Consider the following 57,671-nt stretch of genomic DNA (forward strand, 5'->3'; position numbering starts at 1 on the left):
CGCAGTGGCCATTTCGGAAGTCAAGAGACAACGGACGCAGCAGCCGCGTCGCATTAAAAAGACGCATGGGACCGCCGTGATCAGTTTTGCAACCCTGATCGGATTGCTGGCCTTGTGGATCATCGCAACGAAGTATCACTTCGCCTCAGCGTTATTCCTGCCCTCACCGTCAGATGTCGCGGTGCAGGCCGTCGCCGTCGCTTCGGACGGCTATGCGAACGGAACCCTCCTCGATCACATCCTTGCCAGCCTTGGACGCATAGGCGTCGCCCTCGCTTTCGGGATCGGCCTCGGCATTCCTGTTGGCCTGCTCATGGGCCTCAACCGCTGGGTCAAGGGCATCCTCGGTGTTCCCATCGATATCTACTGGGGCCTTCCGCCTCTCGCTTACCTGCCGCTCATGATTATATGGCTCGGAATCGGTGAGGCTTCGAAGATTGTTCTGCTCAGTCTGGCGGCGTTCGCCCCAATTTGTTTCGCGGCTCAGGCGGGCGTCCGCTCGGTACCGCAGGAACGCATCAACGCTGCCCGATCGCTCGGCGCAACATCTTATCAGGTATTCACCTCGATCATTTTTCCTTCGGCGCTTCCGGAGATCTTCACCGGCGTGCGCATTGCAATTGGCGCAACCCTTTCAACCCTGGTGGCGGCGGAGCTCATCGCTGCGCAGTCCGGCGTGGGCTATATGATCATGTCGGCTGCCAACTTCCTTGCGACAGACGTCGTCTTTGTCGGGCTCATCGTCATCGCAATCTTCGCCTTCGCGTTCGCCACGGGGATGCGCTTTCTCGAAAATCGTATCGCGCCCTGGAAGGGCAAACTCTAATTTAAGGTTTTAGACCATGACTGCATCTGCTGGTCCACTGGACATATACTGGTATCTCCCGACCCACGGCGACGGCCCCTATCTTGGCAGCGACGAACGTCATCGCCCGCCGACGTTCGGCTATATGCGCGACATCGCCCAGGCAGCGGACCGTTTGGGCTTCAAGGGCGTGCTCCTACCAACGGGACCATACTGCGAAGACGCCTGGATCACGGCAGCGGCGCTCGTGCCGCTGACGGAACGGCTTCGCTTTCTCGTTGCGCTTCGCCCCGGGAGCGGGACCCCTGCAATGTTCGCGCGTCACGCTGCCGCGCTTGACCGGATCTCCAACGGACGGGCACTGTTCAATGTCGTGACTGGAGCCGATCCCAAGGATCTGGCGGGCGACGGCAACAAGCTCGGCCATGGTGAACGCTATGAACAGACCGACGAGTTTCTTACGATCTGGCGACGGATACTTTCTGGCGAAGCAGCGGATTTCGAAGGCAAATATCTTTCTTCCCACGGCCGCGGCCTCTCCTTCCCTCCAGTCCAGTCGCCGCATCCGCCAATCTGGTTCGGCGGCTCTTCAGACGCTGGCATAGACGTTGCCGCACGGCATGCGGATGTCTATCTGAGCTGGGGAGAACCCGTGCACCAGCTTGGAGAAAAGCTCGGCCGCGTACGGGCACGCGCTCTTGCCCAGGGCCGCAGGATTCGTTTTGGCCTGCGCATCCATCTCATCGTACGAGAGACCGAAGAAAAGGCCTGGGCTGCCGCGGACGACCTTATCAGCCGGATCACAGACGATCAGATCGCCGCAGCCCAGAACGAGTTCCTTAATGTTTCGCAATCCGTCGGGCAAAAGCGGATGTCGGCGCTGCATGGCGGACGCCGTGACAAGCTGGTCGTCGGCCCCAACCTATGGGCTGGTCTTGGTCTGGTGCGGGGCGGCGCCGGCACTGCGCTCGTCGGAAGCCCAGAGAATGTCGCTGCCCGCCTCCGCGAATACCAGGCAATCGGGATCGACACGATTATCGGTTCGGGATATCCGCATCTTGAAGAGGCGTTCAGTGTGGCGGAATTGCTTTTACCCCAACTCGGGGTCACAGGCGAGTACGCACACACTGTCGGCGCTGACAACCAGACCTTCGAAAGCGGTGTGAGACCCAAGCGCACGGCCTGAATCATGAATGGTGTCGACGACCTTTGACGGAACCGATGCACGGGCCAGCAAAGGCGTCGCCTCGTTTATGCGGCTGTTGACAGCGTGGCAGCCGTCGATCAGCCTTGGCTAACGCCGATTGCGATTTAAACTCCAAGCCTTGCTCGGGTTGGTCGCGGTCGCGTTGCTGAGCTGGAGGAGTCGATGGCAAAACACAGGATCTATACGATGAGCTTCGCCAGCGTATATCCTCTTTATGTTGCCAAAGCCGAGAAAAAGGGACGCACAAAGGCAGAGGTCGACCAGATCATCTCTTGGTTGACTGGTTATGACGCGCCTGCCTTGCGCGCTCAGCTTAAACAACAAACCGATTTTGAAACATTCTTTGCCGAGGCCCCTCGTCCCAATCCTTTGAGAACCTTGATCACGGGCGTGGTTTGCGGCGTTCGAGTGGAGGACGTCGAGGAGCCGACCATGCGCGAAATCCGCTACCTCGATAAGCTCATTGACGAATTGGCTCGCGGAAAAGCCCTGGATCGCATTTTGCGCGAGAATTAATTCCGGGCGATCTTGGCCTGTCCGTTTGGGCGCCACGCCGCTGCATCGCCGCAGACTCCTCTCAGCCGCTTCTATCGGCTCAATACCCTGTGGTGCCGGATCAACGGCAGCGGAATGCGGGCGGCTTCACCGCGCGCGCCTGCGAACACAAGAAGTTCATCGCACCATAAAATAGTAATCTGTTGACAGTCTTCAATTTGCTGCCTACCTTCCCTGCAGTGGCCAAAGGAGCGGCAACGCGTTGTCGCCAACACTTGGGAGGTGTGATGGCATTTCTGGAACTCGACGGTTTGACGAAGAGCTATGGTAGTCTGACAGTCGTAAAAGGCGTGAATTTGTCGGTCGACCAAGGCAAGCTGGTTTGCCTGCTTGGCCCATCCGGCTGCGGCAAAACCACAACCTTGCGGCTCATCGCAGGATTTGCTCCAGCGAATGGCGGAGAAATACGCGTCGGCGGCAAGGTCGTCTCTTCATCGCGCGGTACCGTCCCGCCCGAAGCCCGCAACATGTCGATGATCTTCCAGAGCTATGCGCTCTGGCCGCACATGACAGTCTTTGAAAACGTGGCTTACGGCTTGAAGTTGCGCCGAATGTCGCAATCTCAAGTCACCGAACTCGTCCGCACCATCCTCACCGCCACTCAGCTTATCCAGCTTGCGGACCGCTATCCGGGCGAATTGTCCGGAGGGCAGCAGCAACGTGTGTCCTTGGCGCGGGCATTGGTGATCAAACCCGAAATACTGCTGCTCGACGAACCCCTGTCCAATCTCGACGCCAATTTGCGCGAAGAGATGCGGTTCGAAATCCGCAGGCTCCATGACGAATTCCGCTACACGACTGTCTACGTTACCCACGATCAGGCCGAAGCAATGACCACGGCAGACATTATCGTGGTGATGAACGACGGCCGCATAGAGCAGTCAGGGTCCCCTGAGGACATCTACGAGCGGCCCGCGACTGAATTTGTGGCGAGGTTTATCGGCGGGACCAACATCCTCAGCGGAACGCGAAACGATAAGGAAAGCGTCCTGTGTCAGTCCGGCCTTGTGCTGCGCTGTGGCAACGGCACGGCCGACGGCACCACAAAGACGGCGGTTTCGATCCGCCACCACGACATTGAACTCTCGACCAAGCCGAACGGCGCCAACACCAACACCACAATTGGCACTGTTACTCGGCAGATCTATCTCGGTTCGCACCGAGATTACCTCGTTTCCATCGCCGGTGGAGAAATGGTGCGCACCGTCGCGCCAGTCAACGTCGCGATCCCGGTCGGCCAGGAGGTATGGCTGCATTTCCCGCCAGAGAAATGCCGGGCGCTCGCGCAATAAGGGAGGAACTACGCATGTGGAAGAAAGCGCTGTCTGCCGCGCTGTTCGCTTCGGGGCTCGCGGTATCGTCCGCGGCCTTTGCCGAGGCGCCAGCCCCCTATCAGATTACGCCAGAACTGGAGGCTGCCGCTAAAGCCGAGGGCAAGGTCGTGTTCTATACGGCCACCGACGTTGCGGTCGCCGAGAAATTGGCTGAGCAATTCAAGACCAAATACCCTGGCATCGATGTCCAGGTGGAACGCGCCGGATCGGAACGAGTCTTCCAGCGTATCGGCCAGGAATATTCGACCGGCATCTACAATGCCGACGTGATCGAAACATCCGACGCTGTGCATTTCGAATATTTCAAACGCCAGGGCTGGCTCACCCCCATGGTGCCGCAGGAAGTCGCGGATAAATGGCCGGCGGACGAACGTGACCCCGATGGCAATTTTGCCGCCTATCGCGCGCATCTTTCCGTCCTTGCATACCGCTCCGACCTTATGAAAGAGGAAGAGGCGCCGAAAACATGGGAAGACCTGCTCGACCCGCGCTTCAAGGACAAGATGGTGAAGGCACATCCGGGCTATAGCGGCACCGTGATGACCTCGACCTTCGTACTCAGCCAGCTTCTCGGCTGGGAATATTTCGAGAAGCTTGGCAAGCAAAACATCATGCAGGTCCAGTCCTCGACCGAGCCGCCGAAGAAGCTTGCGCAGGGCGAACGTGCTCTCGAGGTGGACGGCAATGAATACAACGTCTTTCGTTTGATCGATGAAGGCAAGCCGATCAAGATCATCTATCCGGACGAGGGCACGCCGCTGGCGGTCGGAAATGCGGCCGTTCTCAAGCAGGCACCGCATCCCAATGCTGCCAAGCTGTTCTATGCCTATCTTTTCTCGCTCGATGCGCAGCAGCTCAACAGCGATTTCGGCGGCTTGAGGTCCTTCCATCCCGATGTGAAGGAAAAGGAGGGGCGCACCCCGCTTTCCAAGATCAAGATCCTTCATTCTGATCCGGCAAAACTCGAGCCTGAGATCCAGACCATCAAATCCAACTACGAAAAGTATTTCGGGACATAATTGATCATGACCAGTATCGCTCAGGTTCAGGGTCGGCGCAGCGGCATCGACCTTTCATGGCCAACTTTCGCTCTGTTATCCCTCATCCTGAGCGTTCTGGTACTCCTGCCACTGTTCTGGCTCGCCTTCTACAGCTTTCGTAGCGATACGGGTGGAGGGGCGACGCTCGACAATTTTATCGCACTCGTTGCCGATCCGACCTTGCTGCGGGCATATGGACTGGCGATTGCCATGGCGCTCGGCGTGGGACTGCTGTCCTGCGTCGTTGCCACGCCAATGGCCTGGCTGGTGGCAAGAACGGATCTGCCCGGCCGGCGCATCATCCGCATGCTGGTGACTGCTTCCTTCGTTACACCGCCATTTCTCGGCGCCATCGCATATGAGATTCTTGCCGCGCCCAATAGCGGGCTTGTGAACATCATCTACCGGAGTGTGTTCCGCCTCGATTCATCCCAGTATCTGGTGAACATCTACACGTTCGGCGGCCTGATCTTCGCCATTGCCTGCTTCACGTTTCCATACGTCTTTACCCTTGTTGCCAACGCGCTCGACAAGGTCCCGTCGGATCTCGAGGATGCCTCCTCGATCCTTGGCGGCAAATCCATGACCACATTGCGCAAGGTGACGATACCACTGGTATTGCCGGCAATGCTCGCGGGGACATTGATCGCCATTCTGCAGGCCCTGACCATGTTCGGCTCGCCGGCCATCCTGGCGCTTCCTGCAGGATTTCACGTGATCACCACCAAGATCTGGAGCCTGTTTCAGTTTCCGCCCCGTCTCGGTCTCGCAGCTGCGGCGGCATTGCCGCTGCTGATCATCACCATCATCCTTTTGCGCGCGCAGAAATCGATTCTCGGCCGGAAGGGATACACCGTTCTCGGCGGCAAGAGTGGAACCCCGCGGGTAACGGAACTCGGGCGCTGTAAATGGGCAGCCATTTTATTCGTGTTCTCGATCCTCAGCCTGACGATCCTCCTGCCCTACCTTGCCATCCTCAAGACGGCTTTTACGGGCACGGTGGGCGACCCGATCAATCTCTCCACGCTGACCCTGAGTCACTGGAGATTCGTGCTGTTCGAGTTTTCGGCGACGCAGCTTGCTCTGCGCAACACCTTCCTTCTTGGCTTCCTGACGGCGACGGCGGTGACCGCTATTGCTCTGATCGTGTCGTACCTCGTTACGCGCCGTTCAGTGCCGGGTTCCCGCTTCTTGGGTGTCCTTGCGACGGCGCCGGTAGCGATCCCCGGGATCGTGCTGGGCGTCGGCCTGTTCCTTAGCTATGCCAACCCGACATTCCAGCTCTATGGGACCATCTGGATCCTGTTGATCGCCTTCATGACCATCGAATTGCCGGCGGGATACCAGCAGATGTCATCCGCCTTTTCGGGAGTTCACCCGGAGCTCGAGGAAGCCGGCCGCATCATGGGCGCTTCTCGGTTGCGCACCCTGTGGGACATCACGGCACCGTTGCTGCGCACGAGCGTGGTGGCTGCCTGGTGTTTCGTTTTCGTGGGCACCATTCGCGAACTCTCGGCTACGATTTTGCTGACTACAGCCAATACCAAGCTGGTTTCGGTCATCATCTACGATCTTAACGAGAGCGGTGATCTCGGAGCGATCTGCGTTCTCGGCATTATCCTGCTCGCCGCCTCCTTCGCCGTCGTTTTCGTCGCCAACCGGGTGCCGGTGCTCGGGGGATCGCAAATGAATGCGCGGGGTTAAGGCATGTCGTGTGCTAAAATCGCGGTGGACCCCGCCATCGAGCAGGGTCGCCAACCTAAGCATTTGCTGCTAAACGAAAGCTTGGGAGCAAAACTCGAAAGGACTGAGTTTGGACCCGTTTCATAGACCCGTCACGATGGCTTGCTCATGACCGACACAACGAACGCACCACAGAATTTGTCCGCGATCGATTTTCTCCGCACCCGCTCGCTTGCAAATGTGGTCCAGGCCGAGATCGAGCGGATGATCATCGACGGCGAACTCAAGCCCAACGAACGGGTCAACGAAAACGGTCTCTCCCAACGCCTGGGCGTAAGCCGGGGGCCAATCCGCGAAGCATGCAGCGCGCTCGCGGCGATGGGGCTCATCGAAATCATCCCCAATCGGGGGTTCTTCATTCGGGCGCTGACCAATGACGAAGCGCAGGACCTTTCGGAAGCGCGCGCCGGGGTTTTCGGATGCATGGCGATGATCCTTGCCGAGCGCATAACCGATGCCCAGATCGGGATCCTGCGAGCACTCCTTGCCCGGATGGACGAGATCGTCAAACTTGGCGACGTTCACGTCTACTATCCGGTCAACCTCGAATTTCACAAGCAGATCACCCACATGGCCGGCAATAACCGGCTGGAGCTTATTTATCAGAGCTTTGTGCGCGAATTGCACATTCAGCGGTACCGTGCGCTCTCGAGCCACGATGTGCTGCATATTTCAAACGAGGAGCATCGCGCCATTGTCGATGCGCTCGAAGCACGCGACCCGATACGCAGCCTGATTGCGGCGCGTACGCATATTCTGAACGGCATCGTCCGCACCCGCCGCGCCGGCCAACCAACAGGCACCTGAAGCCCGCGCCGCTCAAAGAGCCCTTGCCAAACCGCACCCTTGGTCAAGCGAACGCTTGCTTTGCTTTGTGCCCGTTTCTCAACTATCTTGCCAACATAAAACTGTTGACAATTAACAATCTCACCAGCATGGTCAAACTCGAATTGCCGCAAGGCAGCGCCAAAAGAGGATTGAGCATGAACCAGAATAATCAGGCAGATGCCGAACTGACGAAGTACGTTGCCAATTTTGTTGTCGAGACGAAATTTGACGACCTTTCGAGCGAAGTTATCGAGCTCGGCAAGAAATCGATACTTGATGGTTTCGGCCTCGCCCTCTCCGGTTCAGTCGCGAGGAGCGGCGAATTGGTTCGCCAACACCTGGATGACCTTGGCCTCGCCGATGGTGCGGCAACGGTGATCGGTGGCGGCCGGAAGGTCGCACCTCGCTTTGCGGCCTTCGCCAATGGCGTCGGCATCCATGCCGACGACTATGACGACACGCAGCTCGCCGTGGCCAAGGATCGCGTCTACGGTCTGTTGACGCATCCCACCGCACCGGCATTGCCGGCGGCACTCGCGGTAGCCGAACTCGTCAATGGCACGGGCAAGGATCTGATGCTCGCCTATCATCTCGGCGTGGAAGTCGAATGCAAGATCGCAGAGGCAATTGCTCCCCGGCACTATCAGACAGGGTTTCACGCCACCGCGACCTGCGGAACCTTTGCGGCGGCTGCGGCAAGCGCGCGGCTTATGGGCTTCGACGTGCCGACCACGCAACGCGCTTTATCGATCGCAGGAAGCCAGTCCGCCGGACTGCGTGAGAATTTCGGAACCATGACCAAGCCCTTCCACGCGGGTCGTTCCTCCGAAAGCGGCGTCGCAGCGGCGCAGTTTGCGTCCTATGGTTGGACTGCCGCTGCGCGTATTCTCGAGGCGCCCCGGGGGTTCTTCTCAGCTGCCGGCGGCGGATATGACCAGAATGCGATCCTAAACAAGCTCGGTGCCCCGTGGACATTCGCGAGCCCCGGCATTTCCATCAAGCCGCATCCTTCAGGCTCGCTCACCCATCCCGGAATGACCGAGATGCTACGGCTCATCAAGGAGCATGACATCCGGGCCGAAGATGTGGAACGTGTTCGTGTCGGCACGAATTCCAACATGCCGAACGCCCTTATTCACCATCGGCCGAAGGACGAATTGCAGGCAAAATTCTCGATGGAATTCTGCATGGCAATCCTCTTGCTCGACGGTCGTGCCGGTCTTAACGAGTTCACAGATGCAGCCGTCGAACGCGACGACGTAAAGGCAATGATTGAAAAGGTCGATTTCGTCATCGATGACGAGGCCGAGGCAGCGGGCTACCACCTTATGACGACATTGATCGACATCCATCTCAAGGACGGACGCAAAATTTCCGGACGCGCAGATTTCGGTAAAGGCAGTCCTGCTTTCCCCATGAGCTATGATGAGGTCGCCGATAAATTCCGCGAGAACGCCGAGTTCGCCGGCATGGCGCGCGCAAGGGCAGACGAGATCGTTGAACTGGTCCGCGGCCTGGAACGGCTGGCGTCATTGGACGATCTGACATCACGCCTGATTGCGGTCGGCTGACAGACGGCCCGGAATGCCCGATTCAGGAACCCTTTGGCGTGGGCAAGGTCCAAAACTCTTCGACCGCGCTCCCGCCCGGGTCGCTCTGGCGCTGCTTATCGGCGTATTGGGGGCAATCGCTGCCAGGATGGTTGCGATGCCCCTGCCCTATCTTCTCGGTCCGCTGCTGACTTGCGCCGGCGCGTCGATACTCAGCGCGCCGATTTCACCCATACCCTATGGCCGCGAACTTGGACAGGTTGCTGTGGGACTTGCCATCGGCTTGCGGTTCATCCCTACGGTCGTCATCGCCATCATCGCCATGCTGCCCTTCATGTTGGCGGCAACGATCCTGATGATTATCGCGACCATGATTGCCGCCTTCATGATCAGCAAACTTGCCGCGCTCGACCTTAGAACCTCATTCTTTGCTACCGCCGCTGCGGGCTTGGCCGAGATGGCCGTGGTTGCCCATCAGAAGGGCGCCGACAGCGACACGGTGGCGGTCGTCCACCTTATTCGCGTGACATCGATCGTAACGGTCGTGCCGTTCCTCGTCACCATCTTCGGGGAAGATGGAGGCATCACTGCGGTGCCAATACCCTTCCGAGCCGAGGCAATGCCACTTGTTGCGCTCTACATCCTGGCTGCCGTTGCGGGGTATTTAACGAGCCCCTGGAAAATCCCCAATACCTGGCTGCTCGTTCCTGCGCTCATCGGCGGGCTCGTGGCCGGCTTCGGGTTCGGCCCCTTTGCCGTCCCTTCGACTGTCCTTGTCATCGCGCAAGTCGTCATCGGAATTTGGCTGGGCTGCCGTTTTCGCCGTTCCTTGCTTGGGCGCTTGTCCAGGGTGACGTTCTCTGCATTTGCAACTACGGCATTTCTGCTTACGGTCGCCATGGGCTTGGCCTGGCTGCTTTCGGCGGCAACGGGCCTTTCCTTTGTTACGAGCCTCCTCGCTGTTGCACCCGCGGGCGTAACCGAAATGGTGCTGACGGCAACGGCAATGCACCTCGACACGACAACCGTGACAGCATTCCAGATCACACGAATAGCGGTCGTCATGACCACGATCCTCATCAGCTTTCGAATATTTGAACACCTTGCGCGTCGCTTCGGCGCCGCATCTGAATGAAAGGACTCCACAGATGACTGCCCATCTCGTAATCGGGATACTGAACGGGGATGATATCGGCCATGAAATCGTCCCGGCAGCGGTCGAAGTCACCCGCGCCGCCGCGGCGAAGACCGGCCTCGTGATTGACTGGCGTCCGATGCCAATCGGACGCAGCGCGCTGGATACGCACGGCTCGACCTTTCCCGAAGGCACTATGGAGACCCTCGCCAAGATGGATGGCTTCATTCTGGGTCCGATCGGACACCAGGCCTATCCGAAGGTTCCGGGGGCGATCAATCCGCATCCGATCATGCGCAAGGGGTTCAATCTATTTGCCAATGTCCGGCCTACAAAATCCTTTCCAGGGCTGGGCGCCATTCACGAGGGCATCGACCTTGTTATCGTGCGGGAAAACAATGAAGGTTTCCAGCCGGACCGAAATGTGGTGGCAGGTTCCGGCGAATTTCGGCCGACCGAAGATGTTACCATCTCGGTCCGGGTTATCACGCGCGTCGGTTCAGCACGGGTGGCCCGCGCCGCGCTCGAAATTGCGCAGCAGCGCAAGAAGCGCCTGACGCTGGTTCACAAGAACACCGTGTTCAAACTTGGCTGCGGGATGTTCGTCGAGGAATGCCATCGGGTGGCCAAGGAATTTCCGGACGTCACAGTCGACGAGGTCATCGTCGACACGATGGCAATGCGTCTTATTCGCGATCCGCAGAGCTTTGATGTAATCGTCACGACAAACATGTTCGGTGATATCCTGACAGATGAAGCGGCCGGGCTCGTCGGCGGTCTCGGCATGGCGCCCGGCCTTTGCATCGGCGAAGGCAATCTGGCCATGGCGCAGGCCACTCACGGGTCCGCGCCCGACATCGCCGGAAAGGGCATTGCCAATCCCTTTGCCATGATCGAATCCGCCCGCATGATGATCGAATGGCTCGGGCACAATCGCGGGATAGCGAAGGCTGTCGAGGCGGCATCGATCATGGAGCGGGCAATCGCCGTTGCGTTGGCTAATCCCGCCACCCGCACACGCGATATCCGGGGAACTGCCGATACCGCCGGCATGACTCGCGGCATACTGGCGGCAATCGGTTAAGGGCCGCCCGCCCTCACCGCTCACCTAAGGTGGGCGGGAGGGCGGTGATGCTCAGGCGGCAAAGGGCAGCGGCTCTTCCCCGGTAAAGAATTTGCCGAACGCATCATAGACAATGTCCGGCCGTTGCTCGGCGGGATAATGCCCGGTTGGGATTGCCCAGCCGCGCAAATCTGGGGCCCAAGGTTTCCAGGCTTCAAGCGGTTTGAAGTGTCGCCCGCAATGGCTGTTTGAGCCCCACAGCACCAGAACAGGACAAGCGATCGTCTTCTTGCCGAAATCGGCGGTATCCATTGCTAGATCAACGCTGACCGTGGCCCGGTAATCCTCACAGACAGCATGTATCTGTTCAGGCGTGGTGCAGCGCTTGTACTCGGCCATTGCTTCGGGGGAGAATATTTCGAGGCCCACACCCTTCTTGTTGAGTTTGTAATCGATGTAATAGGCGAGATCGGCCGTGAGCAGCTTTTCGGGAAATGGCGCCTTCTGCGCCATGAAAAACCAATGATAGGCCTCGATACCCCACCCCAGCGTCACATTTGTCAGCGCATGATGGGTTGGCACGATATCGAGGGCGGCGAGGCGCTCGATACGATCGGGATAGTCCAGGCCCATTCGAAAAGCGACACGAGCGCCGCGGTCGTGACCGGCCACCTGAAACCTGTCGAACCCCAGCTTCGACATGATTTCCGCATTGTCCTCGCCCATTGCCCTGAACGAATAGCCGGAGTGGTCCTCACCACCATCCGGTTTCGAGCTGTCGCCGTAGCCGCGCAGGTCGGGAGCCACAACGGTAAACCGCCGGGCAAGTGCCGGTGCTATCCTGTGCCAGCTCACATGTGTCAGCGGATTGCCGTGCAGGAGCAACAGCGGCGGACCCTCACCGCCAATCGCGACGTTGATTTCGGCACCCGCCGTTCGAATGCGCTCATAGCGAAAGCCGCGCATGAGCTTTCCCTTTTCTTCAGCGAATGGCGGCATTGCGGATAACGGTTCGATCGGCGCCATAATATGTCTCCTTGCTTTGGTCCAGACGAGCATATGCTTTCAGGTTCAGGAACTCATGCCCTTTTTGGTAAATTGTCAACAGTTTGTAATTGACAATCTTGCGAATATTCGGCATCGGAGTATCGTGGGAGCGCAGCAGCGGGAGTTATTTTCATGAGAACACATCAGATAGCGGCTATTCCTGGAGACGGAATAGGCAAGGAAGTGGTCGCCGCCGGCCTGCGCGTTCTCGATGCGAGTGCCCGCCGCGACGGCAACTTCCAGGCTGCGATCACAGAATTTCCGTGGGGATCGGACTTCTACAAACAACATGGTCATCTCATGCCTGATAACGGCATCGAGCAGCTGAAGAGATTCGACGCTATTTATTTCGGGGCTGTCGGTGCCCCTGATGTGCCGGATCACCTGACTCTATGGGGTCTGCGCCTCGCCATATGTCAACCGTTCGACCAATATGCCAACGTCCGTCCGACGAGGATCCTGCCGGGGATCGAAAGTCCACTGCGTGGCGTAACAGCCAAGGACCTCGACTGGGTCATCGTCCGTGAAAACTCGGAGGGCGAATATGCCGGCCAGGGCGGTCGCTCGCATCGGGGGCTGCCGGAAGAAATCGCTACAGAAGTCTCGATCTTTACCCGCGTCGGCGTTACCCGCATCATGCGCTTTGCGTTCGAACTCGCGCAGTCGCGGCCGCGAAAGCTGCTCACCGTCGTCACCAAATCCAATGCACAGCGACACGGCATGGTATTGTGGGATGAAATCGCCAAGGACGTTGCAGCCGAATTTCCCGACGTGACCTGGGACAAGATGCTCGTCGATGCAATGACGGTGCGCATGACGCTCAATCCTGCCTCTCTCGATACGATCGTCGCGACCAATCTTCATGCCGATATTCTTTCCGATCTCGCCGCAGCCCTTGCCGGATCGATCGGCATTGCACCCACAGCAAACCTCAATCCGGAACGGCGATACCCCTCGATGTTCGAGCCGATCCATGGTTCGGCGTTCGATATCACCGGCAAGGGGATCGCCAATCCTGTTGGAACCTTCTGGTCAGCAGTGATGATGCTTGAACACCTTGGCGAAACGGCAGCAGCTGCGCGCCTGATGCGCGCAATCGAGCGCGTGACTGCGGACCCGTCATTGCACACACCAGACCTGCGCGGCAGCGCGACCACGGACATGGTCACGGAAGCGGTCTGCGCTGCCATCCTTGGCGACAACGAATAAGGACGCATTCTCATGACTGCAAACAGCTTCAGGATTGCCGTTATTGCCGGCGACGGCATCGGCAAGGAAGTCATGCCGGAGGGACTACGCGTCCTTAAGGCGGTCGCTGAAAAGTTCGACCTCGATCTCAGATTTGACAGCTTCGACTTCGCCTCGTGCGACTATTACGCCGAGCATGGCCGCATGATGCCGGAGAACTGGAAGGATCTCATTGGCGGGCACGATGCCATTTACTTCGGTGCTGTTGGCTGGCCTGAGACGGTTGCCGATCATATCTCTCTATGGGGCTCGCTTTTGCAGTTTCGCCGGGAGTTCGACCAGTATGTGAATTTGCGGCCCGTCAGACTCATGCCCGGCGTGCCGTCGCCGCTGGCAGGACGCGAGCCCGGCAATATCGACTTCTTCGTGGTTCGCGAGAACACCGAGGGCGAGTATTCCTCCATCGGCGGCAAGATGTATCCGGGAACCGAGCGCGAGATCGTCGTGCAGGAAACGGTGATGAGCAGGGTCGGCATCGACCGCATTCTCCGCTTTGCCTTTGAGCTTGCCCAAAACCGCACCAAGAAGCATCTGACGTCGGCTACAAAATCCAATGGCATTTCGATCACCATGCCCTACTGGGATGAGCGCGTCGAAGCGATGGCCAAGCGCTATGGGGATGTGCGCTGGGACAAGTATCACATCGATATCCTTTGCGCGCATTTCGTGCTCAATCCGGATCGCTTCGATGTGGTCGTGGCCTCCAATCTCTTCGGTGACATTCTCTCAGATCTCGGTCCCGCCTGTACGGGTACGATTGGAATTGCGCCGTCCGGCAACATCAATCCGGAACGCCTGTTCCCCTCGCTCTTCGAACCTGTCCATGGCTCGGCGCCGGATATCGCCGGCAAGGGCATCGCCAATCCGATCGGCCAGATATGGGCGGGCGCCATGATGCTCGATCATCTGGGTCATCCACAGGCGGCAGCGGCAATCGTGACGGCAATAGAAAGCGTCCTTATGGATCCGGCGCTGCGTACGGGAGATCTGGGCGGACGAGCCGACACCATCACCTGCGGTCGTGCGATCGCCGAGGCCATCCAGCTGCCCGAAGAACAGATGAGGAAATCATGAACAGCGAACGTCCAATCATCGCGCTCACCGCCGGCGATTGTACCGGCATCGGACCCGAGCAGACCGCCCGCATCCTCCATGACCAGCGCATGGCCGATGTGGCCCGTATCGTTGTCGTGGGCGACGCTCGCACCCTCGATCTCGGGAAACGGCAGGCCCGCGTATCGTTTGCATATCGAACCTACCAGTCTCCGGCTTCCGTCGACTGGTCGGATAACGCCGTGCCGCTGATCGACCTCGGCAACACCGATCCTTCGCTCTATGAGCCGGGCGTAGCAAGCGCCGAATCCGGCCGATTGACCGGAGACACGCTTGCCCGTGCGATCGACTTCGCGCTGGCAGGCGAGGTCGATGCGGTAACCTTTGCTCCCCTGAACAAGCGGGCCATGTACGATGGCGGCTGGAAATTCCCTGACGAACACAAGATGTTCGCCCATCTCCTCGGTCATCACAGCTATTTCAGCGAGATGAACGTGCTCGATGGCCAGTGGATGTCCCGCGTTACCTCGCATGTCTCGTTGCGCCAGGCCGTCGACCAGATCACGCGACCGGCCATCGAGGAGGCGATCGTCCTTGCCACGACCATGATGCGCAAGGCCGGTATAGCAAAACCCCGCCTTGCGGTCGCAGCGCTCAATCCGCATGCCGGAGAGAACGGTCTTTTCGGTACGGACGAGATCGAAATTATCCGTCCAGCCGTGGAGGCCATGGCCGCCAAGGGTATTGACTGCAAAGGGCCGTTTCCATCCGATACGGTCTATCTGAAGGCCTTTGCGGGAGAATTTGATGGGGTGCTCGCCATGTATCACGATCAGGGGCAGATCGCGACGAAGATGCGGGGCTTCAACCGGGGCGTAACGGTCACGGCGGGGCTCGATACGGTGTTTACGACGCCTGCGCACGGCACGGCATTCGATATCGTCGGCAAGGGAGTTGCCGATACCGGCGCGTTCGAAAACGCGATCAAGCTCGCAAGCCAATTGGTGCGCTTCAAGCAGCTTGATTCCTAAGGTTCAAAACCCGGTTGCGGCGAGCGCAGCGACCAAGCCGCCGAGAACCAGCACGCCGAGCACCGGAAATCTCGGCATCCACAGGAAGATGGCGGCGGCGAGGCCAATGATGGCAATGGCCGATGGTCCGCCGTGCGACAGCCGGAACAGCGAGATGATTCCGGCGATGATCAGTCCAATGCCCACAGGAGCCAGTCCTTCGCGCATGGCACGGTGCCAGCGCTTCTTACGATGGTTGTTGGTCAATTTGAACACCGCATAGCACAGCATCGAAGACGGTACGAACAGCGCGAGCGTCGCTATTGCGGCGCCCAGCCAACCCGCCACGCGCCAGCCGATGACGGTTGCCAGCATCATACCGGGACCCGGTGCCGCCCGCGACACAGCAAAAAGATCGAGGAACTCCCGGGAACTCACCCACCCATGAACGGTCACGGCTTCGTGCTGGATACCCGCCACGATTGCGCTGCCGCCCCCGATTGAAGTCAGGGAAAACGGAACAAACACCAAGGCTATGGCAACGATTGTGTCGAACCGCACGATCACGCCCTGCGCCAAGACAGAGCGACGCTGATTGGCGCCAGCACAAGCACCACCGGTATCAGCGGCATCTCAAGCACTCCAACGAGGAATGCGGTGAGAACAATGATTGCAACCGAGGGAGGAAAGCGCATGGCCCGCCGAAGGCCGTGGATGCACATGACGACCAGCAAACCCATCGCCGCAAAGGCCACGCCGTCGGAGATGGCGGGAAGCAATGCAAAGCCTGCCAAAGCATCGAACACCTGACAAAGCGCAATGACGGCGAAGAACGGGCCAACGAGGAAGCCAACGACGCAACTAAGCGCTCCGATGGGGCCGCGAAGTTGTTCGCCCATGCAAATGACGAGATTGACCACATTCGCGCCAGGCAACATTTGTGAGATAGCAAGACTGCTGGCGAAGTCATCTTCATCGATCCAGCGATGTTGGAGCACGAACCCCTGATACAGCCAGCCGGTCAGGCCGCCGCCAAAGCTCAATATGCCTATCTTGAAGCAGAGCAGGAAAAGCGAACGCAGGCGCGGCGGCGGCAAGGAATGGGAAAGATCTGACACGGGCAATGCCGTCCTTTCACTGAGACCCTCAGGAGGGTGGACCGCCCATGGATCAAGCCTGTATTCGAATCCAACACACCCCTGGCGGATCAGGGTAAGAAAGCGCCGCCGTTGACGTGCAGCGTCTGGCCGGTGACAAAGCGGGCCGGCTCGCTCGCGAGATACATGACCGCAGCTGCAACTTCCTCAGGCGTTCCGCGCCTTCCCATCAGCGTGCGCGTGGTGTTGTGGTGCGCCGGCTCACCGCCAGACGATGCGTGCACGCGGTTCGTATCGATCATCCCGGGAGAAACCAGATTGACCGTTACTCCACGCGGTCCAAGTTCATGGGCCAGTGCCTTGGTGAAGCCGTCGAGCCCGGCCTTGGCCGATATGACATGGGCGCGGTGCACCGCGCCGGTGTAGGCCGTCAATCCGCCAATGTTTATGATGGTACCCCTTCCGCCGGACAGTAAATGAGGGATCGCAGCGCGGCTCATGAGGAACGCGCCATCGAGCGTCACGCTCATTACTTCCCGCCAATCCTCGAACGACAAGGCTTCAATGGGGGCTTCACGCCGTATGGCGGCATTGTTGACGAGGATGTCGAGGCGCCCGAGTTGTGCGGCCGCAAGCCCGACAAGGCGGTCGGCATCGGCTTCATTGGCCACATCGCCAAGAAGGACGACGGCGCGGCTGCCCCGTTGCTCGACCTCGCGCGCAACAGCCTCCGCCGCTGCCTGATCCGATCTGGCCACAATGGCGATCCCGGCGCCGGCGTCAGCCAGAGCAAGGGCGATCGCCCGACCGATATTGCGCGAGGCACCGGTTACCAGCGCCACCTGTCCGTCGAGTTCCCGCCGCCTTGTTTGATCCGTGTTCATGCGCGTGCTCCCGCCAGATCGATAGGACCGCCAGCCGCGATTTGTTCGAGGGATGCGCGCAGCGCCGCAATGCTGCGCTCCCCCAGGCCACCAAAGCGCAGATTCGCTTCGAACTTGCTCGCCATCTCGGCGTCAGGCAAGGGTTCGCGCGCTCCGCCGCGCATATAGGGCTGGTGGAATTCATGAACCGTGCCGTCTTTCAAAACCGCCTTGAGATGGCCGGTAAAGTTCGACGGATAGGGATCGGCCGGATTGATTTCGTACGAGATCTTGGCTGCCAGCGCTCGGATCGCGGCATCGCGGACCCGCTCATCGGTAAATTGCCCCAGCCCGGCCTCCCCATCCAGGAATCCGACTGCCATGCAATAGGGTGTCGAAAACTTGCCGGCATACCCATTCGGCGGCCTTTGTTTTTCGGCCAATGGCTCCCATAGACGATGAACCGTGCCCTCCCCGACCTTGCAGACGATGGATGCTATGTCCTCGGCCCCGATACCGAGCGCTGCCAGCTTCTTGGCGCAATCGATGAAGGGTTGGGTCATGGTTCCGCAGGCGTAGGGTTTGAATGCCAGCGTCTCGACGATCCACTGCTTGCCCAGCCCCTCGAGCAACGGCATGAAATCGGGTGCCTTGGACGGAGCAAAGGCCCTGTACATTCCATGTGAGCCTTCGAAAACGCTTATGGGACCTGTGAAGCCGGCTTCTGCCAGCAGGGCGGCCCGCACGCCGGCTTGCGCAGCAGCGCCCGCATGCAGACGCTTTGTCGAGCTGCCATCTGCAAGATACTCGATGATGCCGGAAGCAAGGCTGCCCGAAATTCCAAGGGCACGTCCAATCACGTCGGCCCCAAACCCTAGCGCCGCACAGACAGCGGCGGCCGCCGCCGGCGCGCCGAATATGGCTGTCGGATGAAAGCCGGCCTTGTGCGTTGCCTGCGGAGCTACCAGGCTCATCCGGCACATGAGTTCGGCGCCCACCGCGATGCCGCGCATGGCTGCGCGACCATCAAGTCCGCGCCTTTCGGCGATCGCAAGGACCGCGGAGACAACCACTGCGCCCGCGTGGATCGGGCCACCTTCGAAGGTGTCGTCGAAATCTTCGCCATGTGCGGCTGTGCCGTTGACGATCGCGGCATCGTAAAGCCCCAGCTGGCGTTCATGACCGAAAGCGGTGCAGCTTCCGGCATCCACTGCGCTTGCCAGTGCCGCTCCGACATAGTCGGTGCCGCGGGCGGCAACGGCCAGACCGACAATATCGAAGAGGAGCCGCCGGCTGACTGCGTCGACGGTTGCCGGCGGTGTGCATTCCGCGGCAAAACTCGCCAATCTTGACGCGACGGGCAGCACTGGGGGAACGGTCTGGTTCATGAACGGGCTTCCTCTATTCTGGTCTTGCGGGCGTCGCGCACCTCGCGGCTAAGCGAAAAAACGACGAATATGAGCGCGATGGAAAGCAGCGCCACGGCGATGGGATCCTGAAGAAAGATCATGTGGTCACCCCCCGAAAGCACCAGCGAGCGGCGATAACTCGATTCGACCATATGGCCGAGCACGACGCCAAGAATCATCGGCAGGACCGGGAATCCGGCGATGCGCATGAGGAAACCGACCAGACCAAGCGCGAGTGCAATTCCAAGGTCGAACAGGCTGTTGTTCAGCGTGAAAATGCCCGACAGGATAAGCGCGAAGATGAATCCAGCGCGGTATGGGCGTGGACGATTGACCAGCCAAATGCAGGCCGGAAGTATGACGATACCGACACCGATTTGCGCAATGATCGCGATGAACGATCCGACATAAATACTGTCAATCACCTGGGCGCTCTGTTCGAACAGGCGCGGTCCAGGAATCAGCCCGTGCATCAATAGGCCGCCAAGCAGGACCGCCGTCGAATTCGAACTCGGGATGCCGAAGCTGAGAAGCGGGATGAGCGCGGTGCTTGCCACCGTGTTGTTGGCGGCCTCAGGCGCAGCGACGCCCTCCTCGGATCCCTTGCCAAACAAATGCGGTGTCTTCGACCAGCGCTTGGCCTCGTTATAGGACATGAACGCTGCAATCGAACCGCCGCCGCCGGGGGTGAGCCCTTCGAACAGGCCAAGGACGCAGCCGATGAATTGCGAACGCTTGAGCCTGTTCATGACAGAAAGGCTTGGCAGCTTGATCTTGATTTTCTGATTGAGCTGCGCCGTGTTGGTCGATCCCGATTGGCTCATCAACTCGGTCAACGCAAAGAGGCCGACCATCACCAGCACCGGTTCGACGCCGCCCAAGAGGTCGGGTATGTCGAAGGTAAAGCGTGTCACGCCGGATATCGGATCGGTGCCGACTGTTGCGATCATCAGGCCGACAGTCGCAGCCGCAAGACCCTTGATCAGCGAGCCTCCGCTCATCGAGGCAATCACGCTGAGGCCAAGGATACCGAGCCCGAAATAGGAGGCAGGCGTAAATGCCAGCGCCAGCCACGACAGTGGCTCGGTTAGCATTATCAGCATTGCGAGGCCGAACAGGCTGCCGATCACCCCTGACATCAGGGAAATGCCGAGCGCTTCGCCGGCTCGCCCCTGGCGATTGAGTTCGTAACCGTCGATCACAGTGGCTGCAGAAGAATTGGTGCCTGGCGTCCTGATCAGGATCGCCGGGATCGAGCCGCCATACTCGGCGCCGATATAGACGCAGGCGAGCAAGGCGATCGCCTGCGCAGGATCCATCGTATAGGTAAACGGCAGTACCAGGGCCATGGTGATGGAAGCCGAGATGCCCGGCAGGGCGCCGCCGAGAATGCCCCAGGTGAGGCCGGCGATGGAAACGAAGATGAGCGGCGTTTCCGTCAGAAGCCTGATTATGTCCATAATCGTCGTCATCAGAATAACCCCTGTACCAGCGAACCTGCCGGCTGGTGGACCCCGAGCAGTTTGACGAAGACGGCCCAGTAGAAAATGCCGCCGCCAATGGCGGCAACCGGTACGACCCAGGTGCGCGGCGCGCCTTCATAAAGCGCGATCCCCCCGATGAGGAGGGCGGTACCGATGACGTAGCCGACGAAAGGCAAAAGGATCACATAGGCAGCCCCGAACAACAGGAAGCCGACGGCACGCGGAAGACGCGCGTCTCCTTCATCGTCATCCGCACCCGCCGCCACCTGCCGTGCCTGGCTTGCGAGCAACGTCCGCCCCATAAGCAGTATTCCGAGGATGGCGAGTACGATGGCAAGCACATGCGGCAGTCCGGCCGCGCCAACCTCGTCCGACAAAGTGCTGTCGGCGATTTCACCTGCCCAGGCATAGTAGGTACCTGCGCCAGCAAGGAGAACGAGGCCGCTGATAAGGTCTTTTCTCATGGATCAACCCTTAACGATGATCGACGAGGGGCCAGCCTTTTCGCCAGCCCCCGCGATCAATCTCACTTGATGGCACCCGTCGATTTCAGGAATTCCTCGGTCGACGTGGCAAAATTGTTGATGAATGCCGGATAGTCCTTTTCTCCGATCAACTGGGGAACGAGCACTTCGGCCGTGTAGGCTTTCTTGTATTCCGGATCGGCCAGCAGGTTCTTTATCGCCTCGTCCCAGACCGCCTTGGTGGCATCCGGAACGCCCTTGGGGCCAGCGAGGCCACGAAATTTCACCAGGCTGACGTCGTAGCCCAATTCCTTTACCGTAGGCACATCGGGCTTTTCGGTGATGCGTTCAGGATTGAATGTAGCGAGCAGCGTAATCTTGCCGGCATCGAGCTGCGATCGAAGCTCCTGGATCTCGCCAATGCCGATGTCGAGCGTGCCATTGAGAACATTGAGCATCATGTCGCCGCCGCCCTCATGGGTGACGATCGCAGGTGTCACGCCTGCGGCGCGCTTTAGCTGCTCGGCCGCCTGCCGTTCCAGGGATGCGGGATTGGCAGCGCCCCACCGGCCGCGTTCTTTCTTGGCATGCTCGATCACATCCTTCAGCGACTTGTAGGGCCCATCCGTACGCGTGTAGATCACTTCGCTGTCGGCGAAGATGTTAACCAGCGGATCCATGTCCTTGTAAGTGCTCTGCGGCTTGCTCATCAAGGATGTGTAGATATAAGTCGGGGTCGTCGCATAGAAGACGCTCCCGTCAGCTGGTCCGCTCGCAACCCGAGCCATGGCCTTGGCGCCGCTGCCACCCTGGACATTTTCCACGATGAATGTGGCGTCGATGTACTTGCCGAGATATTTGGTCATTTCGCGCAGGAACACGTCGCTGCCACCGCCGGGACTTGAGTGCGTCACCAGCGTCACCACCTTGTTCGGGTATGGCAGAGGTTCAGCTTGGGCATTTGCGCCGGAAACAATCGCTAGCGTGGCAAGGCCAAGCACTGCCTGGCCGATAGACTTGATGAATGTCATTTCTCTCTCCCATTTAGCTGCCGTTTCTCCAGAACGGCTTCCTCAAACTCAGTTCACGGGGCTTTTCCTTCCCCGCTGATCAATTCCATGCAGCGACCGACGTCGGCGCCGGCATCCATATTTCGCACGAGCGCGAGCAATTCTTCCTGCGCTTCACTATCAATGACGCCCTCCGCGCACATGCGAAACTTGTCGTCCAGACCGGCATCGCTGATCGGGTTGGACGGGCCGCCCCGATAGCGCTCGTCCGCCTCCTGCACCAATGTCCGGCCGTCCTTCGTAACTACTTCGATGCGCGACCGTATGCGGTCGTATCCTGCCGCGTCGATAGCCGGATCGTTTATCACGTCGGTTCGTGCCTGAAGATCCTGCATAGCCTCGCCCGCAACAAAGCTGTCTTCGAATTCATGATGGCTTGCCCGCCGGCACAGGATGATCATGGCGAGCAGTGCGGGCATGGAGAACTTTGCCTGAAGATGGTTCTGCGCAATCGGATAGCGGATCGGTTCGATGATGTTTTTGCCGGCAAAGAACCTGATGCGCTCTACCTCTTCAGGCTTGAGGTCATGGTCGATCACCAGCTTCAACATCGCATCCATTGATTGATGCGTGAGAATGCCCGAAGGGTACGGCTTTATGCTGACGCCGGGCTCAATGATCGTCAAGGGCGCGGCAAATCCCGCAGCTGCCTTGTCCGGATCGAGACCCTCGCCCATCACCGAGAAGAAACCCCACTGTCCGTCCAGGACTGAAGGGTCCGCCTCAAAGCCACGGGCGGCAAGCAGGGCTGCGGTAACGCCATTCTCGCAGGCTCGGCCGACATGGAGCGGCTTCGTCATGGTGCCGAAGTTGGCGCGTATGCCAGCGGCAAAACTTGCAGCCAATCCGAGCGCATGCGCGAGCGCGTCGCCTTTCAATCCGAGAAGTTTCGCTGCAGCCGCCGTCGCCCCGAAGGTGCCGACGGTGCCGCTCGTGTGGTGGCCGCGTCGATAGTGGCGTGGTTTCATCCATTCCGCGATCTTGCATTCGACTTCGAAACCCACCTGGAAAGCGAGCATCAATTCACGCCCGTCCACTATCCCTTCGCGGCTTGCGATGATGAGCGCGGCGGTGAGGGGTGGAACAGACGGATGCGTAAGCAGGCCGTAGACATGAGCCGGATCGTGCGAAACCTGCGTATCATCCCAATCGTGGGCGTGTCCGGCAGTGCCCCATACGCGAGCGGCAAGGGGGGCCGGAACCTTCTTCGTCCCGGCACCCGGCAGGGGCGCGTCCGCGCGCCCGGCCTGATCCAATGCATCGCCAATAAGGATTTCAACCGAAGCCTCGCGGCTACCGGCCAGATACAGGCCCGCCGTATCGACCATGCAACGCCGGCCAATAATGAGCGCCTCTTCCGGCAAATCCGCATAGGTCGTGCGTTCTATGAGACGTATGGCCTGGGCCGTAATGTCGAGTGAGGAATTCACACATATCTCCAGTGCTATGCAAGAGGGTTTGTCGCGGACATGAGCCGGCCCTTCGCCGTCTCGACGTGGTTGGCGTGAGCTTTGAAGGCCTGCGCCGGGTCGCGAGCGGCGATGGCATCGACCATTCTGTGATGTTCCAGGTTGGAAGCGTGGATCGCGTCGCCGTGCATCAGGCTGTGGGCCCGGTGGAGCCTGAGCTGCTTGACCAGCGTCAGATACTGCTGAGCCAGAACTTCGTTTCCTGATCGAACGACAATGAATTCATGCAGGGCGAAATTAAGCGAGATATAGCGGGCATGGTCATCCGCGCCGATGGCTTCGTCCATGTCCTCGACGAAGCGCCTCAGCCTTGCAATATCATCGTCGGTCGCGCGTTCCGCCAGAACCTTTCCGGCAAGGCCGAAGAGCACCGTGCGCACGTCATAAACGTCGGATGCTTCTGCTGCGCTGAGCCGGCGGACGAAGAAGCCACGGTTGGGGACCTGCTCGATGAGGCCTGACGACTCGAGCGATCGGAGTGCTTCGCGTACTGGTCCGCGGCTGATGCCGAACCGGAACGCGATCTCCTTTTCATTCAAATGACCCCCAGGCGCTACCTCGCCGTCGAGAATGAATCGTTCGATCTCCTGTTCCAACAGTCCCGGAAGGGACGTAGACCTGAGAATTTCGAAGGCTTTCTGATTCATCCGCCTATTCCTGTTTTCACAGGAGATAGATTGCAGATTGCTTATTGTCAACAATTTATTGCAAACTGCTGTTTATTGGCATTTTAACGGATAGCGCAACGTGAAACTTTGACCCAGCCGGATGCTGGGTCTGATCTCGTCTGCTTCGTGAAAATCCGGACGCCGCGCTGTTTCGCCGTTTGCGGTTGTTGATCCTCACAATCGCATCGTTGTAAGAGAACGCCTGTCGCAGCGGAAGCCAGAGGAACCGGAGAGAGTCTTATATTAGCCGGCAAATCGCATCTCAGGAACGCCGCTGATGCCAAGCCCGGTGATTGCAAACAGGCTGCCACGTAGAACCCCATCTCCCGGAAAGCGCGGTAGCGGCGGCTTTGCCATGGAGGTTACATAAAGGATGTCGAGGTTCGGACCGCCGAACATGACACTGGTCACTTTTTTCACTGGCATATCAATGACCCGGTCCACCGATCCGTCCGGCCTGTAGCGGATCACCTTCCCGTCATAGACTTGAGCGTTCCACAAGCATCCCTCGGCATCCACCGTGGAACCGTCGGCAGCGCCGCCCGTCGATGTGTCGAGTTTCACGAACGTCCGGCGATTGGATACACTCCCTTTGGCCTGGTCGTAATCATAAGCCCAGATCTCGCCCGACCAGGAATCCGCGAAATAGAACGTACTTCCGTCCGGGCTCCAGCACGGACCGTTCGAGACAATAATGCCCTCATCGAGGGTATGAACACTCAAATCGGGATCGACACGGTATAGCGCGCCATTGGGACCGCTCTCCATCGTGTCCATCGAGCCCGCAACGAAACGGCCCTGCTTATCCACCTTGCCGTCATTGATGCGATTTTCGTGCTTATCGGGTTCAGGATCGTGAATGAGGTCTACGTCGCCTGTCTTGAAGTCGAGGAGATGAAAGCCCCGGGCGAGTGAGACGATTGCCCCGTTTCCATCCTTGCGCAGCGCCATGGAGCCGATTTTCATCGGCACATCCCAAGCGCGCAGTTCACGCCCGTCGGCGGTAGCCCGGAAAACGCGTCCGTCGAAACTGTCGATCCAGTAGAGTCGTTCCTGGTCCACGTCCCATAGCGGGCCCTCGCCGAGCGTTGTCTTTACGTCTACCACCACTTCTATTTTCATGTCGCTCCCCTATCCTTTGAAACGCGGTTCCGGCAACCCGCGGACACCCAGCCCATGAACCGCAAACATGCAGCCCGCTTCGCGCTCGCGATGGTATTGGTTGTTGAATGGCCGGGCCATCGACGTTACGAACGCAATGTCAAGTTCCGGCCCGCCGAACGTGATGCTTGTGGTCGATTGGACCGGAAGGCCAACGATGCGATCGATAACTCCATTCGGGTCGAAGCGGATCAGGCGCCCGGAATATACTTCGACACTCCACACATACCCTTCGGCATCCACCGTCGCGCCATCCGGATAGCCGCGCAGACCCTCGAAACTCGTGAAGATGCGGCGCGATCCTACAGTGCCGGTCGCCGTGTCGTAGGCATATGCATGGATCTTCCGTGTGCCGGTGTCGGCGAAATAGAGGGTTGCGCCGTCGGGACTGAAGCACGGGCCATTCGAACAGACGATGCCGGTATCGAGGGTGTGAAGCGAAAGGTCGGGGTCAAGGCGATAAAGCGTGCCGACCGGATCCCGTTCCTCGAAATCCATCGAGCCGGCTATGAAGCGGCCCTGGCGATCAACTTTTCCGTCATTCAGCCGCGGACGAAGTTCTCCCGGATGCGTTTCGTGGAGCAGTTCCACTGCTCCCGTTGCGAAGTCCAGCGTATAAAACCCGTTTCTCAGCGAAACGATCGCTCCGCCCTTGGCTCGCAAAGCCATCGACCCAATGGGCTCCGGCATTTTCCAGGTCTTGCGGTCCCCGCCATTTGCATCGCAGGAATAAACGGCCGGCGCGTATGAGTCGATCCAGTAAAGCCGTTGCTGTTCGACATCCCATAGAGGACCCTCACCGAGCTCATTCCGGTCGCTGCTGAAAACTTCGATGCGCAACATGGCTCTCTCCTAGAACGCGACCTTGTCGCCTCCCTTGAGTTGAAGAATCTCGCGAGCCTCATCTGGCGTTGCCACCTCCATGCCGAGACCTTCGATGATCTTCCGTGCGAGCAACACCTGTTCGGCATTCGACTTGGCGAGTTTACCCTTCCCCGCCCACAGGCTGTCTTCAAGGCCAACCCTGATGTTGCCTCCAAGAGCCGCGGCCTGAGCGGCGATGCGCAACTGGCTCGAGCCCGCGCCGAGAACGGACCACCGGAAACTATCGCCGAAGAGCCTATCTGCCGTGCGTTTCATGTGAGCGACGTCTTCCGGATGCGTTCCGATTGCGCCGAGCAGCCCGAACACCGACTGCACGAAGAACGGTGCCTTCACGAGACCGCGATCCGCGAAATGCGCGAGGTTGTAGAGATGCGCAATGTCGTAGCACTCGAATTCAAAGCGCGTGCCATTGTCGTAGCAGGTTGCCAGAATGTACTCTATATCCTTGAAACTGTTGCGAAAAACGAGGTCACGGGTGGCTTCCAGATGCGGCTTTTCCCAGTCGAACTTGAATTCCTTGTATTTGTCGACAAGGTGATAAAGTCCGAAATTGATAGAACCCATGTTGAGCGAAGCCACCTCGGGCTTGAATGTCGCTGCCGGTTTGACCCGCTCCTCGACCTTCATATAGGGACTGCCACCCGTCGTGATGTTTATCGCGGCCTTCGTGTTCTGCTTGATCCGTGGCAGAAACCTGGCGAAAGCTTCAGGCGTTTGATCAGGTTTGCCAGTTTCAGGGTCGCGCGCATGCAGATGCAGGATCGCAGCTCCGGCATCTGCTGCTGTCAGCGCTTCCTTGGCGATTTCGTCGGGCGTGATCGGCAAATAAGGCGACATCGTCGGCGTGTGGATCGCACCCGTGATGGCACAGGTGATGATAACCTTGCCCTTGATCGTTGATCCTCCGCTCACTCTCGCTGTCTCGCTCATCGTCCGAACTCCTGCGTTGATTTTTGCTTGTGTGCCGCGAGTGCCATCAGGCGGCGGTCACGCCAGACCTGGCGTTCCACCAACTTTTCCTTGGGCAGCTTCTCGCGCCGGCCGGATTCCACAGTCTCCAGCACGTCGCCGGCCCAGTCGACGCGGCGCTGCATCTGCGGGAACAAGCGCTCGTAGATAATCTGATATCTCTCCACATAGTCGCGAACCCCGCCGGGAGCATTCAAGTCGATCGTCTCGAACGGCCCCATGAACGACCAGCGCAGGGCGAGACCGTCCCTGATGCCTATATCGACGTCCTCGACAGTGGCGTAACCATCAGCGACAAGCCGAAAAGCTTCCTCGAGCAATGCGCCTTGCATTCTGTTCATGATGAACCCATCCAGTTCGCGTTTCATCACAAGCGGTGCATGACCGGCCGCGACCAGGAATGCACGCGTCCGCTCCACCACGTCTGGCGATGTCCATGGTGCGGGCACGACCTCCGCCGCTGGTATCAGGTAGGGTGGGTTGATCGGATGGACGACCAGGCAGCGATGGCGGTTGGCCAGATGTTCGGTAAATTTCGACGGCAACAGCGCCGACGTTGAACTGGCGATCACCGCAGAAGGACTGGCCGCCTCGTCGAGCTGGGAGAAAACCTTGATCTTGATCTTGAGGTCTTCGGGCGTGTTCTCCTGGATGTGGATCGCACCGTCCAGGGCCTTTGCCAAATCTGCTTCGGGGGTGATCCTTTCCAGGACCGCTTCCGGTGAATGCCCGTTCAGAAGATCATTTCGCTCAAGGTCGGTGAGAACCTCGGCAACATAATCTCGGGCCTTGGCAACGGCCTCGGACGACTGATCCCAAAGAGCGACCTCATAGCCTGCCCTGGCGAAGCTTATCGCCCAGGCCCTGCCGATAAAGCCGCTACCTATAATCGCTGTTTTCTCCGTCATTTTTTCCCTCACAAGGTCTCGACATTGCCGTCGACGCCGAGCGACTGGCCAGAAATATTGACCCCGGCATTGGAAAGCAGAAATGCGACCATATTCGCCACGTCATAGGGGCTGACCATCCGGCGAAGCGAAACGTTCTGCAGGTAGCGTTCCGTCATCTCGTCGTGAGATATGCCCAACTGTTTCGCACGGTTGCTGATGACGTTTTCAATCCTTGGTCCCTCAACGATACCGGGCAGGATGGCATTCACTCTGATCGCATGAGGTCCGAGTTCCTTGGCAAGGCTTTGGGTAAAACCGACCACGCCGAACTTGGCCGCCGAATAGGGCGAGCGAAACGCATAACCGTGGCGGCCTGCGGCTGACGACATGTTGACGATCGATCCGCCACCGGCGGCTTTGAGCAGGGGTGTTGCACGCCGGGCGCAGAGAAACTGTCCGGTCAGGCAGATGTCGATGCATCGCCGCCAGTCTTCGGTGCTGATCTCGTCAACGCCCCCGGTCGGTCCGGCAATTCCAGCATTGTTGATCAGAGCGTCGAGGCCGCCCAAAGACGCCGACACTTCATCGAACATGCGGTCGACATCTGCCTCGCTCGAAACGTCGGCGATGGTTGCCAGGGCTGGCTTCATCGAAGCGCTCGCTTCTTCAAGCAAACCCTGTGAAATGTCGCAGATTGCCACGCGCGCGCCGAGCGCCGTTAGCGTTGAAGCGATAGCAAATCCGATGCCTGAACCGCCTGCGGTTACCAGTACACGCTGTCCGCGCACGCCGCCCAAGAACTCTTCCGCCGATGCTGGAGCCACCCTGTTCATCATCCATCCCCTTTTAAGATCGCTTCTCGCGAAGCGCCATGACCGCGCCAAGCACGACAAGTCCAAACAGGATCGCGCGTGTGGCGTAAGGCAACGTTGTTCCGGCGAGGAACATCTGCAGTGCCGTAAGCAGGAGTACGCCTCCGAGCATGCCGAGATAATGCCCGCGCCCCCCGGTTATCAAAGCGCCACCGACCACCACCACCGCAATGGACGGCAGCAGGTAGTCATCGCCCATGCCAAGGCTCGCCTGGCCGGAAAAGCCGGTGAGCAAAATGCCGCCGAGACCAGCGCAAAAACCGGAAAGAACATAGACGAGAATGAGTGTGCGCCCGACCGCGATCCCGGAAAGCTGTGCGGCGCGCAGGCCATTGCCGATACCGTAGACCCTGCGGCCGAAGGCGGTTCTTCCGAGGAGGAGCACCGACACTATGACGAACAGCACCATGAAAGGGACAACGGGCGTCACAGTCCATATCTTGCCGGTCATGAACCAGCGAAGCATGGGCGAGGAGAAGCCGGCTGGCGTCCCTTGCGAATAGACCAGCGCAAAACCTTGCAGAATCCCGTTCATCGCCAGCGTCATCACGATCGGCGAAATGCCAAGGATCACGATACCGACGCCATTTATGAAGCCTATCGCTGCAGCGATCAAAAGGACGGCAGGCAAGGCATAGGTCAAGGCAGCGTCGGAGCCATTGACGATCCCGGCGAGCAGGATGCCCGAAATGCCGATCGTCCAAGGCACCGAAAGGTCAAGGCCGCCGGTGAGGATTACCGTTCCCTGTCCAAGCGCCAGGATGGCAAGGAAGGTGGAGAGAACCGCCAGCGAGTTCCAATAGGTCGGATTCAGGACGGCGCGGCCAAGCCAGAGCTGCGTGACGATGACGACGAGGAGAAGGCAAACATAGGCAGGAAGCGCATAGCGGATGGTCTCGCGGTTGCGCGACAGAAATGATGCCGACACCGGCTTGAAACGCGTTGGGCCGGCAAGCTTCAATCTCCGGTCGGTCCGGTCGAGCTGCGATGGCAGCAAGCCGTTTCGCCAGGCGGAAAACTGGGCGCCCGCGCTGCGGATCTGCTTGGCAAGGGTGGAACTGTAGGAGATGGATCCCGCGAGGACCGCCAGGATGAGGATGGTCCCCTCGGCAATGGTTGAGTAGTAGGCGGATACATTCAGTACCAGCAGGATATTCACGACCATCATCAGGATATAGGCCCCGAACACCGTGCCCAGCGGGCCGCCTCGCCCGCCTCCGAGACGCGTTCCGCCAACGACCACAGCCGCAAACATCGAAAGCAGTAGTGGATTTCCAACCAGCGGATCGGCACTTCCCGTCTGGGCGCTGATGAAGACGCCCGCAAGGCCATAGCAGCCGCCGGCGATGACATAGACCAGGAATTTCGTCAGCTTGACGCGGATGCCGATGGCCGCGGCCGCGTCCGGATCACTACCGACGGCATAAATAGCTGTGCCGAGGCGCGTATTCTTCAACCAGAGCCAGGCGAGAAGAACGATGCCGATCACCACGAGCGGCATGGGGAGCCATCCGGTAACGGCATCGCCGAGATAAAACGTACCGAGATCGGGAGCGACGAAGCCGCCTGGCTTGTCCATGACGAGCAAAGTCAGACCCTGGATGATGAACATGGTGGACAGGGTGACGACGATGGGTTGCAGTCGGAAAAAAGCAATAAAAATGCCGTTGAACGCGCCGGTCAACATTCCGACACCGATTCCGACGCATGTCCAATAGAACACGCTCGTCTCAGCGGCCGCCGGATCCATGCTCTGCGCAAGAACGACGTTGACCAGCGATATGACCGCGCCGGCCGAAAGATCGAACCCGCCGGACAATACAACGATGGTCTGGCCGATGGCGGCGAGGGCCGAAGTCGCACCACCGCTCGAAAGGAATGAAATATCGAAGTAGCTGAGTGGCCCCGTGCTGACGAGATCGACGATGCCAAGCAGACCAAGAAATACCACGATCGCAATGATTACACTGCGACGCTCCGGTGACATGGCAAGAAACCGGAGCCTGTCGCGTTTGGGAGCTGCCATACTGGTCATCGTCATTCGGCAGCCTCCTGCGTCGGTGTTTCGTGACCGAGAGCCGGGCGCATGATCGAGGTTTCCGTCAACTGGTCACGCGTCAGGAACGCCGCAACGCGACCATCGTAGAGAACAAGGACGCGGTCGCATAAATGCACGAGTTCCGGGATTTCGGTCGAGTGCAGCAGGACGGAACCGCCGGAATCGGTAAAATTTCGCATCATCACATAAAGCTCATGTTTCGTGCCGACATCGATGCCACGGGTCGGATCGAACAAAAGCAGGATGCGGCTCTGCGCCACGAGCCACTTGGCAATCGCTATCTTTTGTTGATTGCCCCCGGAAAAGGACCCCGCCCTCGTCCAAAGAGCGCGTTCGTCCACTTCGACTGTGCCGAAGGCGGTGCGGACCGCCTCTTGCTCAAGCCCGGTTTGAATCAAGCCGAATCGTGAAAAGCGCTGGATTACCGGAAGGGACGCATTGACGGTGCCGTTGAGCTTCAGAAACAGGCCTTCGGTCTTGCGATCTTCGGGGACAAGCCCGATGGCAATGTTGGGTTTCAGGGCGTCCGCCGGCGAGCCAAACCGGACCTTGCGGCCATCGACGAGGATGTCGCCACGCACGACCTCGGTCATCCCGAAACAGGCCAGAAAAAGGTCGAGCTGACCCATGCCCTGCAACCCGGCGACGCCGAGAATCTCGCCCTTTCGCAAATCAAAGCTGGCATCTTGCAGTTTTTTACCTGCAACGAGATTACGCACCCCGAGTACCGGTGCGCCAAAAGCAGAGTCATTTTTCGGTCGTTCGGGGAAAGTCTGCGCGATGCTGCGGCCAACGATGCTCTCTATGACCTGCGCATCGGTAATGGATTCCACCGAACAAGTCGTTATATGCTGGCCGTTGCGCAATATTGTCAGCGTGTCGCAGAATGCGCGGACCTCACGCATGCGGTGTGTGATGAAAACGATGGTCGTTCCTGCCGACTTCAACTTGGCAATGATGCGACCAAGCCACTCGACGTCACCGCCGGCGAGAGTCGATGTCGGCTCATCGAGGAGGAGGATGCGGGGCTTGCGATAGATGGCGCGCGCGATCTCGATTTTCTGCTGGACGGCCAAATCCAGTGTCCCGACTTCGGCATCGAGATCCACCGAAAAGTCGAGTTCCTTCAAATGCTCGACAATGGCGCGTCGCGCCGAGGCGCGGCGGATCATGCCTGTAACCCCCATCGGCGCATAGGGCATAAGCAGGTTATCAAGGACAGTGAGGTCGCGGGCCAGAGTCATCTCCTGGAACGCGGTTTGCACGCCACGTGCATGGGCATAACGCGGCGCCTTCAATGTCACCTTCTCTCCGAATACCGATATCTGACCCTCATCCGGGCGCAGGAGGCCGGACAGGAGCTTAACGATCGTCGACTTGCCAGCGCCATTTTCGCCAAGCAGCGCGTGGGTGCTTCCGGGAGCGATCGCGAATGACACGCCGTTCACCGCAACCGTCGCACCGAATGCCTTGCGAAGGTCCGCCACTTCTATCGCGGCTTGTTCAATTGCTGATTTCATCCCGGAGGGTCCTGCCTGTATTATGAAAATTGGGCGGGCAAGCGTGGAGCGGCCAATCCGCTCCACGCTCTGTCCTCTAGTTTTCGGGTTGGCCTACGAGTGCCGCATTCAGACCAATTTCTGGTGTCTGGTCAGAAAAGATCGAGGCGAACCAACCGGGATTCGAGACGATCGCGGGCTTGAAGGCATTGCAGCCCTCCTTCATTTCCTGCCAGGTGCCTTCCTGGCACAGCTTGATCGTTTCGTTCGTTACCAAAGGCAGTGGCAGTACCGTCTTTTTCGGCACATCCTTGCCTTCGATCGCCTCAACAGCGAGCTTCAGGGCCAGGGCACCGGAATAGGGCGGCGAGGCATAGGAGATGCGTGGGGCACCGAGCGGTGCATAGGGCGAAGTGGCCCCTTCGACTTCAGTGCCGGCGGGAAGCATCTGTATACGCCCGCCATTCGATCCCTCGCCTGCGCATGGGAGCAACTGTTCCGGCTTCTTGCCGGCTTCAAGCTGCATGGAGTTTGCCGTGAAGCAACCCACCTGCATCCAGAGCCCGTTGATCTCGTCCCAGTTGCGCGTTGCCAAAATCTTGGACAGTTCCGTACGGGCAACCGCCTGACTCCACATGCCGACGGCTTCACCGACGATCTTGATATCTGGATATTTGGCGAAAACTTCCTTTGCCGCCTTGGTGCGCAGATTATCGACGGAGGTGCCGGGCACGCCCGTAATCGCAATAATGTTGCCCTTGCCGTTGAGCTTCTTCACCAGCCATTCCGCCGTCACGCGGCCAGCCTCTTCCTGATCGATCGCTATATTATAAGCGCATGGCTCGGTGATTTCGCCGTCATAGGCAAATACCTTTACGCCCTTGTCGCAAGCATTCTTGACGACCTGGTTGAGTGCAGTCGGAGAAATCGGGAACACAACGATTGCCTCGGCGCCTGCCTGCACCATCGCGTTGATTTGCTGAATCTGGCGTTGAGCATTAGGCCCGGCCACCTGAACTTGCAGGTCGACCTTGTCGGCGAGACTCTTATGGGCTGCCATGGCCTTGACCATGTTGGCGGCTTCCGCCTGCCAGTCATTGCCGATAAAGCTCATGCTCAGGAAGATTTTATGCTTTTCAGCGGCGTCCGCATGCCCACCGGCCAGTGTAGCTCCGGCGGCAATCCCAGCGCATACGACAAGGCGCTGGATTCTCGATATGACATCCATCGTTTAACTCCTCCCCTTTGTGCGAAACACCTCCCAAGACGCTTCCTCAAACGTCTTGCCGTTCCGCTGCAAGGACCGTATCACCATTTGATCAAAGATCAATGATAAATTGATATAACAAAAGCCGATGCGTGTGATAAACAGACATAGCTTGACGCGCTCCTGCAGAGGTTGCATTGCGAGCAGACAACACGGGGACAACCGCCCCGACACAGAAGGCATAGCAAATGGCTGAGGCTGGTTTTAAACGGCCAGGAGTTGAGATAGTCCCGCTTTCAAGGGAGACCTTGCAGGACCGCGTATATCGTCAAGTCACAGGGCTCATCCTGGAGGGTGGCATTGTGCCGGGCGAGATGGTTCCGGTGCAGAGCCTCGCGGATGCTTTCGGCGTGAGCGCCATGCCCGTACGCGAGGCTTTAAGGCGGTTGACGGCTGCCAACGCCTTGACCGTCGTTTCGGGCCGATCGATCGGCATACCGCGCTTGAGCCGCGCAAAGCTGACAGATCTGCGGAATGTGCGCATTGAGATTGAAGCCTTGGCGGGAAAATGGGCTGCCGAACGCATACAGCAGGAAGAACTAGATGCTCTGCGGGTCGTGCTGGAGTCGCTTGAGGCAGGGAATGCGTCTGGAAACATAAAATCCTATCTACGCGCGAATTATGCCTTCCATTTTTCCATTTACCGCGCTGCCGGCTCCGAAAGCATCCTCAACATCATCGAGAATCTGTGGTTGCAGGTGAGTCCATACTTCAACATGCTGCACGATTCCGGCAACTACACCAAGGCCAATGAACATCACCGGGCGATGTTCGCTGCCCTGAGCGCCCATGACGGGGATCGAGTCAAACTGGCTATACAATCCGATATCGACGCGGCTTATGAAGTTCTTTTGGAACTTGTGACCTGACACCGATATCCACCGTCCCTTGATGTGTCGTCTACGGCCGGACTTCAATTTCCGTAGACGCTGCCGATCGAGTTTACATCGAATTCCGTAATTGGATCTCGGCTACGACCATGCAAAGCTCCTGATAATAAAAACAAACCACCGATCGAATAGATCGGAATGGCCCGGGGGCGAAATGTCCAAATTTTCGATCGCATTTGTCGACGATCATCCCATTCTTCTAGAAGGTATCGCCAGTATCTTTGCGAGCGACAACGCCTATCACGTTGTTGGGAAAGGCGGCACAGCGGCGGATGCCCTCGATATTACCAATCGCTTGAAGCCGAATGTCCTTATCGTCGACCTGAATATGCCGGGTGATACGCTCGAGGCGATGACATCCATTTCACAAACTATGCCGGAAACGAAGATCGTGGCTTTCACCTCCGCCGTCGGTGTCGACAGCGCGGTAGAGGCCTTCGAAGCCGGCGCCAGCGGCTACGTGCTGAAGGGCAGCAGCGCCGATGACCTTCGTCAGGCGGTCCGGGCCGTTCTTGGCGGCGAAACCTACATCACGCAAAGCCTTGCAGCGCAGGTGATCCTCGCGCTCCGCCGCGTCTCGATGCAAAAGAACAAGAGCGAGGCCATACGCTTGAGCGTTCGCGAAGAGCAAATCGTAAACCTGCTTCTCGAAGGACGGACCAACAAGGAAATTGGCGAGCAACTCGACATCAGCGTAAAGACCGTCAAGCACTACATGACCATCCTCATGCAGAAGCTGCATGCGCGCAACCGGCTGGAAGTCGTGCTTGCGGCGCAGAAACGCCTGCCTGGCTCTGCGGGGAGCCAGACCCGGCAACTCCTCAACTAACCGAATTGTTTCTGACTGGAAGGGCTGTTTCACTCCTCCCGGAATGCGCGTCGAAACTGGTCCATAAGGGGCTTCGACAGGAACGACAGAGCGGTGCGGTTCTCGGTTGATATGAACGCCTCGACAGGCATTCCCGGCTTCAGTTCATTTCCCGCCAACCCTTCCATTTCCTCCTCGCTCACTTCGATCTCGGCCAGGTAGTAGACCTGACCGGTGGTCGTATCGGTCGAGGTGGAAGGCGAAACAAAAGCGACCGTGCCCGAGACTTCGGGCGTGGTCCGTTGATTGAATGCGGAAAAGCGAAGCTTGGCTTTCTGTCCTGTCGACACCTGGTCGATATCGGTCGGTTGGATGCGCGCGACGATCTTAAGCTTCGCATTGTCGGGAACGAGCGTGATCAATTGAGCGGCCGGTGTCACCACGCCTCCGATCGTATGCACGGCAAGCTCGTTGATCGTGCCCGCGAGCGGCGCGCGAATATCGGTGCGGGACAGCCGGTCTTCGACGGCAACACGGCGTTCGTTGAGTTCGGCGATCTTCGGTTCGATGGTCGTCAGTTCGCGCTGAGCCTCGTTTCGGGCTGTCTCGTCGACGGAAAGTATCTGCAATTGCAATTCGCTGCAGCGCGACCTTGCCCTGGCAATGCCGGCTTCCGCTTCAGCGCGGGTGGCGCGAAGGCTCGCCAACTCGCGTTCGATCACATAGATTCGGTTGCCTTCGATCAGCTTCTTGTCGGCAAGTCCCTTGATCTTTCCATGTTCGAGTTCGACGAGACGAATCTCTTCGTTCTTCGCGGCGCGCTGTGCTTCAAGCCCTTTGATCTCTTCGCCTAGCTGGGCAATGCCAAGATCAAGTTGCCTTTTCTGGCTGTTGCGGTGCCCGCGATTGCCGCGCAGAAGGCGTTCTTCGCCGGCCAGCGTCATTGTGGAATGCTGATCGCTGCCAAGCGTCCGTTCCGGCAATATGAGATGATCAAGATCATCGCGCTCGGAAACGAGGCGGGCTTTCCTTACCGTCAATTCGACCAGCTGCGAGCGGATGATCGCAAGTTCAGCGCGCGTTTGGGCATCGTCGAGCCGCAGCATGACCTGGCCCTTTTGAACGAAATCGCCCTCGCGCACTGCTATTTCCGAAACAATGCCGCCATCCCGGTGCTGAATGGCCTTGAGGTTACGGTCTACCTTCACGGAACCTGACGCGATGACTGCGCCGGTAAGCTGCGCGGTGGCTGCCCATCCGCCGGCGCCGGCCAGCAGCAGGAATCCAAACGCCAGGCCGCAAATGATCCGGGCACGCAGCCGGAAATGTTCGTCGTCGGCTACGGCTATTGCCGCAACGCTGTTTCGCAAGGCTTGCCGATTTTTCATGGTTCTCGTTCCCCCGTTCTAGAATTGCGTTCAAACGTTCTCGACGAACATCAACATGTGATGGCCGTCGAGGCTGATAGTCAGATCCTGATAGCCGTCGCCATCCAGATCCGCTTCGATCAAAGTACGGTTCATATTCTCGGTCTGTGCATGGCTGATACGTATCGGAAGATCAGGTCGTTCTGTTTCGCCGTAAATGTTTTCGAAGCGGTCTTCTATTGCGTCCATCACTTCATTGAAGATGTCGTATTGCGAGATGCGAATACGGTCGCCGACCATGAAGTCCAGTATCTCGTGGATGATGGCTGCGCCGTCACCTTTTGCTTTGAACTCGAAGATGTCATCGCCATTTCCGCCGGTAAGCGAAACCGTGTCGCTCGCGGCGACCAGGTGATCGTTGCCCTCGCCGCCAATGACGCGTTCAAAGCCGTCAATAATGTCGGAACCGACCATGACGCCGGTCGCGGTGCCATTGTCCATGTCTATGACGACCCCGGCTCCCGACTGGGCATAGCTGATAGTATCGACGCCCGCCGAACCGATAAACCTGTCGTTGGCGCCGTCGGCTGCAGCAAGGATGGTATCATTGCCGCTTCCCGCGTCGATTGTATCGCAACCGCCGCCATCCACTATGGTGTCGTCGCCTTCGTTCGTGAAAATCGCGTCGTCGAGGAGGCTGCCTATGACTGTGTCGTCACCAGCTCCGGTTCTGTATATCTCGAAACCCGAGATCGTATCCTCCCCGATCTCGACGCCCGTAGCGCACCTGGTCGTGGCATCGAGGGCAATATCGCGCCGCGCGGAAGAATAGTCGATCGTATCGAACCCGGCATCGCCGGAGTAGTTATCGGCAACGGCATCCATGTCGCCCGCAACCACATCATTACCCTGGCCGCCAGCCACCGTGTCCGAACCTTCTCCGCCCGAGAGAAAATCATTCCCGCCGCCGCCATCGAGTTTGTCTGCGCCGCTTGCGCCGAGAAGACGGTCGTTTCCATCATCCCCGAAAACGCTGTCGTCGCCGCCGCCTCCGTCCAGAACGTCGTCGCCGAAATCGCCCAGCAAGCAGTCATTGCCGCTGCCGCCGAAGATCAGATCACTGCCTTCGCCGCCGGAAATCCAATCGTCGCCATCGTCGCCGAACGCGATGTCGTTGCCGGAGCCGGCAAACACGCGATCTTTGCCCGCACCGCCCGAGATCCAGTCATTGCCGCTTCCACCAAAGAGAATATCGTTGCCGGCTCCTCCGTAGATCGTGTCGTCGCCGGAACCGCCCACGACATTGTCATCGCCATCGCTGGCAAAAATGCTGTCCTTGCCCGCGCGCGCGTCGATTATATCGTCGCCGCTCGTGCCGCTGATGTCGTCGGCCAAATCGGTGCCGACAAAAACACCGCCGGTGCCGGCTAAAGGTTCGGCCACCACGGCGAAATATGCGGTCTGCCAGATGTTAAGCGCGCCATCGGTGATCTGGTAGCTGATCGTGACGGGCCCAAGCTCCATCGCCTCGAACATCCATCCGCCCGACGAATGCGTGATGGTGCCGGATGACGTGCTGACATTGCGTATCGAGAGAGAATCACCGTCGGGATCGGTCGTGTTGCGCAGCAGATCTGCCAGGGTGATATAGGCCAAACCGCAGCCGACAACGTCGTGAAGCTGGACCGGACCTGCGGTTCGCGGCGCACGGTTCTGGTGCGGCTTTTCCGGCGTGGGTTCGCCATCCTCGTCAGGATCTTGGTCCTGCTCAAACGCAACCGGGCCATTGTTCTGACCCCACTCGTCAGCCCCGCCAACTGCACCCGCCGCCGGCGACCGGGCCGCAAAATCCGGCGGGTTGTCGTTGGCTGCGCGCAGCGACAGGGAAACGGATCCAAAGCCCCGAACGAAGTCCTCGATCGAAAAATCCATCTTTTGTGGCGACGCGACCATTGTTGCCGCGACGGAGTTCGACACGACACCGACGTCGAAGCTGGAGTTCCGCGTCGGGGTCAGGATTGGCGCGTCGCGGTCGCGTACTGCCAAACCGGCCACGTCGGACACATCATCCGCCCAGGTATCATAGTTTCCGACGAGCTTCAGAACGGGCGGGGTCGCATCCTGCACGTCGGCTTCAGGTTCGCTTTCCTCGCTTGCCGCCGTTTTCTGATCATCCGGCCAGAAGCTTTTCAGATACAGCATTATGCCGGTCAACACGATGATGAAATAACGCGGCAAGGAGGATCGCTTTTTCTCTGAAAGGAGATAACGGGCCTGCGGATCGGCCTCCACACCATCGACCTTGGTTGATTTGACGTCGATGATCATGCCGGTACCCTATCCGCTTGCTCGGCGCGGACCGGTCGCTTTTCGACTGGTTGAGCCGGGGCTCCAAGTATTTCGTTTCTCTCGCCAAATGCCGTCAGTTTGCCGGCCTGAACGACGGCAACGAGATTGACCGCAGCAAGAGCGCTCGGCCGATGAGCGATTACGATTGCGATGCCGCCACGGGCACGGATGTCCTGGATGGCGCGCGTCAGCGCCGCTTCCCCTTCCGCATCGAGATTGGAATTGGGTTCGTCGAGCAGCACAACGAATGGATTGCCGTAAAGTGATCGGGCAAGGCCGATGCGCTGCCGCTGTCCGGCCGAAAGAGCCGTGCCCTGCGGACCCAGTTGCGTGTGGTAGCCGTCAGGCATACGCACGATCATCTCGTGAATCCCGGCATTGCGCGCCGCTTCGACGATAGCGCGCGGATCGGGCTGCGGCGCAAGCCGGCAGATATTTTCCTCGATCGTACCATCGAGCAATCCCACATCCTGGGGCAGATAGCCGATGTGGTCGCCAATGACATCGCTGCGCCATTGGGTGAGTTCAGCATCGTCAAGCCGCACACTGCCGCGAAGCACGGGCCAGATGCCGGTCAGGGCCCGGATCAGCGTGGTCTTGCCGCCGCCGCTCGGGCCTATGATACCGAGTGCGTCGCCGGCCTTGATCTCAAAGCTGACGTCGCTCAGGAGAACGCGACCCGTCCCGGGAGCGGCAACGGTAATCTTTTCTACCTTGAGGCTCATGCACGGGGTCGGAAGGTCCATCGGGAGGTCGGCATTGCTGAGCGCGATGACCGTTTCCCTGATGCGCTGCCATGCGCCACGGGCAGCAACGACGCCTTTCCAGTTGGATATGGCGAGGTCAACCGGGGCCATCGCCCGCGCCGACGCTACCGACGCCGCGATAATGGCGCCGGACGAGAGTTCGCCCTGGATCGTGAGATAGGCACCGAGGCCGAGAATGGCCGATTGCAGGATCATCCGCAGCACGCGGGAGATCGCGCAGAAGGTGCCGCTGATGTCATTTGTGCGGGTCTGAAGCTGCAAATGTTGCGCATTGGCCTCGGTGAAGCGATCGATGGCGCGGTGGGCAAAACCCATTGCACACAGGATATCGGCGTTGCGGGCATTGGAGTCGGCGATAGCATTGCGGGCAATCGCGGACTGGTGCGAGGCGCCTGCCAGCCGGCGCGTCATGAGTTCGGTGGCGACAGTCAGGCAGACAAGGATGAATGCCCCTCCCAGGGTCAAGGCGCCAAGCATCGGATGCAGGAGGTAGACGAATACGAGGTAGAGCGGCATCCACGGCAGATCGAACAGCGCAATTGGTCCCTGGCTTCCCAAAAAGCCGCGGACCGTGTCTACGTCACGGCCACGCTCGAGTGCTTCCGCGGTCGAAAAGCCGAAGCGCGGCATGTCGATTGCAACCTGATGAGCAAGGGGAGCAAGCTTCTTGTCAAGCCGCGCTCCCACCCGGACGAGGATCTGGGAGCGAATGGCATCGAACAGGCCTTGGAACAGATAGAGTCCAATTGCCAGGAGCGAGAGGGCGACGAGTGTCGGTATGCTTCCGCTGGTCAATGCCCGATCATAGATCTGCAGCATGTAGAACGAGCCGGTCAGAGCAAGGATGTTGATGACGCCTGACAGCGAGAAAACGAAGAAAAATACGCTGCGCAGGCCTTTGACAAATTGTTGGGTTGCGTCGCTGTTTTTGGCGGTCCGGTTGTTGCTCTTGGCCATTACTGATCCCCGATCTTTGCGATTTCTTATGGAGGGCTGGCGGGCCGGCATGGCCCGCCATCAAGCAATTACAGTTCGAAGTCCGATGCAGTCAGCGTGTGTGTTCCCTTGATGCTGATCTTGAACTCCGCGCCGCTTCCACCATCCTGATTGCCGTGAACCACGGTGTAGTCGCCGTCGCCGCGCACTTCATGGGTAACCTTCAGCGCACCCTCGGCGTTGAACCCCGATCCCGTGACCAACGTGAAGGCCTGATTACCGGCAATGGAACCCTTGGCATCAATGCCGCTGAGGTCGATTTTGTCGCCGGGCTGGAAGCCATGGATGGTATCGCCGTCGGCATCGTCGGCGGAAAGGAAGCGGAACGTATCGTTGCCCGCGCCCCCATCGATGATGTTGACGGCAGCGCTTGCAACTATCGTGTCATTGCCGCTACCGGTGATGACGTTCTCGATGCCCCAGAGCGTGTCGCTGCCGGTAAGGCTGCTCGTTGCGCTACCCCGGCCCATGAAACCTGAGCCGAGATCGACATCGATATTTGCGGTAATTGCCGCCATATCCAACGTGTCGCTGCCAACGGAGCAGGCGGACGATTCATTGCCGTAGTAGACATCGTTGCCGTCATTGGCGGACGCTACGAAATGGTCGTTTCCCGCGCCGCCATGAGCGATATCGTCGCCTGCCCCGCCATCAATGATGTCGCGACCATCGCCACCGAAGAGCCGGTCGGCCCCCGCGTCTCCGTAGAGCATATCGTCGTCGCCGCCGCCAAAGAGATCGTCGCTCCCCGCGCCTCCGAACAGCATGTCCCGGCCACCTTCGCCGCTAAGATAATCGTCGCCATCCGCGCCGCGTATAATGTCCCGGCCGGAACCGCCAAGAGCACTGTCATTGCCGGCAAGGCCGAGGATCGTATCGTCATTGGCAGTTCCGACGAGAACATCGTCGCCGGCAGTACCGACACCCGTGTGCTGGCCAGTCGATTCGCCTGGGGCATCGACATCGTCATCATCATCGTCACCGTCGCTATCGTCGTCGTCATCGTCATCGCCGGGAAGATGCGGATAGTCGTCGTCATCGCCGTCCGGATCATAGCCCTCATCGGCAAACTGCGGCATGCCCTCAAGCGCTGTGAAAGTGATGCTGTAATCATCGCCGACAAGCGTGGTCTGCCCTGTTTCGCTGATCGAAACTTCATAATCTGCGATCGTCGTTCCAGCTGGGAGTGCGATCACATCCTGCGGACGGAGTGAACCCACGATCGTGTCATTGCCACCATTCGACCGGAAGACAATGCGATGTGCAGACCCGAGCGAGGTGATATCGACCATGTCGTCCCCGATCGTACCCTCGATCGTGATCGTATTGGGACGGAGGCTCGTAGCGGAGAAATCCCCGATGATTTCGATGGTGTCTCCACCGGCCGTACCTGAGGCTGCCGGATCAACACCGTTGATGCGGATTTCCTCGATATCCGTCAGCTCGGCAATGACATTGGCAAAGCCGGTTCCATTGCGCGTTATGACTATTTCTGGCGTGCGCCCATTGAAGCTGGAAAGGTTATTTCCGGGAACCGCATCCCATGCAGCGAGCGTATAGATCCGGTATGTCTCGGCCGAGGCATTGCCGTTGATCACGAATGTATCGCCGGCTGTCCCTTCGGTGCCGCCATTGACAATATCCCGTCCATCGGTGGCTCCCGAGGCATTGGCATTCCAGATAATGATGTCGTCGCCGCCGAGCGCGTTGATGATGTCATTGCCGAGATTGCCGTCGAGCGTATTGTTACCGTTGGTCCCCGTGATTGTTGTGCCGAAATCATTGCCTGTCACCGGAGTTGACGGGGTCGTAAAGATGAAGTCGGCGGCGGTAACGGTGCTGTTGTCGACCTCCTCCAGCCTGATCGAGCCGATGACGTTACTCCCCGCATCACGGATCGTGATCAGCGTATCGTCGACTGCACCGTCTTCGATATCCTCGATCTGAATGCGGGATGCGCTCGTCGTTCCGATGTCGGATGCGGACAGGCCGAAAGCGCTGAGATCGATACGATCCTGACCCTGCGCTGCATTGGCATCGAAGCCATTGATAATATCGGCGCCGAAGTTGCTGGCCGTATAGCGGATAATATCGTCGGTGCCGTTCGAAGTGGTGAGGTTTATGATATCGTTGCCGTCGCCGCCGATGATGACGTTATCGCCGGTTCCGGCATTGATCGTATCATTTCCCGTGCCGCCATCGATGAAATCATTGCCGCCACCGCCATTGATCGTGTCGTTGCCGCCCGCGCCGAAGAGCTGATTGTCGCCGCCATTGCCGTTGATGACATTGGCTTCCGAATTGCCGGTGCCGTTAATGTCGCCATTGCCGCCAAGGGTAAGGTTTTCCACAAATGCACCGAGCTGGTAGGTCTGGTCGGTCTGCACGGTATCCGTGCCGCCCGTCGCAGTTTCTACGATCACGTCGCCGGCCGTCACGATATAGGTGTCGTTGCCATCGAGGCCTATCAGGGTATCGATTCCGTCACCGCCTTCGATACGATTGGCGAGCTGATTGCCCGTGCCGGCAAAGGCGCCAGCGCCGGTGAAGGTTAGATTCTCGACATTTGCGCCGAGGATGTAGGCGGCAAGTGTAGTTTCAACCGTATCGGTTCCTTCGTTCAACGCTTCGATGACGACGTCTCCGGCGTCATCGACCTGGTAAACATCATTGTTGGTACCCCCGACCATCGTGTCGGCTCCAAGACCGCCGATCAATTCGTCATTGCCCGACCCACCGACGAGAAGGTCGTCCCCGGCACCGCCGTCAAGATCGTCATCGCCGGCATTGCCAAACAGCAGGTCGTTGCCGTCATTGCCCACGAGGTCATCGCCGCCGGACGTTCCGGCAAGCACCGTATTCACCCCTGCTGCTGCGGTGCGGGTTCCGATGTCGTCGATGCTGATGGCGAAATCGCCATCGAGCGCATAACCCTCATAGGTACCGCCATTGAAGTTGACGAACTCCACCGCCTCGCCCGATTGGTCGAAATGATCGACAACCGTAATTTGCTGGCCGTTGAACTGGATCAGGAGATTGTCATTGGCGCTGGCGGGTGACGTGAGTTCGCTGAAGGCCAGGCCCGTAAGCGCGCCAGCCGCGATAGAGATGCGGTCGGTACCACTGGTTTCTGTGATCGTGTCACTGCCATCGCCAAGGCCGAACGCATAGGTGTCGTCGCCGCTGCCGCCGTTCAGCGCATCGTTACCAGTCCCTCCCAACAGAATGTCGTTCCCGGCAAGACCGTTGAGTATGTCGTTGCCGCCCTTGCCCACAATGAGATCGTCGTCGCCGGTACCATTCAGCGTTTCCGATGCCGCCGTACCTTCGATTACGTTGAGTACGCCGTCGGTGAAGCGCAGCTTCTCGATACCGCGCACGGTATCGCGACCATCCGATACGGGGTTTGGATTGGCCTCGTTCTCCCCTGCATCATCGTCCTGCTGCGGCTCGACAAAACCGCTATGGTCGATATAGAGGCTCGCATCACTGTTCAGCCCGAACGCATAGTTGGCGCGAACGTCGGTATAAACTGCCGTGTCGATATCACCGGCGACATTGCCGTCCAGTATTTCGCGGACGATCGACAATTGTCCCGGCTTGATTTCTCCCGAAAGCATGCGCGGGGCAAGTTCCGTCATGCTGTCGACGCTGAACGCTGTCCAGGCCTGACCCGGCAGCGGCGTCACCAGAATGCGCACATTGAGCCATTTGTCGCCGTCGATCACATCGTTGCCGGCGAGACCTTTGATGATGTCGTCGCCCCCGCCGCCAAGAAGGATGTCGGAGGCGTCGGCCGTATCCATGACAACCTGTTCGACCACACCGTTGTTGCCGGTTTGCGATGTACGCGCAATGTGGGCCACGAGAGCCCTAAGGCCTGTGATGAGATCCACGTTCTTTTCAAGAAGTGCATTGGAATAGGAGTCGAGCGCGGAGTCCGGGCCGGGGATTGCCGCGGTGCCAGTGGCTTCGGCACGTGTGTTCACAGCTTCGCGACGACCCGTGAGGGTGTCGTCATGTATCCAGCCTGACAAGCCCTCGACCAGATCGAAGCGATCGCGGAGAATGAAGGCTTCCTGGGTTGCAAAGAGCGGTATGCCGAGATCGGAATTTGCCGCGTTGACATCGCCCTTGTGAATGGCCCAGTCAAAACCGGCCATGCCGTTGCTACGCTGGATACCCTCGCTCTGGAACATGATGTCATCGCCGGATTCACCATCGTAGTCGGTGTCGCCGCTGCCGCCGTTGAGGACATCGTGACCAATGATGGAGGAGTTGAAAAACAGTTCCGAGTTTTCGCCCGCAAGCGTATCGAAGCGTTGGCCGCCTTCCAGCCAGTCATCGCCCTCATTGCCCAGAAGGAAGTCGCCGCCGGTACCGCCGAGGATGAAGTCGTTGCCAGTACCGCCGAACGCCTCCTTGCCGTCGGGACCGGTGATGATGAAGTCGTTGCCCTCGTTGCCGAAGATCAGCGACAGGCCGGAACCGCCATGGATGACGTCATTGCCCGCATTGCCATGTAGGAAATCGGCTTCGCCGATATCGGTGCCGGCGTTGGTGATGATGTCATCGCCATCACCGCCAAAAACCTTGTCGACACCGTAGCCCGCCTCGATCCGGTCATTGCCGCCCCGTCCCCATATGGCATCGTCGCCGCCGCCTGAAATGATCGTGTCGTCGTTTTCGGTGCCGCCGATGGTAAAATGCTCGTTGCTGTTGACGCGGATATAGCTTGCATCCGTCACCGTGTCGTTGATCAGGTTGCCATTGGCGTCGCGACGCTCCACCAGCCGCGAGAACGCCTGCAGGGTGGGATCGTCCTGGACCGGGTCAGCGCCTAGCTGCTTGCTGATGTCCATTTCGAGCGTCGGCATCTGGAACGCCGAGAACACGTTTCCAGGGAGTGCCGTCGATCCCGGCTCACCGAGATCGGTATTGCGCATGACGATCTCTGCAAACGTGTTGTTCTCAAGCTCGTTGAGAAGATTGAGACCCTGGGTACGCGACAGATAATAGAACCGGTCGGCGTCCTGCAGGTTCTCCATCGTCATCTGGAATACAAAACTGAAGGTCGAGCCGAGCATGCCGCCGAACGACATCTTCTTCTCGGCAAGACCGCCTATCCAGAAGTCGACATTGTTGAGGCCGCCGAGGACGCCGCCCGCGTAACTTCCCGAAGCATTGAGGAAGTCGAGACGATCGGCTGGAGCGCCAACGCCCCCAAGCACGAGGAGCGTTGCAGCTGACCGCTTGGCCTCGACCGTCAAGGCCTGGGTGATGCTGTCATGTGTGCCATAGGCCGCAATGAAGTTGATGATCGATGCGGGATTCTTGAGGTTCAGCGCAAAGTCCGCCCAACTCTGATAGGGCTTGAGCAGCGTATCGCCTGTTCCATCATAAAATTTCTGGCGCGCTGCATTCAGTGGCGGGGTTCCCACATCGCGTCCGCGGGCGATGTTGATCGTGGCAAGATCGAGCGGTACGCCGAGCAATTGGTTGCGCAGCACGTCGGTCACGAATTCATCGATCTCATTGCCCGTCTGCCGGGTCATGCCGCGGATAATCGCTCCGGCGGCCGTGTCGGCATCGCCTGCATTGGCAAAGGCAACCGGATTGAGGAAGCCATCGAAGAGCGCGAGATCGTCCACGACGGGATCGCCATTCTCATCGAGGGAAATGCGGGCTATATCCTCGCGCAGCATCGAATGGCCGAACCGGTAGACAACGTGCGCAAATTCGGCCGCGATGCTCGGATTGATATCGGCTGAAGGTTCGAACACGAAGGCATCGATATCCGGCTGCATCATGCGGCCGAATTCCTCGAAGACCAGATGCTGGTATTCCATTTCGTTGGTGAAGCGTCCAGCCTGGAACAGGCGCTCGCCGTCCCAGACTAGCGCAGCCAGTTCCTCGGGCGTTGCCGGCATGGCGGCAACATCGACGAGTAGCCAGTCGTTGAGGAAATCGAGATCACCAGACGCAAGCGCGATCTCCTTGGTTTGGTCGATGAGGCGATTGTGCTCCGAATGGAAAACGTGATGGACAGCGGTCAGTGCAATGTTTTCATTGGCTCTGCCGTCGCCTGCCACATAATGAGCGTCAAGCATTTCGTTGTCGTAAGCTAATTGGCCGCCGCGGGTGTTGAAGCCGCCGGCCGTACCATCGGCATTGAAATACCCTATGCCTGAGTCGGTATCGGCCTGCAGGGCTCCCAACGCGTCAAGGATGGGAACTGCCGCATGAGCGATGTCGTCGAGGAACGCATGGCCCGTCAGAATGGCGCCTTGGGTGCTGACGGGTTCGGCCGGGTTACCCTCGCGCAGCACATCGTCCGCCGTTCCCAATTGGCCATCTGGGCCAAGCCCGACGACGAGTTGCGGATAGCCGTTTGGTCCAGGTATGAAGTTGCCGTATTCGTCCGCCGCTATCAGGGGAATTTTGCCGACATCAGCATCGGTAAGACGAATGCCGAGAACGTTGGCGGCTTGCGCCTTGATGTCCGCCCAGGTCGCAAGGCCCCCTGCGGTGCCTTCCAGCAAATAACCCGTGGCAATCGGCTTGCCATCTGGACCGGCAACATACTCGCGCATGAAAACCTGCTTGGAGGCAGTCGAACCATAAGTCTGGTTCTGATCGACCCACGGCGTCGTGAGGTTGACCGGATGCGCGGGACCATCGTCGGCCGTATTGGCAATGCCATCGAGGCCAAGTCCGTCATCGGCAGTACCGATCAGGCCGTCACGGCCGGCATCAACCGTCACACGGGTCAATGCCATGAAATTGGTGTGACTGCCGGGAACATAGAGCGGATCGTCCGGCTGCAGCGGCACATAGACTGTCCCGTTGCCGCCCTTGGCGACGAGATCGAGCCCATGGTCAAAAAACTGACCGAAGATGGTCATCCAACCATTGTAGGGCGAGGAAAGACCATCGTCGGGGGACACATTGGGGAGCAGCACGCTGTTGCCGTCAATCTCGATGCCATGCTCCTGCAGCAAGCCATCGAGCACGCCCTTGGCAAGTGTATAGGCATTCGACGGTGTCTGGCCTGGTCCCGGAGCCGGAATGGCTTTGAGAATGGTATGGGCGTTGACGATTTCGGTGAGTGCCGTAGTCAGTGCGGCGCCTCTCACCCCTGCATGCATCAGCGCCGCACTGATCGCGGCTGGATTGTTGAGCGTCTGATCGACGATCAGGTTGGATATAAGGCGGGGATCGGCATCGATTACGGTTCCGCTGCCTGGGGCATAGGTCTGGCCAGGGCCGGTCCCGCTTGCGGGCCGGCCGTCACCACCGCCGCTGCCGCCAACGCCATAATCGTTGTTGTCATAGATCGTGCCAGGCCCGAAGACGAGACTGTCGCCGTCAGCATCGTTCATGTAGTTCGGGTCAAAAATGCCGGGGAAGCTTTGGTCGGCTGCGCCCCAACTCTCCCGGCCAGGGATGAGATTGTTATAGCTGCCATCGACGGTGCGAAGACCATAGGGAAGCAGGTGCGCCTGGGTAAGGCCATCATTGCCATTATAGCCCGCCACCAGTTCGGCCAGGTCACCGCCCGCTGCGTGCGCTTCCGCTATCTTGATCTGCTTGAGGATAAACTCGAGATCGTGCTTTACCAACGTTACCATGACAGTCTCCCACGGAACTATGCTGTTGTCCTCGCCTCTGCTTCAGAGAGGAAGCGGGCATTGTGGGGAAGCATCTCTCGAACGGGTCCCGGATGTAACGGAACAAGGTCTGCCCAATTCCACAGTTCCAGGTCGTAAATCGCATTGTCACTAGGTCGGAAAATAAATCAGACCTAAGGCTGATGGTCGATTGGACCAACGGCCTATGGAACACATGTCCTAATCTCCTAGCGGTCGCGCGTTCCTGCCGTATATTAGGGTCTGATCGGCTGGTTTCGGGAGGAATGCTTGCAAGCTAAATGGAGGCAAGAAATCAAGGCGTGGTTTGGCGAGAAAAGCCTGTCAACGCAATTTGCCCTTGCCGGCGGCGTGTTCATGCTCGGAGCCATGTTTCTTGCAGGGTCTGTTGTTTCGAATATCGTATCGAAGGTTACTGTCGAAGACACCGCCAGTGCGACCGCACTGTTTCTCCAAAGCTTGATCACCCCTCTCGTTCACGACCTCGCAACGGTTGAATCTCTGTCGGCAGAACAGATCCAAAGGCTGGACGCTTTGCTGGGCGGCGATGAATTCAGCAAAAGGTTTCCGCACCTCGAGATCTGGAAGGATGACGGCCTGATCGTCTATTCCAGATCGGCGGAGATTATCGGGCGAAGATTTACGGCACCGCATGGCCTCGTCGACGCTCTTGCCGGAGAAGTATCGGCGCAGTATGCGGACCTGTCGGCCGCCGAACACACGGTGCGGGAATTCAACAAATCCTATCTCGAAATTTACGTCCCTATTCGCGAACTCCTTTCTGGCGATATCATTGCCGTTGCCGAAATCCACGAGGTGCCCAGCCAACTCGAGGAAAAGCTGACCCTTGTGCAAAGACGCACTTGGCTGGCCATTGTGGCGGCGACCCTCCTTATCGTTCTCGGGCTGTTTGGAATCGTCTATCGCGGCAGCCGGTTAATCGATGTTCAGAAAGCCGGCCTCGTCCAGCGCCTTAGAAAGATAGAACAGATCTCGGAGCACAATCGTCGCCTGCGCGAACGATCGCAGCAAGCCTCAAGCCGCGTTGCAGAGTTCAATGAAAGGGCGCTTCGCAACATCGGCGCCGATCTGCATGATGGTCCGGCGCAGTTGATAACGCTGGCGGCACTAAAATTGGATGAGGTACACCGTGCCCCGAATGGAGCCGCGCGGAAAATTGAGCTCAAGAAAATCGGCAGCGCGCTTTCGGAAGCACTGGATGAGATACGTTCGATCTCGAAAGGCCTGATGTTGCCGGATATCGAGAAGCTCGCACTTTCCGATTTGATTTTTCGCGTTGCGCGAAGTCACGAGCAGCGAACGAATACCAAAGTGGACGTAGACTGCCTGCCAATCACGGAGCCCCTCCCCCTTGCCATCAAAATCTGCGTCTATCGCTTCGTTCAGGAAGGCCTGACGAACGCCTTCCGCCATGCGCGCGGTCACGAACAATCAGTCATATGTACCTTTGACGGCATGCAGCTCAACGTTTCAGTTAAAAGCGGAAACAACCTTCAAGACAGGGAGCCCCCGGTCTGGCGCGAAGGCATGGGTCTCAACGGGCTGCGGGATCGCGTCGAAAGCCTGGGAGGATCATTCCAGGTGTATTCGGGCCAGAACAGCGCCAACCGAATCGAGATGACCCTTGATTTCAGGAATTAGCCGAGCACCCTTAAGCACGCTGCGCGAGCATCTGGCATGTTCTCACCGTTGACGCTCATCGCTGGGCCGGGTGACAAAGGTGCCAACTATCTTTCGAGCCCAAGGTCGCGTTATGGTTAACAAATTGTTTTATTGGCATATATTCGTGATAATTGAACCTAACGAGACATTCGTTTCTGTGTCTTGGATAAATGATCAACGAATGCATTCCAGTTTGCCCGGACGAATTCACATCCGGCGATCGCGTGAACGACGTCGCGCGGATCGTGCACGCGGCTGTTTCCTCGGTCAAACATGTGCTCCACCGGGAAAGGAAACTCGGCCTTCGGGCGTAAACTAAGGCAACCTCCATCCTCATTCACCTGCCACCAGCGTCGGGCGTATCCCGTTGGCTTTGAGCGCCGCCATCAGCATGGGGCCGACGGTAAACTCCCCTGCCCGCGCCTTCTCCGTCAAGGCCCGCAGATAGCCGCCGGCGGAATTGATGTGCTGGGCACGCTCGAGGATCAGGGCGATGACGATGGCGGTGTTTTCTTCGCCAAAGACGTCGAGCGCCTCCGCATAGGCCGAGGGCGAAATGCCAAGGTAACCTCGCACCTGCGCCGCCGTCGCCATGAAGCCGCGCCAGTTGTCGATGCCGCCCGCCGCATAGTCGGTAATTTCCGGACACGCCTTCATCACCAGCCCCAATGGATAGGTCTTGGTGACATCCTCGGCCTTCTGCCGGATGGGCTCGGAGCTCGCGTCTCGGCTTTTTCTTGAGCCGGGTTCAAAGTCAGATGGAGAGTCGGTATTTGAATTCTGTTGCTGCGGCTCAGTGTGAGACTCATTGCCGCTCGTATTTCTGGTATTAATGTTGGTTTCCAGAAGGATAGCCACTTCCTCATGCAAATCGGCCAATGCAGCGAGGATTGGCTCCAGCGCGGCGAGGGCTGCCTGGCGCGGAATAGCCTCGACCAGGGTGCGCAGACGCTGCCACAGCGTCGCCCAGTCGCCTGGGATGGCTTCGGCAACGGCAACCTCGATCAGCTTGGCGATATCGCGGCGATGCAGGGTAATACGCTCGCGCACGAGCTTCAGCGCCCGCTTTTCAGCGCGCACATTTTCAGCTGCGGCTTCGATCTCCCCGGCGCGGGCGAGCAGTGGCGCCAGCGAGAAGCCGAAAGCGTCGGTAATCTCCCCTCCCCTGCCCTTGTGCGAATAGCGCTTGCCGTTGGGGCTGTCCTTGCGGGTGATGAGGCCGCATTCGACCAGCGCTGCCAGATGCCGGCGCAAGGTGGCGCTCGCCATGCCGTGCGCGCGCATTGAGAGCTGCACGTTCGATGGAAAGACGACAAGCCCGTTAGCGCTGGAAAGTTCATTGTCCGGCAGAAACGACAACAGCGCATTGAGAACGGCAAGCGCCCGATCACCGATGCCGATGATGTCCTTGCCTTCGCACAGCCAACGATAGATCTGCCATTTGTCGGCCGTCTTGTCGTGATCCACCGTCTGTGCCTGCCGCTGGGCTTCCAACTGGCCAAGCGACATCCCCCGCCGCCCGAAGGGCGTCGTTATAAGATTACCGAGCATCTCGTTTCACCTTTTCAAAAAGGCAAAAGAACTCAACTCGCCAAAACGACGCCAATGACTCTTGACAGTGATTCGGGGAAATGCGATTCTCAAGTTGCTACAGATGAGAAGGGCTTCCACGACGGCAACGTTTGGGGGCCTTTTTCTTTTGCGGTTTAGTCTCCCGTTGTTTCCTTTTCTGACTTCCGGAAAGCCTCATAGAGATCTCCCAGATTGTCGGCGATCCATTCGGCAAAGCGTGGGCCGTTGCTCGCCTCGAGCGTAACCGTGGCCTTCTTTGCCGTTGTTTTCAGCGTAACGCTGACAGACTTGTCACTTGGAACCCAGACCTTGGCCCCGGTGGCTGCTCGCGCCTTGTCAGGCCTTCGGCTCACGATCTCGACGGCCTTTTGAAAGCGCTGGTCACTGGACATCGCCCTGCAGTTGTCCGCGGACAACAACGCCAATAAGTCCTTGAGCCTTGATTTCGGCGCCAGCTCAGCAAACTCCATCCACCGCCGCCTCCCGACCTCCGGTGCCGCGCCGATTGCCTCAATAAGTTCGACCGGAATTTGACGTACAACCGAGATCATCTTCGAAAGAGCCGCCTTGTCCACGCCAAGCGCAGCCATGATCGTATCGCGCGAGAACGACCGTTCTTCGAGACGAACCGCAAAGAGGGCCCGCTCGATATAGGAAAGGTTGGTTCGCGCATTATTCTCCTGGCCCTGACTGACAACCAGCTGATCATCGGAAAGCTCCCGGATGACGGCGCGAACCTTGGTGCCCAACTGCCTTACCGCCGCCAGCCGGCGGTGACCGTAGGCGACCTGATAGCGGCCCTTATCCTGCGGGTGTGGACGCACGAGGATCGGCACTTGCTGGCCGTGGCTCTTGATCTGTTCAACGAGTTCGGCAAGTTCCGCCGCATCGATGCCAAGGCGATCGCTGATGAAAGATCCGTCAACGATGGCGGGGTCAAGCTCGACAATCGTCTGACCTTCGGCCAGTTGCTTCTCGATATCCTGCGCGCGCTCAAACTTCTGGGTGATGCTGCCGAGCGTCTTTGTGATGCCGCCAATGGGCGTGCTGCGCACAGTCGGCGCGACAAAGCCGGCGAGCGGTCTCGTGGCCGTCATTGGCGTTGCCGTATCCGGGGCGGCACTCTCGGCGGCGGAAACCTCGATGAGGTTCTTGCGGGCCATTATTTCCTCCCCCAGGTAGCGTTGAGGAGGCCTTCGATTTCGGAATTGACCGAGTTCAGCGACTCCATCGCCCGGTCGTAGGTGCCCCGCGTAAACTGGCTCCGCTCGACCTCATAGAGCGTCTGCTTGGTCACGCCCGCATCGGAAATCGCAGTCGATTTCAGCATGGGATTGTGTAGCATTCGATTGCCGAAAATCGCCCGCATGAATCCGGTCATCTGGTTCTGCGGACCATCATTGGGCTCGTAGCGCGTCACGAGATAGCGCATCCAGTCATAGCTTGTGCGGCCGCCTGCCCGCTCGACCACGGCCATCATCTCGCTGGTCATGGCTAGAAACTGCGACATGGACATCACATCGAGCATTTGCGGATGCACGGTAATCAAAACCGACGTTGCTGCGCACAATGCCGACATCGTCAGGAAGCCGAGCTGTGGCGGGCAATCGATGATAACGACGTCGTAAAGGCTTTCAATGTCGGCGAGCACCTCGCCTATGCGGGCGAAGAACATCGTCTCCGCCGATCCCGATGTAATCGCGCGTGGTGTTTCGTGCTCGAACTCCATGAGTTCCAGATTGCCCGGCACGATATGCAGGTTTTGCGTATATGTCGCCCGAACGATCTCTGCGATCGGCCGCGGGTCCTCGTAGCGTATCGCACCGTAGAGCGTTTCGCCCTCGCCCACATCGAGTTCCGGTTGATGGCCGAAGAGCGCCGACAGCGAAGCCTGGGGATCGAGATCCACCGCCAGAACGCGCTGGCCGCGCAGCGCGAGATATTGCGCCAGATGCGCGGAGGTCGTCGTCTTGGCTGACCCGCCCTTGAAGTTCATTACCGCGATGACCTGCAGCTTTTCTCCGGACCGGCGGTTGGGTACGTATTTTTGCGATCCGTTCTTTTCGTCGAGGGAGCGCCGGATCCGCTCCATATCGGCTGGCGTATACATCCGCCTGCCGTTTGCAAGGGGTTCCGGTCCGTGTCCTTCCGAGGCCACCTGCCGCAGATAGCCTTCACCAATACCGATATAGTAGGCGGCCTCGGCCGGCGTGAACTGCCGGATGCTTTTCTGGGACGTTGGCGGAAATATCTTCTGCTGATGAAGCTGGAGCTGGCGTGACAATTCCAGCGAATCCGCGGACAACATCGATGGCAGGTGCTCCTGCTCGCCGCTTTGGATTGGTGTCTGTAACATCGGTGATCCTCGAACTGCGCAATTGACGAAACTTTAGCTCAAACTGCGCAGTTACAATATGGCCCGATTCGTAAAGAATTCACAAACATTTAACCATGGCGCGAATTGGCTGCCCAAGCGGCTGTTGTCCGCGGACAACTTTGGCAATTTACAGCCATAAGTATTCCTTCGAAGCGGGGCCAGGAACCTGCCGCAGCCTTACGATAGGAGAGGGGAGATTGTCGTCGCCATAACGCCTGATACAGAGCCAGCATCCCGGGTTCTTCGCACTGGAAATATACCCTCCACAGCGTGACAGCCAGCCACGCGGATAGCCAAGTTCTCCTCTCAAGAAATATTGCGGGAAACACATTCCCGCCCCTGACAATTGCGATTTCCTTCACTAAATTGGCTCTCAAGGCCTGAAGGTGCGCCTGCCGTCCGCACTCCCGAAATGGAGCATGGTGAACGCCTTCGCATAATGTTTCCTGACCTTCCAAACGTCGGGCGAAATTATCTGCAACGCGGGCACGGGTATGAATTTCGCCAGATGAAAGGAAACGTTATGCGTGATTACCGCAATGCGAAAGCTATGGCGAAAGTGCTGAGAGATGCATTCGCCGAACGCGAACAGGCCATCAAACAAAGCGAAGCACTCGAGATCGTGGCCCGGCAGTTTGGCCTGGCGAACTGGAACATCCTCGCCGCGCGGATCGATGGTGCGACAGAGAGCAGTGCCATCGCCTTTGAACAGGCTGTCCCTATCGTCAGAATATTCGACGTGGCGAAGGCGCACGAGTTCTATCTGGGGTTCTTGGGATTCAAGGTCGATTGGGAACATCGCTACGGCGACAACTTTCCGCTTTACACGCAAATCTCCCGCGGCGCCCTGCGGCTGCACCTGTCCGAACATGCAGGCGATGCAACGCCGGGTGGCAACATGGTCATCTATATGAAGGGAATACGAACGTTCCACGCGGAGCTTTCAGCAAAAAACTACCGCTACATGAAGCCTGGACTTCATGACGAGGGCACTCGGCTTGAACTTGAGGTGACAGACCCCTTCAACAATCACATGCGATTCATGGAAGTAACGGACGCGTAATCCACTTAACCGCCAAAGGCGAGGGGAAGGTCAAACGCCCAGCTCGAGCGTTTGGCGTCGGCGGGGATCGGAGGGAAGGGCGCAGCACGCCTGACTGTCTCAATCCCCGCCCGATCGACGGCGGGATTGCCAGAACTGCGGCCTACGGCAACGCTCGATACGCTGCCATTATTGGCGACGACGAAGGAAACGATCAACTCACCGCGCAATCGCCCCTGGCGGCGCAAAGCGCGCCGAAGCTTCGACGTCACCGTACCCGGATAGTTTGATACCGCCGCATTTCCCTCAACGGTGGACTTTCCTTTGGCGTTGCCATCAGAACTTTTGTCGCCATCGTTTTTGCCGTCGGCAACGCCGACGCGCGCTGTGCGCTCATTCGAGCCCTTACGACCCTTTGCTACTACTGGCTTGGACGGCTTAGCCGGCTTTGCTTCGTTTTGTGCCTTTGCCGTGAGCGTCACGAGTTTTTGAACCGGGGCAGGGTCGGTCTTCTCGATAGTGGGCTGCGCGTCCGCTGGACTATCGGCAGGCTCTTCAACCGGCTGGACTGCAGCCGCCTTAACGTCCGCCGCTTGCGTTACCGGGGCGACGCTGCCGTGTTCGGACGGGACCTGCACCGCAAGCACTTCGATCGCGTCAGCGGGTGCAACGGTTGCTGGCGTCTCCTCGACAGCTGTGACACTTTCTGCCGGTTCAACCGGCATAATCGCTTCCGCAGGCACCGGTGTCTCAATTGGGGCGTCGCTGGCTGCAGGGGAGGGCGGTACTTCGACATTTTCCACCGGTATCAGGATTGGTGCCTGCATCGATATCAGTGTGACGTTGGTCGCATCAGGGAGTTGATCCGGCTCACCTGAACTGTTCATGTCGACCGCGCCGTCGCCAAGCAAAGACGCCATGGTCTGCTGGCTTCCAGCAATCAGGACTTCGTCTGCGATGAAGCCGACCATGAAGAGTGCCAGCGCGGCATGAAAGCCGCACGACAGAAGGAGCTTGCGATACCAGCTTGTAGCGGCCCGCCTAAGCGTGCTTGACAGGCTTTCGCCTGCGTTGGCATCCGGCGAAAGTTCCATCGCCGACGCGCCCGGTAGTTGCTGATGCTCTTCGGGATGCGCGTAGGAGAGGAGCAGACTGGTATCGGAGACAAGATGCAGCGCTGGCGGTTCCGCCAGCCTGACAGGCTGGGGCTCGGAACGAAATGCCAGCGCGTGGGCCATCACTCAACTCCCGAACTGCACCGATGATTTGGTGATGGGCTTCAACTGCCGGATACAGGCTTTCGGGTCGATCCCCGCGCCGGAGCACTCCGTTGCATCGTTGATGAGGACACGCGTCACCTTGGCACAGTCCGTGTCGCCGAGATCGAAGCGCCGCACCTTGGTCTTGCCTTCGGGGAGGTCCTTGAAGTCAAGCACCGTGATGCGGTCGACGACGTTCGCCTCGTTGAACAGAGCAATCTCGAAGGCCGCCTTGTCGAGCGGAGCTTTGAGGTTATTGCTGACGACGAAGGTAAGGCGGCAGCCCTTTTCGGAGGGCTGCAGCGCATTCAATTCGAGAGTCAGGGCTGGCGCCGGGGTGGACTCTTCCCCCGACGCCAGCCCCGTTGCGGCAAGAAGTGATATGGCTGTAACAGCGGTCATGCTAAAGCCAAGACTTGCTGCAAATTTCATGGTTACCATCCAAATTGTTTGGCCAAGGTGAGTTTGAAGGTCCGGCCCTTGGCGTCTGTGCCGGACAGATTCTCGCGATATTGCCGATCGAAGATGTTCTCGACAGCGAAGCGGGCTTCGAAACCGGCATATTTGCCCTCCGCGGGCTTCCAGCTTGTGAAGATGTCGTGAACGCCGTAGCCCGGTGTCGGCTGGCCGGTGAAGCCTGTATCGGTGTGGGCGGCGAATTGGCCGCGCCAGCCATACTCCACGCCATAATCGACCATCCGGCCGCCGACCGTCATCGTCAGTTGCTGCGCGGGGATCGTCGTCAGCGGAGCACCCGTCTGCTCGTCCTCGCCCTTTATGTTGCTGTAGGCGAGGCGAGTGAAGAAGACCTCAGCGTCATAGGACCCTTCGACTTCAACGCCATAAATTTTCGCTTCGGCGATGTTAACGTAGTAGGTGACGGGCAAGCGGCTGCGGTTGTTTGGATTGGTGCTGATGAGGTTGCGGATCTGGTTGTAGAACCCGGTGGTCTTCAGTTGCAACGTATCGCCGGCCCGCATCAGATCGTAACCGGCGACAGAAAAGCCGGCTTCGTAATTGTTCGACGTCTCCTTCTCGAGATCCAGGCTGGCAGTGCGACCGCCAGGATAGGTCCCGCGTCCAGGACCCGACGTTGAGTAGAACTCATCGATGGTCGGGAACCGTTCCGTGTGGGCCACCGACCCGAACACCGAGAAGCTGTCGTTGA

45 protein-coding genes (2 of these 45 cut by a window edge) are annotated in these 57,671 nt (G+C 58.8%); 17 read left to right on the plus strand and 28 right to left on the minus strand.

The genetic code is table 11. The annotated features are described in order from the left end of the window. From BLR72_RS20075 to BLR72_RS20120, 10 genes are all read left to right on the plus strand, one after another. Nucleotides 1-826: the 3' portion of an ABC transporter permease subunit gene (locus BLR72_RS20075; RefSeq protein ID WP_091951417.1), read on the plus strand. 20 nt of this gene lie to the left of the window's left edge; 826 of the gene's 846 nt are visible here — the last part of the coding sequence; its start codon lies off the left edge, out of view; its stop codon occupies nt 824-826. Nucleotides 827-842: 16 nt separating this feature from the next. Next, nucleotides 843-1,991 (plus strand): FMNH2-dependent alkanesulfonate monooxygenase, encoded by a 1,149-nt coding sequence (ssuD, locus tag BLR72_RS20080; RefSeq protein WP_091951419.1) that lies wholly within the window; start codon nt 843-845, stop codon nt 1,989-1,991. A 183-nt stretch (nt 1,992-2,174) separates the two neighbouring features. Next, the gene (locus BLR72_RS20085) at nt 2,175-2,528 is read left to right on the plus strand and encodes a DUF2200 domain-containing protein (RefSeq protein WP_091951421.1); all 354 of its coding nucleotides are present in this window, start codon (nt 2,175-2,177) and stop codon (nt 2,526-2,528) included. A gap of 266 nt (nt 2,529-2,794) precedes the next feature. Further along, nucleotides 2,795-3,859: an ABC transporter ATP-binding protein gene (locus BLR72_RS20090; RefSeq protein ID WP_091951423.1), complete on the plus strand. Its 1,065-nt coding sequence runs from the start codon at nt 2,795-2,797 to the stop codon at nt 3,857-3,859. Between the two features lie 14 nt (nt 3,860-3,873). Then, complete coding sequence (locus tag BLR72_RS20095) at nt 3,874-4,920, plus strand: ABC transporter substrate-binding protein (RefSeq protein WP_027232720.1); 1,047 nt, start codon at nt 3,874-3,876, stop codon at nt 4,918-4,920. Between the two features lie 6 nt (nt 4,921-4,926). After that, a complete protein-coding gene (locus tag BLR72_RS20100; RefSeq protein WP_091951668.1) occupies nt 4,927-6,645 on the plus strand; it encodes an ABC transporter permease in 1,719 nt (572 codons plus the stop codon). Between the two features lie 147 nt (nt 6,646-6,792). Continuing rightward, entirely contained in the window at nt 6,793-7,491 is a 699-nt protein-coding gene (locus BLR72_RS20105) for an FCD domain-containing protein (RefSeq protein WP_091951425.1), read from the plus strand. Between the two features lie 176 nt (nt 7,492-7,667). Continuing rightward, nucleotides 7,668-9,083: an MmgE/PrpD family protein gene (locus BLR72_RS20110; RefSeq protein WP_175492419.1), complete on the plus strand. Its 1,416-nt coding sequence runs from the start codon at nt 7,668-7,670 to the stop codon at nt 9,081-9,083. 13 nt (nt 9,084-9,096) lie between these two features. Then, nucleotides 9,097-10,197, plus strand: coding sequence for an AbrB family transcriptional regulator (locus tag BLR72_RS20115; protein ID WP_091951427.1), 1,101 nt, complete (start codon nt 9,097-9,099; stop codon nt 10,195-10,197). A 13-nt stretch (nt 10,198-10,210) separates the two neighbouring features. Then, nucleotides 10,211-11,281: an isocitrate/isopropylmalate dehydrogenase family protein gene (locus BLR72_RS20120; RefSeq protein WP_091951428.1), complete on the plus strand. Its 1,071-nt coding sequence runs from the start codon at nt 10,211-10,213 to the stop codon at nt 11,279-11,281. Between the two features lie 51 nt (nt 11,282-11,332). On the opposite strand, the gene BLR72_RS20125 is transcribed toward BLR72_RS20120, so the two are convergent. Beyond that, nucleotides 11,333-12,286: an alpha/beta fold hydrolase gene (locus tag BLR72_RS20125; protein WP_244506778.1), complete on the minus strand. Its 954-nt coding sequence runs from the start codon at nt 12,284-12,286 to the stop codon at nt 11,333-11,335. Nucleotides 12,287-12,439: 153 nt separating this feature from the next. Between BLR72_RS20125 and BLR72_RS20130 the strand changes: the two genes are divergently transcribed. From BLR72_RS20130 to BLR72_RS20140, 3 genes are read left to right on the plus strand one after another with little or no spacing between them, the layout of a single operon-like run. Then, complete coding sequence (locus tag BLR72_RS20130) at nt 12,440-13,516, plus strand: tartrate dehydrogenase (RefSeq protein WP_091951432.1); 1,077 nt, start codon at nt 12,440-12,442, stop codon at nt 13,514-13,516. A gap of 12 nt (nt 13,517-13,528) precedes the next feature. Further along, complete coding sequence (locus BLR72_RS20135; protein ID WP_091951434.1) at nt 13,529-14,629, plus strand: tartrate dehydrogenase; 1,101 nt, start codon at nt 13,529-13,531, stop codon at nt 14,627-14,629. Then, nucleotides 14,626-15,639: a PdxA family dehydrogenase gene (locus BLR72_RS20140; protein WP_091951436.1), complete on the plus strand. Its 1,014-nt coding sequence runs from the start codon at nt 14,626-14,628 to the stop codon at nt 15,637-15,639. Before BLR72_RS20135 ends, BLR72_RS20140 begins: the two co-directional genes overlap by 4 nt. Before the next feature lie 3 nt (nt 15,640-15,642). On the opposite strand, the gene BLR72_RS20145 is transcribed toward BLR72_RS20140, so the two are convergent. The 17 genes from BLR72_RS20145 to BLR72_RS20225 form a co-directional block, all read right to left on the minus strand. Beyond that, complete coding sequence (locus BLR72_RS20145; RefSeq protein WP_091951672.1) at nt 15,643-16,179, minus strand: chromate transporter; 537 nt, start codon at nt 16,177-16,179, stop codon at nt 15,643-15,645. A 2-nt stretch (nt 16,180-16,181) separates the two neighbouring features. Further along, nucleotides 16,182-16,736, minus strand: coding sequence for a chromate transporter (locus BLR72_RS20150; RefSeq protein ID WP_175492420.1), 555 nt, complete (start codon nt 16,734-16,736; stop codon nt 16,182-16,184). A gap of 89 nt (nt 16,737-16,825) precedes the next feature. Further along, entirely contained in the window at nt 16,826-17,599 is a 774-nt protein-coding gene (gene fabG, locus BLR72_RS20155) for an SDR family NAD(P)-dependent oxidoreductase (RefSeq protein ID WP_091951440.1), read from the minus strand. Beyond that, the gene (locus BLR72_RS20160; protein ID WP_091951442.1) at nt 17,596-18,966 is read right to left on the minus strand and encodes an MmgE/PrpD family protein; all 1,371 of its coding nucleotides are present in this window, start codon (nt 18,964-18,966) and stop codon (nt 17,596-17,598) included. The genes fabG and BLR72_RS20160 overlap by 4 nt, the downstream gene beginning before the upstream one ends. Further along, complete coding sequence (locus tag BLR72_RS20165) at nt 18,963-20,459, minus strand: tripartite tricarboxylate transporter permease (RefSeq protein WP_091951444.1); 1,497 nt, start codon at nt 20,457-20,459, stop codon at nt 18,963-18,965. The genes BLR72_RS20160 and BLR72_RS20165 overlap by 4 nt, the downstream gene beginning before the upstream one ends. Further along, complete coding sequence (locus tag BLR72_RS20170) at nt 20,459-20,935, minus strand: tripartite tricarboxylate transporter TctB family protein (RefSeq protein ID WP_091951446.1); 477 nt, start codon at nt 20,933-20,935, stop codon at nt 20,459-20,461. Before BLR72_RS20170 ends, BLR72_RS20165 begins: the two co-directional genes overlap by 1 nt. Before the next feature lie 62 nt (nt 20,936-20,997). Continuing rightward, the gene (locus tag BLR72_RS20175) at nt 20,998-21,966 is read right to left on the minus strand and encodes a tripartite tricarboxylate transporter substrate binding protein (RefSeq protein ID WP_027232704.1); all 969 of its coding nucleotides are present in this window, start codon (nt 21,964-21,966) and stop codon (nt 20,998-21,000) included. 53 nt (nt 21,967-22,019) lie between these two features. Next, on the minus strand, nt 22,020-23,435 hold the full coding sequence (locus tag BLR72_RS20180; RefSeq protein ID WP_091951448.1) for an MmgE/PrpD family protein: 1,416 nt from the start codon (nt 23,433-23,435) through the stop codon (nt 22,020-22,022). A 14-nt stretch (nt 23,436-23,449) separates the two neighbouring features. Then, on the minus strand, nt 23,450-24,121 hold the full coding sequence (locus BLR72_RS20185; RefSeq protein WP_091951450.1) for an FCD domain-containing protein: 672 nt from the start codon (nt 24,119-24,121) through the stop codon (nt 23,450-23,452). 264 nt (nt 24,122-24,385) lie between these two features. Then, nucleotides 24,386-25,264 (minus strand): SMP-30/gluconolactonase/LRE family protein, encoded by an 879-nt coding sequence (locus BLR72_RS20190; RefSeq protein WP_091951452.1) that lies wholly within the window; start codon nt 25,262-25,264, stop codon nt 24,386-24,388. Nucleotides 25,265-25,273: 9 nt separating this feature from the next. Beyond that, nucleotides 25,274-26,146 carry an SMP-30/gluconolactonase/LRE family protein gene (locus tag BLR72_RS20195; protein WP_244506779.1) on the minus strand — a complete coding sequence of 291 codons (873 nt, stop codon included), beginning with the start codon at nt 26,144-26,146 and terminating at the stop codon, nt 25,274-25,276. 9 nt (nt 26,147-26,155) lie between these two features. Then, complete coding sequence (locus BLR72_RS20200; protein WP_091951454.1) at nt 26,156-27,118, minus strand: 3,5-dioxohexanoate:acetyl-CoA acetone transferase; 963 nt, start codon at nt 27,116-27,118, stop codon at nt 26,156-26,158. Continuing rightward, entirely contained in the window at nt 27,115-28,065 is a 951-nt protein-coding gene (locus tag BLR72_RS20205; protein ID WP_091951456.1) for a 3-hydroxyacyl-CoA dehydrogenase, read from the minus strand. Before BLR72_RS20205 ends, BLR72_RS20200 begins: the two co-directional genes overlap by 4 nt. An 8-nt stretch (nt 28,066-28,073) precedes the next feature. Further along, the gene (locus BLR72_RS20210) at nt 28,074-28,880 is read right to left on the minus strand and encodes an SDR family oxidoreductase (RefSeq protein ID WP_091951676.1); all 807 of its coding nucleotides are present in this window, start codon (nt 28,878-28,880) and stop codon (nt 28,074-28,076) included. 13 nt (nt 28,881-28,893) lie between these two features. Beyond that, entirely contained in the window at nt 28,894-30,906 is a 2,013-nt protein-coding gene (locus BLR72_RS20215; RefSeq protein ID WP_244506784.1) for an ABC transporter permease, read from the minus strand. A gap of 50 nt (nt 30,907-30,956) precedes the next feature. Next, on the minus strand, nt 30,957-32,498 hold the full coding sequence (locus BLR72_RS20220; protein ID WP_091951460.1) for a sugar ABC transporter ATP-binding protein: 1,542 nt from the start codon (nt 32,496-32,498) through the stop codon (nt 30,957-30,959). A gap of 76 nt (nt 32,499-32,574) precedes the next feature. Further along, nucleotides 32,575-33,705: a sugar ABC transporter substrate-binding protein gene (locus tag BLR72_RS20225; RefSeq protein ID WP_091951462.1), complete on the minus strand. Its 1,131-nt coding sequence runs from the start codon at nt 33,703-33,705 to the stop codon at nt 32,575-32,577. A gap of 227 nt (nt 33,706-33,932) precedes the next feature. On the opposite strand from BLR72_RS20225, the gene BLR72_RS20230 reads away from it, so the two are divergent. Together BLR72_RS20230 and BLR72_RS20235 are read left to right on the plus strand one after the other, a co-directional pair. Next, complete coding sequence (locus BLR72_RS20230) at nt 33,933-34,613, plus strand: GntR family transcriptional regulator (RefSeq protein WP_027232693.1); 681 nt, start codon at nt 33,933-33,935, stop codon at nt 34,611-34,613. A 175-nt stretch (nt 34,614-34,788) separates the two neighbouring features. Next, entirely contained in the window at nt 34,789-35,463 is a 675-nt protein-coding gene (locus BLR72_RS20235; protein ID WP_091951464.1) for a response regulator, read from the plus strand. Nucleotides 35,464-35,492: 29 nt separating this feature from the next. Here the strand turns inward: BLR72_RS20235 and BLR72_RS20240 are convergent, their stop codons facing one another. The 4 genes from BLR72_RS20240 to BLR72_RS20255 form a co-directional block, all read right to left on the minus strand. Next, nucleotides 35,493-36,830 carry an HlyD family type I secretion periplasmic adaptor subunit gene (locus BLR72_RS20240; protein WP_091951466.1) on the minus strand — a complete coding sequence of 446 codons (1,338 nt, stop codon included), beginning with the start codon at nt 36,828-36,830 and terminating at the stop codon, nt 35,493-35,495. A gap of 30 nt (nt 36,831-36,860) precedes the next feature. After that, complete coding sequence (locus BLR72_RS20245; RefSeq protein ID WP_091951467.1) at nt 36,861-39,137, minus strand: calcium-binding protein; 2,277 nt, start codon at nt 39,135-39,137, stop codon at nt 36,861-36,863. Next, a complete protein-coding gene (locus tag BLR72_RS20250) occupies nt 39,134-40,882 on the minus strand; it encodes a type I secretion system permease/ATPase (protein WP_091951469.1) in 1,749 nt (582 codons plus the stop codon). Before BLR72_RS20250 ends, BLR72_RS20245 begins: the two co-directional genes overlap by 4 nt. 68 nt (nt 40,883-40,950) lie before the next feature. Continuing rightward, nucleotides 40,951-48,552 (minus strand): peroxidase family protein, encoded by a 7,602-nt coding sequence (locus BLR72_RS20255; protein ID WP_091951471.1) that lies wholly within the window; start codon nt 48,550-48,552, stop codon nt 40,951-40,953. A 741-nt stretch (nt 48,553-49,293) separates the two neighbouring features. Here BLR72_RS20255 and BLR72_RS20260 point away from each other — a divergent pair. Continuing rightward, the gene (locus tag BLR72_RS20260; RefSeq protein WP_175492421.1) at nt 49,294-50,232 is read left to right on the plus strand and encodes a sensor histidine kinase; all 939 of its coding nucleotides are present in this window, start codon (nt 49,294-49,296) and stop codon (nt 50,230-50,232) included. A gap of 354 nt (nt 50,233-50,586) precedes the next feature. Here BLR72_RS20260 and repC read toward each other — a convergent pair whose 3' ends face one another. The 3 genes from repC to repA form a co-directional block, all read right to left on the minus strand. Continuing rightward, nucleotides 50,587-51,804, minus strand: coding sequence for a plasmid replication protein RepC (gene repC, locus BLR72_RS20265; protein ID WP_091951474.1), 1,218 nt, complete (start codon nt 51,802-51,804; stop codon nt 50,587-50,589). Nucleotides 51,805-51,959: 155 nt separating this feature from the next. Then, nucleotides 51,960-52,988, minus strand: a complete 1,029-nt coding sequence (repB, locus tag BLR72_RS20270; protein WP_091951476.1) for a plasmid partitioning protein RepB — start codon at nt 52,986-52,988, stop codon at nt 51,960-51,962. Continuing rightward, nucleotides 52,988-54,181 (minus strand): plasmid partitioning protein RepA, encoded by a 1,194-nt coding sequence (gene repA, locus BLR72_RS20275; RefSeq protein WP_027232686.1) that lies wholly within the window; start codon nt 54,179-54,181, stop codon nt 52,988-52,990. Before repA ends, repB begins: the two co-directional genes overlap by 1 nt. A gap of 544 nt (nt 54,182-54,725) precedes the next feature. On the opposite strand from repA, the gene BLR72_RS20280 reads away from it, so the two are divergent. Continuing rightward, nucleotides 54,726-55,265 (plus strand): glyoxalase superfamily protein, encoded by a 540-nt coding sequence (locus BLR72_RS20280; protein WP_091951678.1) that lies wholly within the window; start codon nt 54,726-54,728, stop codon nt 55,263-55,265. 5 nt (nt 55,266-55,270) lie between these two features. Here BLR72_RS20280 and BLR72_RS20285 read toward each other — a convergent pair whose 3' ends face one another. The 3 genes in view from BLR72_RS20285 to BLR72_RS20295 are tightly spaced (at most 3 nt apart) and all read right to left on the minus strand, a layout consistent with a single transcriptional unit that may run on beyond the window. Then, nucleotides 55,271-56,482, minus strand: coding sequence for an energy transducer TonB family protein (locus BLR72_RS20285; protein WP_091951478.1), 1,212 nt, complete (start codon nt 56,480-56,482; stop codon nt 55,271-55,273). 3 nt (nt 56,483-56,485) lie between these two features. After that, nucleotides 56,486-56,935, minus strand: coding sequence for a hypothetical protein (locus tag BLR72_RS20290; protein ID WP_091924289.1), 450 nt, complete (start codon nt 56,933-56,935; stop codon nt 56,486-56,488). A 2-nt stretch (nt 56,936-56,937) separates the two neighbouring features. Continuing rightward, on the minus strand, nt 56,938-57,671 hold the end of the coding sequence (locus tag BLR72_RS20295) for a TonB-dependent hemoglobin/transferrin/lactoferrin family receptor (RefSeq protein WP_091951480.1). Its footprint extends 1,408 nt past the window's final position; only the last 734 of its 2,142 coding nucleotides appear in the window; the start codon falls outside the window, past its right edge; it ends in the stop codon at nt 56,938-56,940.

Origin of the sequence: Phyllobacterium sp. YR620 (assembly GCF_900104165.1) — a bacterium.
In the GTDB taxonomy this organism is placed as follows: domain Bacteria; phylum Pseudomonadota; class Alphaproteobacteria; order Rhizobiales; family Rhizobiaceae; genus Phyllobacterium; species Phyllobacterium pellucidum.

Coding starts and splice junctions, on each gene's coding strand:
- BLR72_RS20200 (WP_091951454.1), bottom strand. CDS start 27,118: ATGAGCGAGACAGCGAGAGTGAGCGGAGGATCAACGATCAAGGGCAAG.
- BLR72_RS20175 (WP_027232704.1), bottom strand. CDS start 21,966: ATGACATTCATCAAGTCTATCGGCCAGGCAGTGCTTGGCCTTGCCACG.
- BLR72_RS20095 (WP_027232720.1), top strand. CDS start 3,874: ATGTGGAAGAAAGCGCTGTCTGCCGCGCTGTTCGCTTCGGGGCTCGCG.
- BLR72_RS20290 (WP_091924289.1), bottom strand. CDS start 56,935: ATGAAATTTGCAGCAAGTCTTGGCTTTAGCATGACCGCTGTTACAGCC.
- BLR72_RS20190 (WP_091951452.1), bottom strand. CDS start 25,264: ATGAAAATAGAAGTGGTGGTAGACGTAAAGACAACGCTCGGCGAGGGC.
- BLR72_RS20245 (WP_091951467.1), bottom strand. CDS start 39,137: ATGATCATCGACGTCAAATCAACCAAGGTCGATGGTGTGGAGGCCGAT.
- BLR72_RS20205 (WP_091951456.1), bottom strand. CDS start 28,065: ATGACGGAGAAAACAGCGATTATAGGTAGCGGCTTTATCGGCAGGGCC.
- BLR72_RS20090 (WP_091951423.1), top strand. CDS start 2,795: ATGGCATTTCTGGAACTCGACGGTTTGACGAAGAGCTATGGTAGTCTG.
- repC (WP_091951474.1), bottom strand. CDS start 51,804: ATGCTCGGTAATCTTATAACGACGCCCTTCGGGCGGCGGGGGATGTCG.
- BLR72_RS20225 (WP_091951462.1), bottom strand. CDS start 33,705: ATGGATGTCATATCGAGAATCCAGCGCCTTGTCGTATGCGCTGGGATT.
- BLR72_RS20100 (WP_091951668.1), top strand. CDS start 4,927: ATGACCAGTATCGCTCAGGTTCAGGGTCGGCGCAGCGGCATCGACCTT.
- fabG (WP_091951440.1), bottom strand. CDS start 17,599: ATGAACACGGATCAAACAAGGCGGCGGGAACTCGACGGACAGGTGGCG.
- ssuD (WP_091951419.1), top strand. CDS start 843: ATGACTGCATCTGCTGGTCCACTGGACATATACTGGTATCTCCCGACC.
- BLR72_RS20230 (WP_027232693.1), top strand. CDS start 33,933: ATGGCTGAGGCTGGTTTTAAACGGCCAGGAGTTGAGATAGTCCCGCTT.
- BLR72_RS20165 (WP_091951444.1), bottom strand. CDS start 20,459: ATGACGACGATTATGGACATAATCAGGCTTCTGACGGAAACGCCGCTC.
- BLR72_RS20255 (WP_091951471.1), bottom strand. CDS start 48,552: ATGGTAACGTTGGTAAAGCACGATCTCGAGTTTATCCTCAAGCAGATC.
- BLR72_RS20215 (WP_244506784.1), bottom strand. CDS start 30,906: ATGTCACCGGAGCGTCGCAGTGTAATCATTGCGATCGTGGTATTTCTT.
- BLR72_RS20185 (WP_091951450.1), bottom strand. CDS start 24,121: ATGAATCAGAAAGCCTTCGAAATTCTCAGGTCTACGTCCCTTCCGGGA.
- BLR72_RS20235 (WP_091951464.1), top strand. CDS start 34,789: ATGTCCAAATTTTCGATCGCATTTGTCGACGATCATCCCATTCTTCTA.
- BLR72_RS20130 (WP_091951432.1), top strand. CDS start 12,440: ATGAGAACACATCAGATAGCGGCTATTCCTGGAGACGGAATAGGCAAG.
- BLR72_RS20160 (WP_091951442.1), bottom strand. CDS start 18,966: ATGAACCAGACCGTTCCCCCAGTGCTGCCCGTCGCGTCAAGATTGGCG.
- BLR72_RS20220 (WP_091951460.1), bottom strand. CDS start 32,498: ATGAAATCAGCAATTGAACAAGCCGCGATAGAAGTGGCGGACCTTCGC.
- BLR72_RS20125 (WP_244506778.1), bottom strand. CDS start 12,286: ATGGCGCCGATCGAACCGTTATCCGCAATGCCGCCATTCGCTGAAGAA.
- BLR72_RS20140 (WP_091951436.1), top strand. CDS start 14,626: ATGAACAGCGAACGTCCAATCATCGCGCTCACCGCCGGCGATTGTACC.
- BLR72_RS20280 (WP_091951678.1), top strand. CDS start 54,726: ATGCGTGATTACCGCAATGCGAAAGCTATGGCGAAAGTGCTGAGAGAT.
- BLR72_RS20170 (WP_091951446.1), bottom strand. CDS start 20,935: ATGAGAAAAGACCTTATCAGCGGCCTCGTTCTCCTTGCTGGCGCAGGT.
- repA (WP_027232686.1), bottom strand. CDS start 54,181: ATGTTACAGACACCAATCCAAAGCGGCGAGCAGGAGCACCTGCCATCG.
- BLR72_RS20195 (WP_244506779.1), bottom strand. CDS start 26,146: ATGTTGCGCATCGAAGTTTTCAGCAGCGACCGGAATGAGCTCGGTGAG.
- BLR72_RS20285 (WP_091951478.1), bottom strand. CDS start 56,482: ATGGCCCACGCGCTGGCATTTCGTTCCGAGCCCCAGCCTGTCAGGCTG.
- BLR72_RS20115 (WP_091951427.1), top strand. CDS start 9,097: ATGCCCGATTCAGGAACCCTTTGGCGTGGGCAAGGTCCAAAACTCTTC.
- BLR72_RS20105 (WP_091951425.1), top strand. CDS start 6,793: ATGACCGACACAACGAACGCACCACAGAATTTGTCCGCGATCGATTTT.
- BLR72_RS20210 (WP_091951676.1), bottom strand. CDS start 28,880: ATGAACAGGGTGGCTCCAGCATCGGCGGAAGAGTTCTTGGGCGGCGTG.
- repB (WP_091951476.1), bottom strand. CDS start 52,988: ATGGCCCGCAAGAACCTCATCGAGGTTTCCGCCGCCGAGAGTGCCGCC.
- BLR72_RS20250 (WP_091951469.1), bottom strand. CDS start 40,882: ATGGCCAAGAGCAACAACCGGACCGCCAAAAACAGCGACGCAACCCAA.
- BLR72_RS20135 (WP_091951434.1), top strand. CDS start 13,529: ATGACTGCAAACAGCTTCAGGATTGCCGTTATTGCCGGCGACGGCATC.
- BLR72_RS20085 (WP_091951421.1), top strand. CDS start 2,175: ATGGCAAAACACAGGATCTATACGATGAGCTTCGCCAGCGTATATCCT.
- BLR72_RS20120 (WP_091951428.1), top strand. CDS start 10,211: ATGACTGCCCATCTCGTAATCGGGATACTGAACGGGGATGATATCGGC.
- BLR72_RS20110 (WP_175492419.1), top strand. CDS start 7,668: ATGAACCAGAATAATCAGGCAGATGCCGAACTGACGAAGTACGTTGCC.
- BLR72_RS20240 (WP_091951466.1), bottom strand. CDS start 36,830: ATGAAAAATCGGCAAGCCTTGCGAAACAGCGTTGCGGCAATAGCCGTA.